Source organism: Paraburkholderia sp. SECH2 (genome assembly GCF_030464795.1).
Classification (GTDB): Bacteria; Pseudomonadota; Gammaproteobacteria; order Burkholderiales; family Burkholderiaceae; genus Paraburkholderia; species Paraburkholderia aspalathi.
The window spans coordinates 354,384-410,736 of the sequence record NZ_JALPRH010000004.1; the positions used below are offsets into that span (position 1 = coordinate 354,384).

At 62.4% G+C, this 56,353-nt stretch carries 55 protein-coding genes (2 of these 55 only partly in view); 29 read left to right on the forward strand and 26 right to left on the reverse strand.

Annotation, left to right across the window (positions count from 1 at the left end; translation table 11 throughout):
* Nucleotides 1–651: the 5' portion of an SDR family NAD(P)-dependent oxidoreductase gene (locus M0D66_RS10820; protein ID WP_200651701.1), read on the reverse strand. It extends 99 nt beyond the left edge of the window; the window shows 651 of its 750 coding nt (coding positions 1–651); the start codon lies at nt 649–651; the stop codon falls past the left edge of the window.
* Between the two features lie 129 nt (nt 652–780).
* On the opposite strand from M0D66_RS10820, the gene M0D66_RS10825 reads away from it, so the two are divergent.
* Nucleotides 781–1,701: a LysR family transcriptional regulator gene (locus M0D66_RS10825; RefSeq protein ID WP_093642639.1), complete on the forward strand. Its 921-nt coding sequence runs from the start codon at nt 781–783 to the stop codon at nt 1,699–1,701.
* Nucleotides 1,702–1,827: 126 nt separating this feature from the next.
* Here the strand turns inward: M0D66_RS10825 and M0D66_RS10830 are convergent, their stop codons facing one another.
* Genes M0D66_RS10830 through argH form a run of 4 tightly spaced genes read right to left on the reverse strand, consistent with a single transcriptional unit; the run spans nt 1,828 to nt 5,860 of the window.
* On the reverse strand, nt 1,828–2,667 hold the full coding sequence (locus M0D66_RS10830) for an ABC transporter substrate-binding protein (RefSeq protein WP_093642641.1): 840 nt from the start codon (nt 2,665–2,667) through the stop codon (nt 1,828–1,830).
* A 60-nt stretch (nt 2,668–2,727) separates the two neighbouring features.
* Entirely contained in the window at nt 2,728–3,492 is a 765-nt protein-coding gene (locus tag M0D66_RS10835) for an amino acid ABC transporter ATP-binding protein (RefSeq protein ID WP_093642644.1), read from the reverse strand.
* A 32-nt stretch (nt 3,493–3,524) separates the two neighbouring features.
* Nucleotides 3,525–4,379, reverse strand: a complete 855-nt coding sequence (locus M0D66_RS10840; RefSeq protein ID WP_093642972.1) for an amino acid ABC transporter permease — start codon at nt 4,377–4,379, stop codon at nt 3,525–3,527.
* A gap of 47 nt (nt 4,380–4,426) precedes the next feature.
* Nucleotides 4,427–5,860: an argininosuccinate lyase gene (gene argH, locus M0D66_RS10845; RefSeq protein WP_266210736.1), complete on the reverse strand. Its 1,434-nt coding sequence runs from the start codon at nt 5,858–5,860 to the stop codon at nt 4,427–4,429.
* Between the two features lie 112 nt (nt 5,861–5,972).
* Between argH and M0D66_RS10850 the strand changes: the two genes are divergently transcribed.
* Nucleotides 5,973–6,851 (forward strand): LysR substrate-binding domain-containing protein, encoded by an 879-nt coding sequence (locus tag M0D66_RS10850; RefSeq protein WP_200619982.1) that lies wholly within the window; start codon nt 5,973–5,975, stop codon nt 6,849–6,851.
* A gap of 10 nt (nt 6,852–6,861) precedes the next feature.
* Here the strand turns inward: M0D66_RS10850 and M0D66_RS10855 are convergent, their stop codons facing one another.
* The 4 genes from M0D66_RS10855 to M0D66_RS10870 all read right to left on the reverse strand — a co-directional run bounded on the left by M0D66_RS10855 (nt 6,862) and on the right by M0D66_RS10870 (nt 11,081).
* On the reverse strand, nt 6,862–7,716 hold the full coding sequence (locus M0D66_RS10855; protein WP_244179501.1) for an ABC transporter substrate-binding protein: 855 nt from the start codon (nt 7,714–7,716) through the stop codon (nt 6,862–6,864).
* Nucleotides 7,717–7,786: 70 nt separating this feature from the next.
* Entirely contained in the window at nt 7,787–9,181 is a 1,395-nt protein-coding gene (locus M0D66_RS10860; protein ID WP_093642652.1) for an MmgE/PrpD family protein, read from the reverse strand.
* The gene (locus M0D66_RS10865; RefSeq protein ID WP_266210737.1) at nt 9,178–10,092 is read right to left on the reverse strand and encodes a polysaccharide deacetylase; all 915 of its coding nucleotides are present in this window, start codon (nt 10,090–10,092) and stop codon (nt 9,178–9,180) included. Before M0D66_RS10865 ends, M0D66_RS10860 begins: the two co-directional genes overlap by 4 nt.
* Nucleotides 10,089–11,081, reverse strand: coding sequence for a polysaccharide deacetylase (locus M0D66_RS10870; protein ID WP_266210738.1), 993 nt, complete (start codon nt 11,079–11,081; stop codon nt 10,089–10,091). Before M0D66_RS10870 ends, M0D66_RS10865 begins: the two co-directional genes overlap by 4 nt.
* 215 nt (nt 11,082–11,296) lie before the next feature.
* Between M0D66_RS10870 and M0D66_RS10875 the strand changes: the two genes are divergently transcribed.
* Nucleotides 11,297–12,184, forward strand: a complete 888-nt coding sequence (locus M0D66_RS10875; RefSeq protein WP_266210739.1) for a LysR substrate-binding domain-containing protein — start codon at nt 11,297–11,299, stop codon at nt 12,182–12,184.
* Nucleotides 12,185–12,342: 158 nt separating this feature from the next.
* Nucleotides 12,343–12,840, forward strand: a complete 498-nt coding sequence (locus tag M0D66_RS10880; RefSeq protein ID WP_054041457.1) for a thioesterase family protein — start codon at nt 12,343–12,345, stop codon at nt 12,838–12,840.
* Nucleotides 12,841–12,920: 80 nt separating this feature from the next.
* Here M0D66_RS10880 and M0D66_RS10885 read toward each other — a convergent pair whose 3' ends face one another.
* From M0D66_RS10885 to M0D66_RS10895, 3 genes are all read right to left on the reverse strand, one after another.
* Nucleotides 12,921–14,360, reverse strand: coding sequence for a sensor histidine kinase (locus tag M0D66_RS10885; protein WP_200619978.1), 1,440 nt, complete (start codon nt 14,358–14,360; stop codon nt 12,921–12,923).
* A 73-nt stretch (nt 14,361–14,433) separates the two neighbouring features.
* Complete coding sequence (locus tag M0D66_RS10890) at nt 14,434–15,408, reverse strand: response regulator (RefSeq protein WP_266210740.1); 975 nt, start codon at nt 15,406–15,408, stop codon at nt 14,434–14,436.
* Nucleotides 15,409–16,083: 675 nt separating this feature from the next.
* On the reverse strand, nt 16,084–16,716 hold the full coding sequence (locus tag M0D66_RS10895) for an ABATE domain-containing protein (RefSeq protein WP_266210741.1): 633 nt from the start codon (nt 16,714–16,716) through the stop codon (nt 16,084–16,086).
* Nucleotides 16,717–16,893: 177 nt separating this feature from the next.
* On the opposite strand from M0D66_RS10895, the gene M0D66_RS10900 reads away from it, so the two are divergent.
* The 3 genes from M0D66_RS10900 to M0D66_RS10910 all read left to right on the forward strand — a co-directional run bounded on the left by M0D66_RS10900 (nt 16,894) and on the right by M0D66_RS10910 (nt 19,388).
* On the forward strand, nt 16,894–17,589 hold the full coding sequence (locus M0D66_RS10900; protein ID WP_266210742.1) for an alpha/beta fold hydrolase: 696 nt from the start codon (nt 16,894–16,896) through the stop codon (nt 17,587–17,589).
* Nucleotides 17,590–17,672: 83 nt separating this feature from the next.
* Nucleotides 17,673–18,527, forward strand: coding sequence for an alpha/beta fold hydrolase (locus M0D66_RS10905; RefSeq protein WP_266210743.1), 855 nt, complete (start codon nt 17,673–17,675; stop codon nt 18,525–18,527).
* Nucleotides 18,528–18,617: 90 nt separating this feature from the next.
* On the forward strand, nt 18,618–19,388 hold the full coding sequence (locus M0D66_RS10910) for an SDR family oxidoreductase (protein WP_266210744.1): 771 nt from the start codon (nt 18,618–18,620) through the stop codon (nt 19,386–19,388).
* A gap of 79 nt (nt 19,389–19,467) precedes the next feature.
* Here the strand turns inward: M0D66_RS10910 and M0D66_RS10915 are convergent, their stop codons facing one another.
* Nucleotides 19,468–19,842, reverse strand: coding sequence for a VOC family protein (locus M0D66_RS10915; RefSeq protein ID WP_266210745.1), 375 nt, complete (start codon nt 19,840–19,842; stop codon nt 19,468–19,470).
* Between the two features lie 172 nt (nt 19,843–20,014).
* On the opposite strand from M0D66_RS10915, the gene M0D66_RS10920 reads away from it, so the two are divergent.
* The 4 genes from M0D66_RS10920 to M0D66_RS10935 all read left to right on the forward strand — a co-directional run bounded on the left by M0D66_RS10920 (nt 20,015) and on the right by M0D66_RS10935 (nt 25,355).
* The gene (locus tag M0D66_RS10920; protein WP_266210746.1) at nt 20,015–20,707 is read left to right on the forward strand and encodes an NnrU family protein; all 693 of its coding nucleotides are present in this window, start codon (nt 20,015–20,017) and stop codon (nt 20,705–20,707) included.
* Nucleotides 20,708–21,095: 388 nt separating this feature from the next.
* A complete protein-coding gene (locus tag M0D66_RS10925; RefSeq protein WP_200570855.1) occupies nt 21,096–23,414 on the forward strand; it encodes a sigma-54-dependent Fis family transcriptional regulator in 2,319 nt (772 codons plus the stop codon).
* A complete protein-coding gene (locus M0D66_RS10930; RefSeq protein ID WP_266210747.1) occupies nt 23,404–24,621 on the forward strand; it encodes a DUF917 domain-containing protein in 1,218 nt (405 codons plus the stop codon). Before M0D66_RS10925 ends, M0D66_RS10930 begins: the two co-directional genes overlap by 11 nt.
* An 8-nt stretch (nt 24,622–24,629) precedes the next feature.
* Nucleotides 24,630–25,355: an aspartate/glutamate racemase family protein gene (locus M0D66_RS10935; protein WP_266210773.1), complete on the forward strand. Its 726-nt coding sequence runs from the start codon at nt 24,630–24,632 to the stop codon at nt 25,353–25,355.
* Between the two features lie 1,210 nt (nt 25,356–26,565).
* On the opposite strand, the gene M0D66_RS10940 is transcribed toward M0D66_RS10935, so the two are convergent.
* The gene (locus M0D66_RS10940; protein WP_266210748.1) at nt 26,566–27,387 is read right to left on the reverse strand and encodes an IclR family transcriptional regulator; all 822 of its coding nucleotides are present in this window, start codon (nt 27,385–27,387) and stop codon (nt 26,566–26,568) included.
* A 153-nt stretch (nt 27,388–27,540) separates the two neighbouring features.
* Between M0D66_RS10940 and M0D66_RS10945 the strand changes: the two genes are divergently transcribed.
* From M0D66_RS10945 to M0D66_RS10960, 4 genes are read left to right on the forward strand one after another with little or no spacing between them, the layout of a single operon-like run.
* A complete protein-coding gene (locus tag M0D66_RS10945; protein WP_054041519.1) occupies nt 27,541–28,305 on the forward strand; it encodes an ABC transporter substrate-binding protein in 765 nt (254 codons plus the stop codon).
* Between the two features lie 29 nt (nt 28,306–28,334).
* The gene (locus M0D66_RS10950; RefSeq protein ID WP_093642700.1) at nt 28,335–28,991 is read left to right on the forward strand and encodes an amino acid ABC transporter permease; all 657 of its coding nucleotides are present in this window, start codon (nt 28,335–28,337) and stop codon (nt 28,989–28,991) included.
* A complete protein-coding gene (locus M0D66_RS10955) occupies nt 28,988–29,737 on the forward strand; it encodes an amino acid ABC transporter ATP-binding protein (protein WP_211707189.1) in 750 nt (249 codons plus the stop codon). The genes M0D66_RS10950 and M0D66_RS10955 overlap by 4 nt, the downstream gene beginning before the upstream one ends.
* Nucleotides 29,734–31,026: an FAD-binding oxidoreductase gene (locus M0D66_RS10960; protein WP_266210749.1), complete on the forward strand. Its 1,293-nt coding sequence runs from the start codon at nt 29,734–29,736 to the stop codon at nt 31,024–31,026. Before M0D66_RS10955 ends, M0D66_RS10960 begins: the two co-directional genes overlap by 4 nt.
* 40 nt (nt 31,027–31,066) lie before the next feature.
* On the opposite strand, the gene M0D66_RS10965 is transcribed toward M0D66_RS10960, so the two are convergent.
* Nucleotides 31,067–31,945 carry a LysR family transcriptional regulator gene (locus tag M0D66_RS10965; protein ID WP_266210750.1) on the reverse strand — a complete coding sequence of 293 codons (879 nt, stop codon included), beginning with the start codon at nt 31,943–31,945 and terminating at the stop codon, nt 31,067–31,069.
* On the opposite strand from M0D66_RS10965, the gene M0D66_RS10970 reads away from it, so the two are divergent.
* Genes M0D66_RS10970 through M0D66_RS10980 form a run of 3 tightly spaced genes read left to right on the forward strand, consistent with a single transcriptional unit; the run spans nt 31,926 to nt 33,635 of the window.
* Nucleotides 31,926–32,138, forward strand: coding sequence for a hypothetical protein (locus M0D66_RS10970; RefSeq protein WP_266210751.1), 213 nt, complete (start codon nt 31,926–31,928; stop codon nt 32,136–32,138). The genes M0D66_RS10965 and M0D66_RS10970 overlap by 20 nt on opposite strands.
* A gap of 10 nt (nt 32,139–32,148) precedes the next feature.
* A complete protein-coding gene (locus M0D66_RS10975) occupies nt 32,149–32,976 on the forward strand; it encodes a pirin family protein (RefSeq protein ID WP_266210752.1) in 828 nt (275 codons plus the stop codon).
* 53 nt (nt 32,977–33,029) lie between these two features.
* The gene (locus M0D66_RS10980) at nt 33,030–33,635 is read left to right on the forward strand and encodes an isochorismatase family protein (RefSeq protein ID WP_093642717.1); all 606 of its coding nucleotides are present in this window, start codon (nt 33,030–33,032) and stop codon (nt 33,633–33,635) included.
* 84 nt (nt 33,636–33,719) lie between these two features.
* On the opposite strand, the gene M0D66_RS10985 is transcribed toward M0D66_RS10980, so the two are convergent.
* Together M0D66_RS10985 and M0D66_RS10990 are read right to left on the reverse strand one after the other, a co-directional pair.
* A complete protein-coding gene (locus tag M0D66_RS10985; RefSeq protein ID WP_244869533.1) occupies nt 33,720–34,307 on the reverse strand; it encodes an ATP phosphoribosyltransferase regulatory subunit in 588 nt (195 codons plus the stop codon).
* A 284-nt stretch (nt 34,308–34,591) separates the two neighbouring features.
* Nucleotides 34,592–35,251: an NADPH-dependent F420 reductase gene (locus M0D66_RS10990; protein ID WP_266210753.1), complete on the reverse strand. Its 660-nt coding sequence runs from the start codon at nt 35,249–35,251 to the stop codon at nt 34,592–34,594.
* A 133-nt stretch (nt 35,252–35,384) separates the two neighbouring features.
* On the opposite strand from M0D66_RS10990, the gene M0D66_RS10995 reads away from it, so the two are divergent.
* From M0D66_RS10995 to M0D66_RS11010, 4 genes are all read left to right on the forward strand, one after another.
* The gene (locus M0D66_RS10995) at nt 35,385–36,281 is read left to right on the forward strand and encodes a LysR family transcriptional regulator (protein ID WP_266210754.1); all 897 of its coding nucleotides are present in this window, start codon (nt 35,385–35,387) and stop codon (nt 36,279–36,281) included.
* Nucleotides 36,282–36,576: 295 nt separating this feature from the next.
* Complete coding sequence (locus tag M0D66_RS11000; protein ID WP_093642724.1) at nt 36,577–37,164, forward strand: DUF2760 domain-containing protein; 588 nt, start codon at nt 36,577–36,579, stop codon at nt 37,162–37,164.
* Nucleotides 37,161–39,011 carry an Hsp70 family protein gene (locus M0D66_RS11005; protein ID WP_266210755.1) on the forward strand — a complete coding sequence of 617 codons (1,851 nt, stop codon included), beginning with the start codon at nt 37,161–37,163 and terminating at the stop codon, nt 39,009–39,011. The genes M0D66_RS11000 and M0D66_RS11005 overlap by 4 nt, the downstream gene beginning before the upstream one ends.
* Nucleotides 39,008–41,896 carry an Hsp70 family protein gene (locus M0D66_RS11010; RefSeq protein ID WP_266210756.1) on the forward strand — a complete coding sequence of 963 codons (2,889 nt, stop codon included), beginning with the start codon at nt 39,008–39,010 and terminating at the stop codon, nt 41,894–41,896. Before M0D66_RS11005 ends, M0D66_RS11010 begins: the two co-directional genes overlap by 4 nt.
* 14 nt (nt 41,897–41,910) lie before the next feature.
* Here the strand turns inward: M0D66_RS11010 and M0D66_RS11015 are convergent, their stop codons facing one another.
* Nucleotides 41,911–42,942: a diguanylate cyclase gene (locus M0D66_RS11015; protein WP_266210757.1), complete on the reverse strand. Its 1,032-nt coding sequence runs from the start codon at nt 42,940–42,942 to the stop codon at nt 41,911–41,913.
* Nucleotides 42,943–43,124: 182 nt separating this feature from the next.
* Complete coding sequence (locus M0D66_RS11020) at nt 43,125–43,922, reverse strand: phosphodiesterase (RefSeq protein WP_266210758.1); 798 nt, start codon at nt 43,920–43,922, stop codon at nt 43,125–43,127.
* A 258-nt stretch (nt 43,923–44,180) separates the two neighbouring features.
* Between M0D66_RS11020 and M0D66_RS11025 the strand changes: the two genes are divergently transcribed.
* The 3 genes from M0D66_RS11025 to M0D66_RS11035 all read left to right on the forward strand — a co-directional run bounded on the left by M0D66_RS11025 (nt 44,181) and on the right by M0D66_RS11035 (nt 45,223).
* Complete coding sequence (locus M0D66_RS11025) at nt 44,181–44,435, forward strand: type II toxin-antitoxin system HicA family toxin (RefSeq protein ID WP_093642740.1); 255 nt, start codon at nt 44,181–44,183, stop codon at nt 44,433–44,435.
* Nucleotides 44,432–44,764, forward strand: a complete 333-nt coding sequence (locus tag M0D66_RS11030; RefSeq protein WP_200622173.1) for a type II toxin-antitoxin system HicB family antitoxin — start codon at nt 44,432–44,434, stop codon at nt 44,762–44,764. The genes M0D66_RS11025 and M0D66_RS11030 overlap by 4 nt, the downstream gene beginning before the upstream one ends.
* A gap of 150 nt (nt 44,765–44,914) precedes the next feature.
* The gene (locus M0D66_RS11035; protein ID WP_266210759.1) at nt 44,915–45,223 is read left to right on the forward strand and encodes a hypothetical protein; all 309 of its coding nucleotides are present in this window, start codon (nt 44,915–44,917) and stop codon (nt 45,221–45,223) included.
* A gap of 49 nt (nt 45,224–45,272) precedes the next feature.
* Here the strand turns inward: M0D66_RS11035 and phnX are convergent, their stop codons facing one another.
* Together phnX and M0D66_RS11045 are read right to left on the reverse strand one after the other, a co-directional pair.
* Nucleotides 45,273–46,076, reverse strand: a complete 804-nt coding sequence (phnX, locus tag M0D66_RS11040; RefSeq protein WP_093642749.1) for a phosphonoacetaldehyde hydrolase — start codon at nt 46,074–46,076, stop codon at nt 45,273–45,275.
* Between the two features lie 62 nt (nt 46,077–46,138).
* The gene (locus M0D66_RS11045; RefSeq protein WP_266210760.1) at nt 46,139–47,368 is read right to left on the reverse strand and encodes a 2-aminoethylphosphonate--pyruvate transaminase; all 1,230 of its coding nucleotides are present in this window, start codon (nt 47,366–47,368) and stop codon (nt 46,139–46,141) included.
* Nucleotides 47,369–47,486: 118 nt separating this feature from the next.
* Here M0D66_RS11045 and M0D66_RS11050 point away from each other — a divergent pair, with 118 nt between their 5' ends.
* A complete protein-coding gene (locus M0D66_RS11050; protein WP_266210761.1) occupies nt 47,487–48,368 on the forward strand; it encodes a LysR substrate-binding domain-containing protein in 882 nt (293 codons plus the stop codon).
* A gap of 128 nt (nt 48,369–48,496) precedes the next feature.
* On the opposite strand, the gene M0D66_RS11055 is transcribed toward M0D66_RS11050, so the two are convergent.
* The 3 genes from M0D66_RS11055 to M0D66_RS11065 form a co-directional block, all read right to left on the reverse strand.
* Nucleotides 48,497–49,243 carry a glucose 1-dehydrogenase gene (locus M0D66_RS11055; RefSeq protein ID WP_200651659.1) on the reverse strand — a complete coding sequence of 249 codons (747 nt, stop codon included), beginning with the start codon at nt 49,241–49,243 and terminating at the stop codon, nt 48,497–48,499.
* A 252-nt stretch (nt 49,244–49,495) separates the two neighbouring features.
* Nucleotides 49,496–50,518, reverse strand: a complete 1,023-nt coding sequence (locus tag M0D66_RS11060; RefSeq protein ID WP_266210762.1) for a histone deacetylase family protein — start codon at nt 50,516–50,518, stop codon at nt 49,496–49,498.
* Between the two features lie 79 nt (nt 50,519–50,597).
* Nucleotides 50,598–51,908, reverse strand: a complete 1,311-nt coding sequence (locus tag M0D66_RS11065; protein ID WP_211701387.1) for an MFS transporter — start codon at nt 51,906–51,908, stop codon at nt 50,598–50,600.
* Between the two features lie 139 nt (nt 51,909–52,047).
* Here M0D66_RS11065 and M0D66_RS11070 point away from each other — a divergent pair, with 139 nt between their 5' ends.
* Nucleotides 52,048–53,007: a LysR family transcriptional regulator gene (locus tag M0D66_RS11070; RefSeq protein ID WP_200651728.1), complete on the forward strand. Its 960-nt coding sequence runs from the start codon at nt 52,048–52,050 to the stop codon at nt 53,005–53,007.
* Nucleotides 53,008–53,160: 153 nt separating this feature from the next.
* Here the strand turns inward: M0D66_RS11070 and M0D66_RS11075 are convergent, their stop codons facing one another.
* Complete coding sequence (locus tag M0D66_RS11075; RefSeq protein ID WP_211701386.1) at nt 53,161–53,910, reverse strand: sulfite exporter TauE/SafE family protein; 750 nt, start codon at nt 53,908–53,910, stop codon at nt 53,161–53,163.
* A gap of 173 nt (nt 53,911–54,083) precedes the next feature.
* On the opposite strand from M0D66_RS11075, the gene M0D66_RS11080 reads away from it, so the two are divergent.
* Both M0D66_RS11080 and M0D66_RS11085 read left to right on the forward strand, forming a co-directional pair.
* Complete coding sequence (locus M0D66_RS11080) at nt 54,084–54,974, forward strand: LysR family transcriptional regulator (protein ID WP_266210763.1); 891 nt, start codon at nt 54,084–54,086, stop codon at nt 54,972–54,974.
* Between the two features lie 168 nt (nt 54,975–55,142).
* Complete coding sequence (locus M0D66_RS11085; protein ID WP_266210764.1) at nt 55,143–56,120, forward strand: PDR/VanB family oxidoreductase; 978 nt, start codon at nt 55,143–55,145, stop codon at nt 56,118–56,120.
* A gap of 54 nt (nt 56,121–56,174) precedes the next feature.
* Here M0D66_RS11085 and catC read toward each other — a convergent pair whose 3' ends face one another.
* Nucleotides 56,175–56,353, reverse strand: the 3' portion of a protein-coding gene (gene catC, locus M0D66_RS11090) for a muconolactone Delta-isomerase (protein WP_093642773.1). It continues 112 nt past the right edge of the window; only the last 179 of its 291 coding nucleotides appear in the window; its start codon lies off the right edge, out of view; it ends in the stop codon at nt 56,175–56,177.

Consider the following 56,353-nt stretch of genomic DNA (forward strand, 5'->3'; position numbering starts at 1 on the left):
TGGAGTCGCGGCGCGTCGCGCCGGTATCGTCGCAAGGAAACTGGCCTTGCCCTCCTCGCTGCCGCCGGCAAAACGGTCGAGCATTTCGGTCGCTACAGGACCGGGCGCCACGGCGTTGACGCGCACGCCTGCGGCAGCGCCTTCGAGTGCCGCGCTCTTCGTGAGACCTTCGACCGCGTGCTTGCTGGCTGCGTAGACGGAGGCGCCCGCAATGCCCACCTGGCCCGCGATCGACGAGAGGTTGATGATCGAACCCGCGCCCTGCTCCAGCATCACGCGCATTTCGTGCTTGAGCGACAGCAGCGTGCCGAGCACGTTGACCGAGAACGTGTCTTCGTAGTTGGTTGCTGTCTGCTCGACGATCGGCGCCAGTTGACCTTCCGTGCCTGCGTTGTTGACCGCCACGTCGAGGCGCCCGAAACGCGCCACGGTTTGCTCGACTACGCTGCGCACTTCGGCTTCGAAGCGCACATCGGCGCGCAGGAATTCAGCTTCAGCACCGAGCGCGCGCAATTCGGCGGCAAGCGCCTGACCTGCCTCTTCGCGACGACCGCTGACGACCACGCGGTTTCCTTCGCGAGCAAAAGCAAGAGCGGTAGCGCGGCCGATACCGGTCAGCGCGCCAGTGATAAGAACGACGGGTGAGTTCATGTCCGTACTCCTTGGATTGGGTTGCATCGAATCGCGTTTGCGACGACTGCACTTTGACTGATTCCAGATTGGGGATATAGATGGTGTATGCTCATATGACTGATTCCGCATAGGAATATATTGAGCAAAATGGATAAGCTGCAGGCAATGAAGACGTTCGTGCGCGTGGTGGAGGCCGGCAGCTTTTCCGCGGTCGCGCACGAGGCCGACACGACGCAAAGCGCAGTGAGCAAACAGGTCGCGGCACTCGAGCGCGAGTTGGGCGCACGGCTGCTGACGCGAACCACGCGTTCGCTCGCGCTGACGGAAGAAGGTGAACACTATTTCGAGCAGGCGCGGCGCCTCGTCGCGGAGATCGCGGAGGCCGAAGGCGCGCTGCGGCGCGGCGAACAGCAACTGACGGGTTGGCTGCGAATCGCGGCGTCAGTCGGCTTCGGGCGCCTCAAGCTCATGCCATTGGTTCAGTCGTTTCTGGCAGAGCATCGGGGCGTGAAGATCGACCTGCGCCTGAGCGATGGTTTTGTCGACCTTGTGGAACAGGGGATCGACGTCGCGGTGCGGCTCGGCGATCTGCCGGACAGCAGCCTGATCGCGCGTCGCGTGGGAACGGCACAGCGGATGCTGATGGCGCATCGCAGCTATGTGCGCTCACTGCCCAAAGGAACGAAAGCGCCACGCGTTCCCGACGACCTGGTCGAGCACAACTGCATCGTCTACACCGAACTGGCGATGCGCAACGCGTGGCGTTTTACGGCGGGGCCCGGCGCGACGGATCCGGTGGGAACCACGCGCATCGTGCGGGTCGAAGGCAATCTGCAAACCAACAGCAGCGAGGTCATGCGGGCCTCGGTGCTCGCGGGTATGGGGATCGGCTATTCGCCGACATGGCTGTTCGACGACGAGCTAGCCAGTGGCGAAGTGCAGCGGATGTTGCCGGACTGGGACACGATCCCCATCCCGATCCATCTGGTGAGCCCACTGGAGCGCCGGCATTCGGCGAAGGTGAAAGCGTTTGCGGAGCATGTCGGCAAGGCGATGGCTCGGAGCTGAAAACGCACGGCGGCTTCGAAGCGCTCAAGCCCACTACCATGGGCCGCTGGCTCGGGAAGCCAGCGGCGTGGGCCAACCATCTGTCGAGCCTGATGACAGCCTGGGCGAGGCTAGCGCCCGACCGTATCAAGTCCCAGCGTTAACAAGCGCCTTCGGCACAGCGTGTTGCTGCAAACCCCATTTCGCCAGGATCTTCTGATAGGTGCCGTCAGCGATCAATTGATTGAACGCATTGGTCAACGCCGTATTGAGCGCCGCGTTGTCCTTCGACATGCCGATCGCGGTGTACTGCGACAGGAATGGCTGGCCGATCGGCGCGTACGCGTTCTGCTCAATCGAGTTCTGGTACGGCAAAGTCTCACCGCCCTGAACTGCCACATCGATCCGGTTCTGGCGCAACTGCATGCGCGCGTCCGACGAGCCATCCGTACCGATCACCTTGATGGGCGGCTTACCTGCCTTCACGCAATGCTCATTGCTCCACTTCGTCGTATCGTTCACAAACGATGTGCGGCGACTCGTTCCGACAGTCTTTCCGCACAACGCATCCATCGTCGCGAATTCACCCGCACGCGCCTTCACCGTATAGAACTGCGGACCGGTCGTGATGTAGTCGAGGAAGTTCACCGCCCCGCGGCGCTCGGGCAGATCGGTCATGCCCGACAGGATCACGTCGACGCGCTTCGTCGTCAGCGCGCTCATCATCTGGTCGAAGTTGGTTTCCTGCCATTCGAGCTTGACGCCGAGCTTCGCGGCGAGGGCTTCGCCGAGATCGACGTCAAAACCCATCAGCTTGTCGGTAGCGGGGTCCTTGTATTCGAACGGCGGATAGTTCGGCACGATCGCCGCGACGAGCGTGCTCTTGCCAATTGACGGAGCGGTTTGTGCATGAAGCAGCGGCGCATGCAGCGCCACGACGCCAACAACCAGGGTGAACCATTCACGCAAACGAAGGGACGCGTTCATAGAAACTCGCTTGTTAGAAGAATCTGAAAAGCGGGTCCCAGTTGGAACCCGCGGTTGTGATCAGGACAGCACGGCCGAGATGAAATCCTGCGTACGTTTATGTTTTGGCTGCCCGAGCACCTGATCAGGTGTACCGGTTTCCACCACCTGCCCCTGATCCATGAAGACCACGCGGTTGGCTACCTCGCGTGCAAAGCCCAGTTCATGCGTCACCACGATCATCGTCATGCCGCTTCGCGCGAGGTCCCGCATCACCGCCAGCACTTCGCCGACGAGTTCGGGATCCAACGCCGAGGTCGGCTCGTCGAACAGCATCAGTTGCGGATGCATTGCCAGTGCACGTGCAATCGCCACCCGTTGCTGCTGTCCGCCGGACAGTTCCACCGGAAACGCATCGCACTTATGAGCGAGCCCTACGCGCTTCAACAACGAACGCGCCTCTTCTTCCGCTTCCGCGCGACGCCGTTTCAGCACCTGCACCGGACCTTCGGTCACGTTCTCCAATACCGTTTTGTGTGGGAACAGGTGGAATTTCTGGAACACCATGCCGGTCGCAAGGCGCTGACGCGCCACCTGCCGCTCCGACAGTTCGTGCAGCCGGTTGCCCACGCGCCGGTAGCCCGCCAGTTCGCCGTTCACCCACAGCGCCCCTTCGTTGATCTTCTCCAACTGGTTGATGCAGCGCAGGAACGTGCTTTTGCCCGAGCCCGACGGCCCGATCACGCACAGCACCTCGCCTTTGGCCACATCCAGCGTGATGCCCTGCAAGGCCTTGAACTCGCCATATGATTTGCGCACGTCGACCGCGCGAACGATTGAATTCATTTCGGCTCCTTGTCCTGTCGTCGCTGGCGCCTTCATTGCCGGCCCGATGCACGTCCCGCCCCGCGGGCGTAGTGCCGCTCCACCCGCGACTGCGCGAACGACAGCACCGTCACCACCACCAGGTACCAGACCCCGGCCACCATCAACAGCTCGATCACCCGTGCATTCGCGTAGTAGATGTTCTCGGCGTTGTGCAGCATCTCCGCATACTGGATCACGCTCGCGAGCGAGGTCAGCTTCACCATCCCCACCAGCTCGTTACCGATCGGCGGCACAATCACCCGCATCGCCTGCGGCAGAATTATCCGGCGCAGCGCCTGCAGCCGCGGCATGCCGATCGACTTGGCCGCTTCATACTGGCCCGTGTCCACCGACAGCAGCCCCGCGCGCACCACTTCCGACGTGTACGCCCCCTGGTTGATCCCCAGACCCAGCAACGCCGCGAGGAACGGCGTCATGACGTCCACCGTGCGAAATTCGAAAAGGCCCGGAATCCCCATCGACGGAAACACCAGCGCGAGGTTGAACCACAGCAGCAATTGCAGGATCACCGGCGTGCCGCGAAACAGCCACACATAGCCTTGCGCGACCGCTTGCAAAACCGGATTGGGCGACAGCCGCATGATCGCGGTGATCACGCCGAGCACCACGCCCAGCACCATCGCCAGCACCGTCATCACGATCGTGTTGACGAGGCCGTTCAGGATCGAACGCGCCGTCAGGAAGCGCGCGACGTAACGCCATTCGATCTGCCCATGCGCGAACGCTAACACCACGTACCCAATCAACGCGATGATCGCCGCAGAGGCCACATAACGGCCCCAGTAGCGGCGCCGCACATGGACCAGATGCGAAATGTCGGTGACGTCTTCACTCATCTCTGTCATCTGCTTCTGAGCCTCCGCGGGCAGTGCCGCCCGATCGTTGGAAACGCTTACCATGATGGCCCCCTGTAGTCCGCTGCCCACGCGGCCTGCCGGTCGATCGCCGCACGCAGCCGGGTGATCTGCTCTTCCACGCGAGCCGGCGCCGTGCCGCCGTAGCCGCTGCGCGCGGCCACCGCCGCTTGGAGCGTCACGTGCTCCAGCACCGACGCTTCCAGCCGCGCATCCACCTGCGCCAACGTCGCCACGGATACTTCACCCAGCTCGATGCCCTGCTCTTCACACGCCCTCACCAGCGCGCCCGTGATCTCGTGTGCCTCACTGAACGGAATACCGCGCAGCGCGAGCCAGTCGGCCACCTCCGTGGCGAGCGTGAAACCCAGCGGCGCCTGGCGGCGCATCTCGTCCGCGTTCACCTGCATCGTGCGGATCATGCCAGCCATTGCCGGCAATACCAACTCCAACGTGTCGATGCTGTCGAACGCGGCGATCTTGTCTTCCGCCAGATCGCGGTTGTACGCGAGCGGCAGCGACTTCAGCGTCGCCAGCAGGCCGCCAAGGTTGCCGATCAGTCGCCCCGCCTTGCCGCGCGTAAGCTCCGCGATATCCGAATTCTTCTTCTGCGGCATGATCGAGCTGCCCGTTGCATAGCCATCGTCCAGCACGACCCAGCCGAACTGGCGCGTCGTCCACAGGATCACTTCTTCCGACAGCCGCGACAGATTCACCGACAGCATGCTCGCGATGAACACGAATTCCGCGACGTGATCGCGTGAAGCGACGGCGTCGATCGAGTTCTCGCACGGCGCGTCATAACCGAGCTCCGCGGCCGACAACTCCGGGCTGAGGCAGATCGCCGAGCCCGCCAACGCTGCCGCGCCCAGCGGCGAGCGCGCGCTGCGCCGGTCCCAGTCCACCAGACGATCGACGTCGCGGTAAATCGACTGCGCGTGCGCCAGCAAATGATGCGCGAACACGACCGGCTGCGCCGGCTGCAGATGGGTAAAGCCCGCTGTCACGCTGCGGGTGTGCGCATCGGCCTGTTCGATCAGTGCGTTCTGCAAATCGATTACCGCGTGCGTCAGCGTGCGAGCCTTGTCGCGCAGGAACAGGCGCAGGTCGTTGGCCGCCTGGTCGTTGCGCGAGCGGCCCGCGCGCAGCTTGCCGCCGGTGGCGCCCAAACGCTGCGTCAATTCGCGTTCGAGGAACGTGTGCACGTCCTCGTCATCCTGCGACGGTCCGATCTCGCCTGCGAGGTACTGCGCTTGCAGCTTGTCCATTTCTCCGAGCAGTTGCTGCAGTTCATCCTCGGTCAGGATCTGCGCGCGGCGCAACTCCTGAGCATGCGCGCGAGAACCGGCCAGATCGTAAGGCGCGAGCCGGAAGAAGCTCGGGTCCGAACGCGACAGCGCCTTCAGCGCCGCCGACGGCCCCGACTTGAAACGCCCACCCCACAAACGCTCGATCGGTTCAGAAATATTCATCGCTGCCAGCCCTCGGTTAAGTTGACCCCACTGTACGTATCCAGTTTTTCTTCTTGTAGCGAGAATTAAATTCCGTTCAAATGAAATTTTTCTCAGCATCTCTTCCTGCCTCATGCGAAACCGTCTGCCACCGCTCAATCCGCTCCGTGCGTTCGAAGCCGCCGCGCGGCGCTCGAGCGTGGCCGGCGCCGCGCAGGAGTTGCACGTGACCGCCAGCGCGGTCAGCCATCAGATCCGCATTCTCGAAGAATCGCTCGGCGTTACGTTGTTCATCAGATCAAAGGCGCGCGTGAAACTGACGCGTGAAGGCGAGGCCTTGCTGCAGCCCGTCAAAAACGCGTTCGACATGATCGCCAACGCCGTGGTCAAACTGGACTCGCCCGAGATGGCCGGCGATCTCGTCGTATCCACACCGCTGCTGTTCACGTCGCGCTGGATGGCCCGGCACATCGGCGAGTTTCTCGACCAGTACCCGGCGGTCAATCTGAAAGTGATCCCCTCCAACGACGACCGCGAGGTGTATTCGCCCGATGTCGACGTATGCGTGCGCTACGGGGAAGGCCGCTGGCGCGATCGTCACGTCACGCTGATTACGCATCCCGCGCTGTTTCCGGTGGTCAGTCCCGCCTTGATGAACGGTCCCAACGCGATCCGCAAAACCGAGGACCTCGCGGGCAAAGCGCTGTTTTGCGAGCACTCGGGGTCGTGGATGCGGTGGCTTGCGCATGCATCGGCCGACAAACTCGAGGGCATCAGGATTCTGGAAATCGGCAATGCGCATATCGGTATCGAAGCGGCGATTCACGGTCAGGGTGTGGCGCTCGGCGACAGTTTCTCGGTGCGGGACGACCTGATGGACGGCACGCTGATCCGGCCGTTCAACATCACCGTGCCGTCGAGACACGCGTATTACCTCGTGTCCCGGCAGGAGTTGTCCGATACGCCACTCGTGTCCGCATTCGCCACGTGGCTGAGCGAGTACGTCGAGTGACCCAACTGCTTCAATGGTCCTTCGCGCCGTTCATCGTCACCTGCTGAACCGCGCTCGATTGCAGGCCCCACTTCGCCACGATCGCACTGTATGTGCCGTTCGCGACCAGCTTGTCGAGCGCGGCCCGCACCGCATCGCGCAGCTTCGGGTTGGATTTCGCAAAGGCAATACCTTCAGGCGAAGCCGCGAACGGTTCACCAATGGGCCTGTAGGTGTTCGGTTCGAGCTTCATTGCGTACGGCAGGGTTTCGCTGCCCTGCACGCCCGCCACGATTCGCCCCTGCTTCAACTGCATACGCGCGGATGACGTGTCTTCCGTACCCACTACCGTGATCGGCGTCTTGCCGACGCAGTTCTTCGTACTCCATGCCGCGGTGTCCGCCGGGAACGACGTGCTGCGGCTCGTGCCGACCGACTTCCCGCACAGATCCGCCGACTGCCGGATCTCGCCGCCATGCGCGCCCGTCAGGATGTAGAACTGCGCGCCTGAATTCAGATAGTCGAGAAAGTCCGCTGTATCACGGCGCCCCGGCACATCGCTCAATCCGCTCAACACCATGTCCACACGCCCGGTAGCGAGCGAGGGCAGCAATTGTTCAAACGCTGACTCCTGCCAGTCCAGCTTGACGCCGAGTTGCTTTGCAATCGCATTGCCGAGGTCGATATCGAAACCGGTCAATTCGCCGCTCTCCGGGTCTTTGTATTCCATCGGCGGGTAGATCGAGTTGACCGCGACCTTGATGACCTTGGCCTTGGCGATCGAATCAGGCAACGCTTGCGCATGGGCTGCAGCGCCGAAGAGAAAGGTCGACAGGCAGACTGCCATCAAACGGGACGCAGCGCGCAGCGGGTTCGGCTTGGACATGGAGGACATACCTTTAAAGAATTGAACGCTTGTCATCAAAACGATTGAGCTTCCGTCGCGGCCTGTCGTGCTATCGCAGCGCGGGTTTGGCATCGGCATCGCCGCCAAGCCACGATAGAAGCGTTCGCGCGTCGGCGAGATTGTCCAGATCGAGTACGGCGTCGGCAAGCGCGTTCGCCGATGCGTCTTCGAGCGCCATCGTGGCCAGGGCGTGGTACTTCGACAGCAAGTCTGCATCCGACAATGGATTGCGCGGATCGCCGAGCGGCGTGAGCACCTGCCGCGAGCGCGGCATCTCATCGGCGATCGTGAGCGTGACGATGGGCTCGTCCAGATCGGACATCGTCAGATCGACTTCGAGCGTGATGCGCTCCATCATCGCGGCCACCCGCAGATCGGTTCGCGCAGCCTCTAGATAAGCGCCAATCCTCGCATGGCCATAGACCAGCACCGAAGCAACCGCATACGGCAAACTCATCTGCGATGAGGCCAGGTTGCGCAAATCGCGGCCACCGCACATGCCTTCGACGAATGCGCTCAATCGGACGTGCACGTTCGAGAGCCTGTTCGGATCGAATCTGATGTCACGCAGCAGATCGAGCGTGGCATCGACTGCTGCATGCGTGCTGCGGCACGACGCGTGCGGCTTGATCGAGCAACGCATGATCTTCCACGTGTCGCCCAGTTCGTGCAGCAAGGCTTCGGGCTTCTGCGTGTCGGGAGCGAACGCGTTGAAGAAGCCGCCCCATACGTCCGCGAACACCTGCGTCGGGCCGCTGACGTTTTCCCTCGCCAGCAATGCCGCCAGCAATCCACCTTCAGCCGCGCGGCCGGTATGCATACGTTTCGTTTGCGACGCGTCGTGAATGAAGCCCCATAGGCCGCCGCTGAAGCTGCCCGCATGGCCGAACGCCGCGCCGGTTTGCACGGCGTCGAGTCCGAGGAGGCGCGCGCTTGCCGCCGCCGCGCCGAACACGCCGCAGGTCATCGTCGAATGCCAGCCGCGTGCGTTGTGCGGCGAATATCCGCCGCACGCTTCGAGTACTCGCCTGCCGACGTCATAGCCGAGCACGACTGCCGCGAGAAATTCACGCCCCGAGACTGGTCGCGGTGAGCACGCAAGCGCCGCGAATGCGGCAGGCAGCACGACCGCGCCGGAATGATCGCAGCCGCCCGAGTCGTCGAGTTCCAATGCGTGCGCGGCGATACCGTTGACGAAGGCCGCGCTGCGCGGGCCGAGCGACTGCCGCGTGCCCCAGACCTGCGCGACGCCTGGCCCGTCGCCGGACATGACCGCCCGCGCGCTGCGCGACTCCACGGCCGCGGCACCGGCGAGCGACGCGCCGAGTGTGTCGAGGATGTGCCGCTTGGCCTTATGGACGACGGCAGCAGGCAGCGCGTCGTCGGGTACGCCGGCGACGAATGCCGCCAGTTGCTCCGACAGCGACAGATCACGCGCGCTCATCGTGCAGCCTCGCGATGCCGTGCAAAAACCTCGACCGGATGACCGGGCTCGTTGCCATCGACGTTCTGCCGCCACCAGGCCGCTACTTCCGCGCCCGTCGCGAACCACACGTCATCATGCGAACGCATCTCCGCTAGCAACTCGCGCAACACGTCGATACGTCCCGCTGTACCGATGAGCTCCGGATGCAGCCTCAGCACGAAGCACAGACCGAAGCGGCGGAACGCCGCGAAATCCTGCTTCCAGTTCACCAGCACTTCCCGATACGAGGGAATCCGTGGCTGTCCGACCGGTACTGCTGGCGACAGGTTGTAGACGAAGTACGGTTCGTCTTCGAGTTCATAGTGAAGCGGCAGTTCGACCAGCGGGGGCGTGTCCGCAGCCACCACAGTCCCTGCGTTTGCGTCCGGCAAATGAAAATACGGCAGATCGTCGCCGCGCCATGAAGACGACCACGTGACCCCTTCGCTGCGAAGAAAGTCCGCGAAGCCCGGCGCCCAATTGCCGTAGAAAGAACGAAAACCCTGCACGCGCCGACCGAGTGTGTCGACGAGCGCTTGCTGACCTGCCAGGAACGCCTGTCGTTGCTCATCGAACGTGAGTGTGTCGAAGTTCTCGCAGCGAAATCCACTCGTGCCGATTTCGTGTTGCTGCGCGTCGATACGGTGCAGCAAGTCCGTGTGGGTTTGGGCAACGCGTCCGGGCAAGAACCAGCTCGAGCGGACATCGAACTCATCGAACGCGTCGAGCACGCGATCCACGCCCCGTTTCGCACCATAGCGCCAGACCGAAAGCGATTTCTCGCGGCCGGCGATGCGCGGTTCCTGAGTCAGGATGCCGTGTTCGTCGTTGAAGTCGACCGTGACGACCACCGCGCAGCGCGCGTTGTGCGGCCAGTGAAGTGCATTCATGCGCTGAACTCCTGCGCGTGTCCCGAGGCATTGTTATCGAGCCACCATTGCGCGACGTCGCGGCATGTGGCGAACCATACGTCGCCTTGTGCGTGCATGTGATCGATCAGTCTTTCCAGCAGCGCAATCCGGCCGGGTTTGCCGGACACCTTCGGATGAAACAGCGTGGTCAGGCAAAGTCCGTCACGATGTGAGCCGTCGAATTCGCGACGCCAGTTGTCGAGCGTCGTGTCATAGCTGGCAATGCGGTCGAGGCTCGCCGGAAAATCCGGGTTGCGGTGATAGGCCAGCGACGCATAATCGTCGAGCTCCCAGCGGCCCGGAATTTCGACCATCGGCTCGGCGATGCCCTCGGCGTGCAGCAGATAAGGACGATCGTCGCCACGCATCGAACTCGAATAGCGCACGCCGGCCTCCATCAGCACGCGAATCGTGTCCGGCCCCCAGTCGCCCGACGGCGTGCGAAAACCAACCGGCTGCATGCCGAGATATTTGGCGAAGACTTCCGCGGAGCGTTCCATCACTTCGCGCTGGCCGTCGCGATCCAGAGTCCAGAAAGCCTCGTGCCGGTAGCCGTGGTAAGCGATCTCATGGCCGCCCGCGATGATCGCCGCACATTGATCCGGCCAGTTTTCGACCACCCAGGCCGGCACGAAGAAGGTTGCCGGCACACGCCGCTCGTTCAGCATATCGAGCAGACGGCCAAGCGCGCGCCACGGGCCATAACTGCCCAGGGTGAAATACGAAGGGTTGGTCCAGATCGAACCGTTGAGCATCGCATCGCCGGTCGGGCCGTCGAGATCGAACGCGAGCGCGACGCAGGAACGGTGTCCTTCCGGCCAGCGCGGTGCGGTCTGAACCAGCTGGCGCTCCACATATCCCATTTGAGAACCGTTGCCCGACTCCTCAGACGCACTTGCACTGTCTGCATGGCTTTGCGACGCTCGCATGCCCTGTTGCAGGGGCAACGTGACGGTAGATCGGACCAAACTAAAACTCCCTTAAACGCATTGTTCGACACGGCGTCGATCCGGTGTTTCTGCCCGCTGGGTAAGGCAAACCCGATGCTCAGCGGCGGCACCCCGGCACTCACTGCGAGGCTACTTCGGGCATGGAAATCCGGACTTGTTGAAGGGATTTAAGAACGCCAATTTTCCGGCCACAAACGGTAAAATCTCATGGTTACCATGCGAGTTGTGCATAAATGAAGATCGAACGCTATCCTCCCTTCAACGTGCTGCAAACCCTGCTGGTGGTCGCCCGTTGCGGCAACTTCACGGCTGCATCGCAGCAGCTGTTTCTCAGCCAGAGCGCGGTGAGCCGGCATATCCAGCAGATTGAGGAGTATTTCGGTTGCGCGCTGTTCGTCAGGCACACCCGCATGGTCGTGCAGACTGCGGAGTGCCAACGCTTGGTGCCGATCGTCGAAGAGTTGCTGGCAACCGCGCGCCGCTCGATGCACATCACCAACTCAGGCGGCCAGACCATTACCCTGCGTGTCACGCCCACACTGGCGGCGCGCTGGCTGCTGCCGCGCCTCACCGACTTCTACGCTGAAGTGCCCGGCACGCAGTTGAATATCGACACCGCATGGTTCCTGCCGACCAATTTCGGCGAAGGCACACTCGACGCGGCGATCCTGTTCGGAACCGGCAATTGGGAAGGATTGGAAGCCACCTGTCTGATGCGCGAGAGATTGACGCCGGTCTGCTCGCCGCAGATTGCCGGCGGCACACCGCCGCTCGTGGAACCCGAAGATCTGAAACACCACACGTTGCTGCATTCCAGCTTCGGCCGGCGAGGCTGGATTCTGTGGCTGCAGCAGGAAGGCAACCTTGCCGCGCATACGTATCGGGAGCAGGTGTTCGACACGCTGGATCTCGCATTCAGCGCCGCGGCACGCGGCTTGGGGGTGGCGCTGGGGGATCTGAACCTGGTCGGAGAGAATCTCACCAGTGGCTCACTGGTGACGCCGTTCAAGCGCGTGGTGGAGACCGGGGCTGGATATTATCTGGTGCATCCGCCGCGCAATGAATATCGCGAGAAATTGAAGCCGCTTCTTCGGTGGTTGCAAACGCGTGTTGCGGCGTAGTCCGCGCCGATTGCAAGGGCATTTGTCAGTTTTCTTCGTCACATGTTTGTCAGCCAATAGCCACACGACCCACATCCCCAACAGAATGGGATGTGCCTGCCGTACAGGGAGGCATGCGTGGTTGCCGCAAGCAGCCGTTCCTGCGAAAGGAAAATCGTATGTTGATGCGTGACAATATCCCTACCGCCCTCAACCGAGGATCCGCCCTTCTTTCGGAAGACCCGATCGCCACGGGCTCGCTCAAAACCTTCCACCACACGTTCGATATTTATCTAAAGGACTCGAACGCGTTCATGAATACGTACTTCTCACGCTACTTCGAGTGGCAAGGTGTTTGCCGCGAGCGGTGGTTTCATGAGTGCATCCACAATGACCTGCTGGGATCGGACGGCATGTTCGTGACCAAACGCGCGCACCAGGAGTACGTCCACGAGACCTTCCCCTTCCAGCACGTGGATTGCTATCTGAACACGGTGCAGGTCAAGCAATGCTCCGCCTACCTGCTGTTTCGCTTCTGCGTGGATGGGCGCCAGGTTTCACAGGGTTACCAGCAGATCCTGTACGCCGGGCGGGACCGGAAGATCAGGCGCTTTCCGGAAGGAATCGTCGAACGGGTCAAGGAATATGAGCTGCCGATGACGGCACTGGCCGCCTGATCTCAGCGGCGGACTTTCGCCGTTCAGTTTTTCCGCTGAGTTTGATCTTTAAGTTTCACCGCTAATTCCACCCTTAATCTTCACTGCGGACGCCGGCGCAAGGAGCGCGCCGGCGCTTTACTCAGTGCACGGTCCGCTGGCGACCCCGGTACCGGTAAGCGCACGGTGAAGGTGGTGTGTGAACCGCGCGTCGACATGCATTCGATCGTGCCGCCCAGCAATTCCGCCGCGCGGCGGCAGAAGGCGAGCCCCATTCCCGCGCCGCTTCCATGCCGCTTCGTCGAGAAGAAGGCGTCGAAGATATGCGGCAGCACGTCGGGCGCGATGCCCGGCCCCGTGTCGCGGAATCGCAGTACGCAGAAGCCGTTTTCCTGAACCGCGCTGATTGCGATCTCGCCTTCGCCGCTCACGTGAATCGCGTGCAACGCGTTTTTCAGCAGATTGAACAGCACAAAAACCGCCAACGTGTCCGAACCCGAAAAGCATAGCGCCGGGTCGATCGGCGCCACGGTGACGCGTACGCGTTCGTCGCTACGGAACGGATAGCGCTCCAGCGCCGACGTCACACATTGCTGCATGGAATGAGGACTAAAGCGAGTGCGGTCCAGGCGATCCAGGGTGAACGATGCGAGCGCCATCTCGACCATCGCGCTGGTGCCCGACACCTCCCTTCTGATCGCCGTGGCGAGGTGGCTGATGCGCTCGGACTGCCCGGAATGCCCCTCCTGATCGTCGTACAGCCCATGCGTGACCGCCAGCTTGTAACCTTTGAACACATGCGCCCATACGCTGGCGATTTCGTCGGCGTGCATGGCGATCGTCGCGAGCGGCGTCGCGATTTCGTGCGCGATTGTCGCTGCGATCGCATAGGGGTGAATCAGGTGATAACGAACGATCGTGATCGCGAGAAGGCCCAGACTGAGCGCAATGAACAGCACACCCGGCGGATAGAACGGGTAACCGTAGTTGACCGCATAGTCGACTGCCGCGAACGAGTATAGGCAGAGGCTTGCAAAGCAGAGATCGAGACGCCGGCGCGCTTCACTGCCGGCCTGCTTGCGCGCGGCGAGCAGAAGCTGTCCGCTGCGGGCGGCGAGCAACACGGTCTGCAGGACGTGCAAAGGATGCAGCGTCCCGGCGCTCGGATAGTAGCCAAAGAAAAAGTGCCGGTAGCCGGAGACTACTTCGGTGCCGGGCAGCAGCACGGCGAGGACAACACACATGCCGTAAGACGCGAGCAAGATGGGCCGCTCGCGGCGCCTCGCCGCCACCTCGGTGACGAAGTGATAGAACGTGGTGGGCAGAAAGAGAATGAAGAGATAACCGACCCGGACCAGCACGCTCGCAATGTGGGGATCTTCCGTCTGGAACAGCAAGGTCCATGTGCCCTGCCATGCAAATGTCGCCGCGCACATCAGAAGGAATGGCGCGGACAGCCGCGTCACGCCTTGTGTGATGAGTACATAGAGTCCGAACACCACGAACAGCGCAGAGACAAAGGCGGTCGGAATGGCGTACATGTGGCTCAATGGGGCGGAAAACGTCGGTCTATTCCGGCAGGTTCATAGCGGACTATGCGAAGGGGCCGATCCTTCATGAGTGGGTCTGCTGCATCCGGCCGCTGCGCCATTGCGAAAATGTCTGCGTGCTCAGACCCACGTCGGCAGAATCGATTCGGCTCCAGCAATAGAAAGCGTCGTCCCAACCCGGGATGGATTGCGGCGTGACCGTTTTGTAGTTCGTACCGGGACGATAGGCCAGGTACGGCCAGAAAATCGGCATCGACTCGCGTACCGCCATCCGCCGCAACAGATCCGCCGGCCCGCTCTCATCCGCCACAATTTCCGCCTGGGCGATCCAGTCGTTCTCAGCCCAGGCAAGGAAAACACTCGGGTTGCCCGCCCGGTCGAACATCAGGATGGCATTCTGCTCCGGACGCCAGTAATACTCGACGATGTTTTCGGCGGCAACCACCGCGTCGATGGCCTTGCTCGTTCGCGGATCGCAATAGGTCAGGCCGTTTTCGCCCAGCCCCAACCAGCCCGCCTCCGAACAATGCCGGTTTCTGGCATCTTTCAAAAAATGAACCAGTCGGTTAGCCGAATCCGCGTCCGTCTTTCTCAGATACAGATCGACAATGCCGGCATTGAAGGCTTTTACCGCGACGGTCTCATCCGCAACGCCGGTCAGGAGCACCTTCGCACAACGCAAATTGGATATGGACGAAAGGAATTCGACGCCGCTGAGTCCGGGCATGTCGTAATCCACAACAACCGCGGCCACCTCCGAAAATCGGGCGTTCCGGGCCAGGACGTCACGCTCGGCCGAGGTTTCAACGAACCGTTCCAGACCGACCTCGCTCAAACCGGCCGAGGCCGGCGCAAACACCAGCGAATGCTCGCGAGCATGCTTGCGGATGAAAGCAAGTGCAGTTTGGGGCCGAGTGAAAAACAGATTGATTGAAACATCCGGAAAGAATCGGCGCAATGCATCGAGGTAGCTGTCGCTGTCGTCCACGAAAACGACGGATGCCGGATAGGAAACAGGGGGTCGAATAAAATTGTTCATGTTTATACGTGGAATATGCGGCGCGTTTCACACCGGCTTGCACGCCGGCTTCTCTCACGCTGGCTCCCGGGCCAATTCCCGCTGAACCATATAGTACCGGGGTCTTTGCATGAACAGTGCAAACTTGCGCGGCCTTTCCGTCAGAGTATGCGAATGGAATAATTAATCTTAATCGGGTCGAGCTGATTATTCTGCCGCAATCAAGCCCGGAACTGGCGTTGTCTGAGTCCGGAATTGACCACGATGCTGCGTCAGTTTCCTTCGCTTGCACCGAGCGCCGACTTCGCGCAAAGAAAAACACCCGCGATTATTTCAGCAAGCATCGTGCCGCCCGGCAAGCCACGGAGAAGTGTGGGCCACTGCACATACGCGAGTAATTCGTTCTTCCGGAAACCAACTGGCGGCAACCTTCCCTGCTACGCTTCGCTGCATTGCCTGTTTGCGGGTACGAGAGCGAGCCTACGTAGCCGTCACCCCGATCTCCCGCCTGATTCACCGACTGTCGCGCCGCCGGCATGGTGACTGCGCGCAGCCGGCGGATTCATTTGACTTGCGCGGAGAACGAAGCGGTGTTCCATCAAAAGGTTCATACGCGACCCGAATCGGCCGAGGCGGCGTCGACTCAGACATTGACCCGACGTGCGTTGCTGTGTGATGCGGCTTTGGCCGCGAAAGCTAGCCGTTCTCCTGCTCCTTGAGCCGCTTGCGGTGCGCCGCGACCTTCGCGCGGTTGCCGCAGATCGCCATGCTGCACCACCGCCGCGCGTGGCCACGTGTGTGATCCGCAAACAGCAACGTGCATTTAGGGCCTTCGCACGCTTTCACGTACGTGAAGTCCTCTTCACACACCAGCTTCGCCAACGCCTCGGCGATGGGCATCAGTAACGACTCCGCCGACTGCCAGCGCCGCTTCGCCCGAAGTTCAAAGCTCGTCGCGCCGCCCGATGTGTTCGGCACGATTTCGCCATGCTGCTGATCGCGCTCGAGCAGTCGATTCAAGGGTTCGAGCTCGCGTAAATCTTTGGCAGCAAGCGGCCGCCCTTTCCTCTTTCGCACAAATCCCCTGAACCACTCGCGCAATTCGCGCGCACGTGCCGCAACGTCGTCGAGTTCGGCCGGCGTCGAGCGGGTTCGTATTTCCGCGAGCGCCGCGCGCGGCAGAAATCCGGTCTGCTCCAGCCAGGCGAGCAGATCTTCTCCATCGCCGATCCAGTCGACTGGCTCATCCACCGGCGTCGCGATCGAGTTCAAGAAATCCAGACCGGGCGCATCGGCCACGAGGATCGCGGGCATCTGACGATAGTCCATTTCTCATGACGAATATGAAGTGACGGTGGATACATCGTAACCACTAAAAATGCACTTGACAAGTTACGCATCTAGTTTGTAACCTGTAAATACGCGTTTGACAGGTTACGCGACGCACAACTCGACGCGATGAACGTGCATCACAAGCAGCACCCCATTCCTTCAAAGGAGCGAGAAATGTCTATTGGCAATGTGAGCGCGGTGCTTGTGCACGGCGCGTGGGCAGATGGATCAAGCTGGAGCAAGGTCGTCGAACGCCTGAAGGCACACGGCATCAACGCTGTTGCGGCGCCGTTGCCGCTGACCTCTTTGCATGACGACGTGGCCGCCCTGAACAGAACGCTGGAGCGCATTGAAGGTCCGGTTGTTCTTGCCGGGCATGCGTACGCCGGCGCAGTAATCGGATCGACGCGCGCCGACAACGTCAAGGCGCTGGTGTATGTCGCCGCGCTTGCGCCTGCCGAAGGCGAAACGGTGGGCGATGTGTTCTACCGTGGCGAAGCGCATCCGCTGGCGCCCAAACTGTCACCGGATCAGCATGGCCTGATCTGGCTGCCCGAAGAGGCATTCGCAGCGGCGTTCGCGCAGAACGCCACGGCGCAGGAATTGACGGTGCTCGGTGCGGTTCAACGTCCCATTTCAGTGTCGTGCATTGGCGAGCCGGTCGGGCGCCCACTCTGGATGGATCGGCCGAGCTGGTTCCTGACCGCGGAGCAGGATCGGATGATCAGTCCCGACACGCAACATTTCATGGCACAGCGCATGAAGGCGCGCGTGCATTCACACCAGGTCGATCACACGCCCACCGTTACAGGCCCTGACATCGTCACCGACGTGATCGTCGAAGCAGTTCAAGCCGTCTCGGCACGCTAGGGATTACTCAAACCCGTCATACCGACAGGCGTTGTTCGCGCCTGCCATTTCGAACTCACCGCTGCCCAACCGGGAGTCAACTCATGTCCGCCATTTCCTATCGTTACGCTGACGTCGACCACATCAAGGTGTTCTATCGCGAAGCGGGTCGTCCGACCGCGCCGAAACTGCTCCTCCTCCACGGTTTTCCGAGCTCGAGCCACATGTTTCGGGACCTGATCCCGTTACTGGCTGAGCACTTCCATATCGTCGCGCCCGATCTGCCTGGTTTCGGCCAGTCGGACATGCCGAGCCGCGATGCCTTCACGTACACGTTCGACAACATCGCCTCCGTGATCGAACGCTTCACCGAGCAGATCGGTTTCGACCGCTTTGCCATGTACGTATTCGACTACGGCGCGCCGACCGGCTTCCGGCTTGCACTCAGGCATCCCGAGCGGATCGCGGCGATCATCTCGCAGAACGGTAACGCGTATGAAGAAGGCCTGAGCGAAGGCTGGAATCCGATTCGCGCTTACTGGCAGGATCCGTCACAAGCCAATCGCGAGGCGCTTCGCGCGATGCTGACGCACGACGCGACCATGTGGCAGTACAGGCATGGCGTGCAAGACACGGCGTCCGTATCGCCAGACGGCTACTCGCTTGACGAGTTCTATCTGAGCCGCCCGGGCGCGCACGAGATCCAGCTCGATCTGTTCGGCGACTACCGGAACAATGTCGCGTTGTATCCCGCATTCCAGCAGTACTTCCGCAGCCACCAGCCCCCGTTCCTCGCTGTGTGGGGAAAGAACGATCCGTTTTTCCTGCCGCCCGGCGCCGAGGCGTTCAAGCGCGACATCCCGAATGCCGAGGTGCGCTTTTTCGATACCGGCCACTTCGCGCTGGAAACGCATGCGGCAGAGATCGCCGCGGCTATTTCCGGTTTTCTAATTCGCTGACAGACGAACGCAGCGTGGTGGTTGTCCATTGAGTCGCTGGTTTAGCGACTCGTCGGGTCCAGTTCAGTTCAGGAATGAAGGAGAAAGGAAATGTCGAACAAGGTAGCAATCGTTACAGGTGCGAGCCAGGGTATCGGCCGTTCAACCGCCATCAGGTTGGCGCGAGACTTTCCGTCGGTGGTGATGGTTGCGCGCAATCGTGAGAACCTCGCCCAGACCGCTGACGAAGTCAGAAAGGCAGGCGCAAAAGCGCTTCCAATCGACCTCGATCTGTCAGATCCGGAAGCCGCACAGAAGGTGGTCGATCAGACGCTGTCGGCGTTCGGCCAGATCGACGCATTACTCAACATCGCGGGCGCGGTGCCGCAGATCGATGTCTTCGAGATGAGCGACGATCAATGGGATCGCGGCTTCGCACTGAAGCTGCACGGCGCGCGACGATTGACGATTGCAGCATGGCCATTGTTGAAGAAAACCTCAGGGTCGGTGGTGCTGATGTCGGGTAACTCGGCGCTGTTTCCCAAAGCACCCTACGCGGCCGTGGGCACGATCAACGCGGCGATTGTGGCGCTGGCGAAGGCTTTCTCGGACCGTGGGATTGCAGACGGCATACAGGTCAACAGCGTGCTGCCAGGCCCGGTAATGACCGGTCGGCGGCAATCCTACCTGGAGCATTGGGCGCCGCTCCACAACATGACGGTCGAAGAAGCGACGGCGCGCTTTCCTGTCGAAGCGGGAATCGCTCGGTATGGCACCCCCGAAGAGATCGCCGAGCTGATGGCGTTCATCGTGTCGCCCGCCGCACACTGGATGACAGGCTCGACGCTGAGGATGGATGGCGGCGAGGTCAAGTCGATCTGAACAGCCATCAACCTGACCGTTCGCAGCGAGGCCCGAAGCGGACGCGCGCCTGGCCTCGCGAGTCCGCTCGATGGAAGGCTTAGGCCTCGGGCTGGTGGCAAACCACTTCGATGTTGTGCCCGTCCGGACCAATCACAAAAGCGGCATAGTAGTTCGCGTGGTAGTGCGGGCGCAGACCCGGCGCACCATTGTCTTTGGCACCCGTCTCCAGCGCCGCGCGATAGAAAGCGTCGACTTGCTGGCGATTGTCGGCCGTGAATGCCAGGTGAAGATGCGCCGGCTTCTCATCAGTTTGGTACAGGCACAAAGAAGCCTTGCCCGGCGGGCTAAGCTCGACGCCGTACGTCGGCGGCCCCTCCCCGACAACCGCTACGCCGATCGGTTCGAGTGCCTTGAGGAAGAACGCTTTGCTCGCTGCATAGTCGCTGACTCCGAATTTGACGTGGTCGAACATGGGCTCTCCTGAAGTGTGTGGGCCTGCGTAAGGCCGGACGTGATTTAGAGATCTCCGCGATGTTGCCACATGCAGCCACAAGAAGGGAAAGCGCAAAGGAGTAATCTTCGGTACTGGAAATCGAACACGCGCAGTACGGTCAGCCAGCGATATAACGTGAGGAGCCGGGCCAATGGGAAGCACCAGCGCAGTTGCGGCGGCGGCAGTCGCCTTCGTGGGGAGTCACTTTGTTTTATCCCATCCGCTGCGCAGGCGGCTGGTCAGCACGATTGGCGAAACGGGGTTCCTGGGCGTCTATTCGCTGGTGGCGTTCGCGACGCTTGGTTGGTTGATCGCCGCCTACCTGAAGGCGCCTTTGACGGCACCACTATGGCAGGCAGGAGACGGGGTCTGGGCGATTGCGACGGCGGTGATGCTAATCGCATCGATCCTCCTGATGGGCTCTTTGATCCGCAACCCGGCGCTGCCCACCGGCGGCCGGCCCGCTGCATTCCCGGCAGCGGCGCTCGGCGTGTACGCAGTGACTCGCCACCCGATGATGTGGTCGTTCGTACTGTGGGGGCTGTGTCACATCGCTGTGTTCCCAGTGGCCAAGAGCAACATCGTTGCAGCGGCTATTGTGATTCTCGCGCTCGTCGGCGCCGCCTTGCAGGACCGGAAGAAAGAGCAGCTTCAGCCCGATCTCTGGCCTGAGTGGGAGTCGAAGACGAGCTACCTGCCGTTCGCGGCGATCGCCGCTGGCCGGGCGCGGCTGGGCGGCTTCGGCTTGCATGCATTGTTGGGCGGTTTCGTTGTGTGGCTCGTCGCGACCTGGGCTCATATGCCGCTCACCGGATGGGCCGCGGGCATCTGGCGCTGGCTGTAAACGCAGCCTCCAATCTTCACACTCACCTTTCATTCGATAAGCCCGGCACCGCATCCGGGCCACGTTTCACTTCCCGCTGATATTTACATTCTCCACTGATACTTTCCTTTCTACGGCCACTGCCGCCGCAGAGTACCCATCCGCTCGCCCACCCTCGCAGCACACTGCAATGCAATCCGCAATCGCGTTGTTGCGAGGGTTATTTTCGAAAAGACAACATCGGCAACAAGCCGTCATACTCTGTCTCTTTATTACGGTGGACGGATTCGACCACGCAATTGGACAAACTGGCCAGACGCCAGACCGATTTGCATGACCGTCCGCCCCGTCTTTTCGACGGTAATTTCCGCGTTGCGCAACACGCGGATCAAGTGGAGCGTATTTTGTAATGAGTTACACCCCTGACGTTCCGTTCGCTCACGACAAGGCTGATTCCGGCGCCTTCGTAGGCGGCGCGCCAGCGTTTCGCCAACTGGTCCGCATGATCGATCGGGTTGCCCCCACCGATCATCCCTTGCTCATTTTTGGGCCGACTGGTTCAGGCAAGGAACTGGTCGCTCGCCGTGTGCACGCACACAGCCTGCGTCAGGATCAACCCTTCGTCGACGTCAACTGCGGCGCGATTCCAGAGAACCTCGTCGAAGCCGAATTGTTCGGCCACGTTAAAGGCGCCTTCACCGGCGCGGGCGAAAACCGCCAGGGACTTTTCCAGCAGGTCGGCAAGGGCACGCTGCTGCTCGATGAAATCGGCGAACTGCCGCTCGCGCTGCAACCCAAACTGCTGCGTGTACTCGAAACGCGAACCTTCCGTCCGATTGGTTCGTCAACCAGTCTGCATTTCGCAGGACGCGTGGTTGCCTCGACTCACCGCGACCTGCGCGAACTCGCACGCGAAGGACTCTTCCGCGAGGACCTTTTCTACCGGCTCGCGGTCTTCGTGCTTGCCGTGCCCGGACTCGAACAGCGCGTCGAGGACATTCCAGCCCTTGTCACCCACTTCGCGTCGCAGCACACGCGCCGTCTGGAGTTTTCGCCGGCCGCCGTTCGCCGGCTTGCCCAGCACGCATGGCCGGGCCACATCCGGCAATTGCGCAACCTGATCAGCCAGTTGAGCGTGCTCGCCGAGAACACGAACATCGACGTCGACTCGCTCGAGCCGTTTCTCGCCAACGAAACCGGCGGACCCGTGTCGCGCGCCAGCCTCGCCGACATGCTGCTGCAACTCGAAGGGCGCGACAAACTCGCGGCCGCTGAAGACCTTTTGATCGACCGCGCGCTCGAGCGGACCGGGCGCAACAAGAGTGCGGCAGCCACCCTGTTGGGCGTAGGCCGCAAGACAATCGAGCGGCGTCTGAAGTCGCGCGAGGAACATCACCGTGAAGCGCGCAAGTGTCTCGAACATGCGAGCGCGCTGATCGAAGAATCGAAGTTCGCCGAAGCCATTCCGCCGTTGCGCCGCTGCCTCGACCTGCTGCAGACGCCGCACGAACAGGAGGCCGCGCGCCGTCTTCAGTTCGACGCCTACCGCTTGCTCGGCATGAGCCTGCGCAGCGTGCACGGCTGGCTGTACGCGGAGGCTACCGCCTGCTACGCCGCCGCGCTGGCCGTCGGCGAAGGCGTCTGTACCCCCGCCGAAATCGCCGCAATCCAGTTCGGCGTCTGGACCACGCAGTTGACGACGCTGCAACTCAAGCAGGCGCGCGCAACCGCGCAGAACATGCTGGAGCGCGCGCAGAACGGCGGCGACCGGGTGTCGCTCGACGAAGCTCACGTCGCGATGACGAACACCCTCTTCTGGCTCGGCGACAGCGAAGAAGCCCTCGCCTGTCTCGCGCGCGGCAACCTGCTTGGCGTGGCGCGCGACGACACCCGTACCGGCTCGCAAGGGATCGATCTCGCCAGTCTCGCGTTGACTTTCGAAGGACTCGCGGCCTACCAGATCGGCGCCTTCGGACAGGCGCGGCGCGCCATGGAAATGTTGATCCTGCGCGCCTCGGAGCCAGGCGCGCACGCGTTCGCTCATGCCGTCAACCTGCAGGGCGCCTCCTGGCTCGCCTGCCTGTTCGAAGACATGGACCGGCTGGGGCATCTCGCGAGCGAACTCGAGTCGGTCTCGATCGCGAACGGCTTCGCGTTCTACCGGGGCGTCGGGCAGGTCCTTCGCGCCTGCCACCTCAGTGCGCTCGGCCATTCCGATGAAGCGGAAACTGTCATGCTCGACGGCTACGATAACCACGTCGTTTGCAACGGCGGTGCGCTGTTCTATTCCTTCATGGCCTGGCAGCACGGCGAGCTGCTGCTGCGCGCCGGCCGCGCGAAAACCTGCGAGACGATGCTCGCCGCCGCGATCGACGAGACCCTCGCGCGTCAGGAACGTGTCTACCTGGGCGAACTCCTGGTTACCCGGGCGCGCGCGCAGTGGGCACTCGGCGAGGTGAACGCCGCGGAACTGGGTCTGCGTACCGCGTTGTCTACTGCGCTCGCGTTCGGCTCGGTGCCGGCGCGCGTGGACGCCGCACGCTATCTCGCCGATCTGCTGCGCGCCACCGGCCGCATCGCCGAAGCAATCGACATCCTCGAGCGCGGTTTGCGTTCGCTGACGACTGATTCAACCACGCGTGTCACCAGCGCCATGAGTTTGCTCGCCGAACTCCAGCGCGAAGTTTCTATCGACGTCTATACGAAAGGAATAACAAATGGCCTATGAGTTACGCAAGGAAGACCTGGAACCGCTGCTGCTAGGGGCCGCGTTCTTTGGCAGCGGTGGCGGCGGCACAATCGAATCCGCGCGGCATCTGGCTGCGCATTTTGTCCCCGGCAATTACTACTCGACCGACACGATCAAGGTTGTGTCCGTCGAAGAAGCCACCGAAGGCGCGGCGGTCATGGTCGCCTATCTCGGTGCGCCCGAAGCGATCAATTCAGCCATCTACCCGCTCGGGCCGGTGACGGCTGTGCAGAATGTCCAGGCCCGACTCGCATCGCAGTCCACCAGGCTCGCCTATGTGATGCCGCCGGAAAGCGGCGCGCTGGGCTTCACGGTGGCGGCGCTCGTGGCGGCAAAGCTCGGCCTCGCGGTCATCGACGCTGACGGAGCCGGCCGCGCCGTTCCCTCGCTGCCGATGCTCACCTTCGCAGCCGCCGAAATCGATCCGCGCCCGGCGTTCCTCGTGAGCCAGGGCGGCCTGTGCGTCGAACTCGACGTGACGCCGCGCGACAGCAACCACGGCGGTCCGACTCATCAACGCGACGTGTCGGCGATCGTCGAACAGATGATGCGTCCGGTCGTCGCCGATCCCGAGTTCGGCCAGTTCGGCGGCCTCGCGATGTGGGTCATGACGCCGGCCGATATCGGCCGCGCGACACCCATCCGCGGCACGCTAAAACGCGCGCTGGACCTCGGGCGCGCGGTGCAGGCCGGGCAGATCGGCAGCGCCCAGCAGATGATCGGCTATCTCAATGAGCGTTGCGGGCTCGCCGCGCGGGCTATCTCGGAGCCGGGCGAGCTGGTCTCGGCCGAAGTCGATACGAGCGGCGGCTTCGACGTCGGCAAGATTCGCATTCAGGCCGGCCAGCATACTTACACGGTGATGTACCAGAACGAGTCGCTGCTCGCGTGGGACAGCGCGAGTCCGCAGCCGATCGTGCTGTCGCCGGACAGCGTCGCCTATTTCGTCGGCGGCGAAGGCCAGTCGATCTACAGCAACGGCGACCTCGTGCAGGATGACGGCTCGCTGAACCCGGCGATCGGCAAGCGCCCCGTCACGCTGATTGCCTGGCGTGCCGAAGCCGAACTGCGCAAACCTGGTCTGATTCTCGACAGCTTCATGCAGTTGCTGAACTCGCTCGGCTATCTCGGGCCGTATGTGCCGCTGGAATCGCTTCCCCCCACGACCAGGGGAAACCTGTCTTGAACACGCCTTTGAATCCCACTCTGCGCATCTGTGTGCTCGTGCCCGTCGCCACGTCGCAATACAACGAACGCATCCTGAAGGCGATCGCTCCGGTCGTGCCGCCGGACGTCAAGGTCGAGATCCGCAACATCACGCAGGGGCACCCCGATATCGAGAACCGCACGAACTGGCTGCAGAACGGCATGCCGGTGGTCGAGCTTGCGCAAGCAATCTCAAACGACGGTTTCGACGGCATCTGGCTGACCGACTTCGACATGTGCGGCGTTGAAGCCGCGCGCGAGGTGATCGACATTCCGATCATCGGCGGCTTTCCCGCTACGGCCTTCACGGCGCTCGCGCTCAGCCAGCGCTTCTCGATCGTCACGATCCTGCAAAGCACGCTCGCAATGCAGCGCGGTCATCCGCAGACCTATGGCATCCAGGACTCGTTCGCGTCGATCCGTGCGATCAATTGCCCCGTCGCGCAACTCGACGACGTCGATGTGGTGGTCATTCGCACCTTCGAAGCGGCGCTGAAGGCGATCAAGAAGGACGGCGCGCAGTCCATTCTGCTCGGGTGCACAGGTTTCGTGGACGTCGCGAGCCGCGTCTCCCAGTTGCTCACCAAGGAACTGGGCGCCTATGTGCCGGTGATCGATCCGAATCAGGCCGGGTTCAGCTTCCTCGTGTCATTGGTGCGTATGCAGGTGCGCCCCAGCCGGTTGACCTATAGCAAGGTCAGTCTCCAGTCGTAAGCAGCACTGCCTTCCCTGCCTGTCTATCCATCCGGCGCGGCGCGCGATTGCCGCGCCGGATGTTCTCGCCTCAATCAGCCTCTCCCCCACACCTTCCTGCGCCCTCACCGGGCTCGCCGTCATACGGACGAATTAGTCCTTCGATGCGCCACGATTTGCCGATTGGACGAAATCGTCCACTTCCGGACGCGCGCATGGACGAGACTGTCCAATGCCGCGACTGAAAAGTTTCGACATTCCCGCCGCCATGCGGCTTCGCAGCATGGCACATTGATTGCTTATATACGGTTGATGGCCACCACCGACCGATAAAAACGACCACCAAGGCGGCAGTAGTACCCAGAACGCGCAATAAACCTGCCAGACAAGCCGGGGAGCCTGAGGGACCAAAAAAGATCGCGCGCTGCAATGTGTTCGACGCACCGACGTCTGGCGACGTCCTGTTTGTTTGCGGATCGCCGACGTTGCTGATCGAGGGATCGCCGTGAATCGTCACGACCCTGCGGTTAGTGATCCGAACCATGTTTGACGCGCGATCAACGCCAACGATACCAAGTCGCTGGCGGCAGTTTGAGAGAGGGCTGTGCTGTTGTTGTAGCTGTAACTGTTGTGTGTCGGCACGCGGCAACCGAATACTTCCGTAGAGAAGATCGTTGCAATGCGTAAAACCGACATGGTGGAATCCGCCCGGCTATGCATCAGGCGGGCCGCTCCGAGGTTCGGCCGTCGTTGCCTCCCTTTGCGGGGACAGGCAGCGGCGGCCCGCCCTTTTAATTTGTCCGCGTCAATCGCGGCACATCGACCGATCCTGCGTGAAGCACGTTGCGGCACTCACGCACCCGGCCACCCCCCCAGGTTTTTCCGGATAGCCAGGTAAGCGGTCTTTTTGCGTTGCGTTGCATTGCATTACCGCGCAGTCCACCGCGCGGACGAGAATCTGCTTTAGAAGCCCTGAGCGGTGTCAGATAGTTAGCGACGTCGCGAACGGACCAGACTGGCCATCCACGGGGAAATCGAACAATGCACCACCATCTTTTCGAAAGCGAACTCGTTCATCTTGAACGCGTAGTGGCATGCGCGCCGCAAAAACCTTTTCCGCCGACCTACTGGCGCGACCGCGTCGAACATCTGAAAAACTCCCCGCAGGCGCCGATGTATCGCCATCGCATTGCACGCCTTTCCCGCCTTGTCGGCGAACTGCACGGATAGGTCAACCCAGCGTCCTGATCGAATTGCTGATGCCACGCGCGCAATCGATCACCGCGGGTGCGAGGCGCTGCTCGGCATCGGCTAGCGTCCAGCGACTGGTCGGCGCGACCACGTGCACCGACGCCACGGGTCTTCTTTCACCATCCAGCACCGGTGCCGCAATCGTCATGTCACCGATGAACAGTTCCTCACGGTTCGACGTATAACCCCTGCGGCGCGCTTCCCCGAGCAGCGCTTCGATCTCGCCGATGTCCGTCACCGTGTACTGCGTATGCGCGACACGGTCGTTCGCCTCGAGCAGCGTGCGCACTTCGTCGTCCGGCAGCGCGCTCAGATAGGCGCGGCCTGATGCCGTGCAGTACATCGGAATACGGCTGCCTATCGGCATGTGAATCGGTACGAACTTCATGCAGACAAAACGCGCGACGTACAGCATCTCGGCGCCGTCCGGCTCGGTCAAGCTGGTCGTCTCGCCCGTCACGTTCGTGAGCTCGGAGAGGAAGGGATTGGCCACGTCGATGAGCGTATCCGCCGCGAGGTAGTTGAAGCCAATCTGCACGACACGCGGGGTCAGCTGATAGCGCTTCGTGCGGGGATGTTTGCGCACGTAACCGAGCTTCTCCAGCGTGTAAATCATCCGCTGCGCCGAACTCTTCGTGATCGAAGTCGCCTCCGCCACCTCCGGCAGGCTCATGGTCCGGCGTTGCGCGCTGAATGCGCGCAGCACCGCGATGCCTTTTTCCAGCGATTGATTGAAGAGCGCGTCCGGCACTTCGTCCGGCGATTCGCTCTCGCTTGCCTGCTCCACCCCTTTGCCGCTCATGGAAATACCCAATGGTGATCGTGATGCATTGACGTTAGCATATCGAATATCGATACGCAAATAATGTTATTCGATATTTTTGACTCGAATATGATGAAGTCAAACCAGTCACCGATTCCTCAATCGTAGTCCGTCACCGTCGTGGAGAATCTCATGATCCAGTTAGTCAAGCGCATCGCCGGCGCAGCCGTCGCGCTGTTGGTCCTCGCAGCAACGCCGGCCATGGCGGCCGCCGAGCCGGAGTACACGGTTGGCGCGACGGCCACCGGCGTGCCCTTCACCTTCCTCGACGTGAAAAGCAACTCGATCCAGGGTCTGCTGGTCGATGCGATCACCGCCACCGGCAAGGCCGCCGGTTTCGACGTGAAGGTGGAACAGACCACCTTCTCCGCGCTGATCCCGTCGCTCACCACGAAGAAGATCGACGTGATCTCCGCCGCCATGCTGAAGACGCCGGCCCGCGAGCAGGTCGTCGACTTCTCCGACACGGTCTATTCGTATGGCGAAGGTCTCATCGTGCGCGCCGACGACAAGGGCAAGTACACGTCGATGGACGATCTCAAGGGCGAAGTGGTCGGCGCGCAAGTGGGCACCGCCTTCGTCGACGCGCTGAACAAGAAAGGCATCTTCAAGGAAGTGCGCACGTACGATTCGGTCGCGGACATCATGCGCGACGTCGCGCTCGGCCGCATCAAGGCAGGCTTCGGCGACCATCCGATCATCGCGTACCAGTTGCAGAAGAACCCGAACCCGCAGTTGCGGCTCGTCGACGGTTATCAGCCGAGCGTGAAAGGCCAACTGTGCTTCGTGGTGCGCAAGGGCGATAACGCAACGCTGGAGAAGCTGAACGCCGGTATCCGCAAAATCAAGGCAGACGGCACGCTCACGCAGATCATCAAGAAGTGGCAGGTGGAATGACGCGGCTCGCTGCCTGAGGAGATCACGTCATGTTCATCCAGAATGCGCTCGACTTCCTGCCGATCCTGCTGAAAGGCGCGGTCGTCACTGTCGAGATCACCTTCTGCGCGTTCGTTCTCAGTACGCTCCTCGGGCTCGTGCTGGCGCTCATGCGCGTGTCGTCGAACAAGGTGCTCTCGAACGCGGCGGCCACGTTCATCAACGTGATTCGCGGCCTGCCGATCATCGTGCAGCTATTCTACATCTACTTCGTGCTGCCCGATCTCGGCGTGCAGTTGAGCGCGTTCCAGGCGGGGTTCATCGGGCTGGGCGTTGCCTACTCGGCGTATCAGGCGGAAAACTTTCGCGCCGGCATTCAGGCAATCGACCACGGCCAGATCGAAGCCGCGCAATCCATCGGCATGCGTAGCCCGCTGATCATGCGCCGCGTGATCCTGCCGCAAGCGTTTCGAATCGCCCTGCCGCCGTATGGCAACACGCTCGTGATGATGCTGAAGGACTCGTCGCTGGCCTCGACCATTACCGTCGCGGAAATGACGCGCGCCGGCCAGCTGATTGCGTCGTCGACGTTCCAGAACATGACGGTATTCACGCTCGTCGCGCTGCTCTATCTCGCACTCAGCCTGCCGCTCGTCTACGGCTTGCGGCGCCTTGAGCGCCGTCTCGGTCAGAAGGGAAAGCGATGATCGAAGTTCAATCCATTCACAAACGCTTCCACGATCAGGAAGTGCTCAAGGGCGTCAGCCTCAACGTCGAGGCCGGCCAGGTCGTCTGTCTGATTGGACCGTCGGGCTCGGGCAAGTCGACGCTCCTGCGCTGCATCAACGGTCTCGAAACCTATGACGCAGGCACGATCACCGTTGAAGGCGCGCGCGTCGACGCCAGGTCGAAGCACATCCATGAGTTGCGCACGCAGGTCGGCATGGTGTTTCAGCGCTTCAATCTGTTTCCGCATCGCACGGCGCTGGAGAACGTCTGCGAAGGGCCGCTCTATGTGAAAAAGGAAGCGGGTGATGCGGCGCGCGAGAAAGCGCGGCATTTGCTCGACAAGGTTGGCCTCGCGCACCGGATGGACGCGTATCCAGCCGAACTCTCGGGTGGCCAGCAACAGCGCGTCGCCATCGCGCGTGCACTGGCGATGGAGCCGAAAGCCATTCTCTTCGACGAACCAACTTCCGCGCTCGATCCGGAACTCGTCGGCGAAGTGCTCGGCGTGATGCGGCAACTCGCGAACGACGGCATGACGATGATCGTCGTCACGCACGAGATGGGCTTCGCACGCGAAGTAGCCGATCGCGTGTGCTTTCTGTACGACGGCACCATTTGCGAGGAAGGCGCGGCAGCCGATCTGCTCGAGCGGCCGACTCATCCGCGCACGCGCGATTTTCTGCGCCGCATGCTCACGCCCACGTCGAATGGAATCGCTCAATGAAGTCAGTAGAAGCAGGCCAGCCGTTGCCGCCCTCGCTCTGGGCTGCCACCGCTGAGGCCGCGGTGCGCACGCCGCCGCTCGATGCACCGAAGCGTGTTCAGGTGGCGATTGTGGGCGCGGGTTACACGGGCTTATCCACGGCGCTGCATTTGAGCGAACTCGGTGTGGACGTCTGCGTGATCGATGCGAACGAGCCGGGCTGGGGCGCATCGGGACGCAATGGCGGACAGGTGATCCCGGGTCTCAAGTACGACCCCGACGAACTCTTGCGCCGGTTTGGCCCGGAGGATGGCGACGCGCTCGTCAGGATGGCGGGCGGCGCAGCCGACACGGTGTTCGATCTGATCGAGCGCCACAGCATCGCATGCGATGCGACACGCGCCGGCTGGATTCAGCCCACGCATTCGACCAGACTGCTCGATACGCTGCATGCGCGGGCGCGCCAGTGGGAATCGCGTGGCGCGCGCGTCGAGTTACTTGATCGCGCGCAGATTGCGCAGCGGCTCGGCACGGAGGCGTTTGTCGGGGGCTGGGTGGACCGCCGCGCGGGCAGCGTGCAACCGCTCAGCTACGCGCGGGGACTGGCGCGCGCGGCCCTCGCGCGTGGCGTGGCGATTCACGGCACGACGGTCGCGAGCCGTCTCGAACAGCGCGCCGATGGATGGCGCATTCACACGGCTCACGGACCGGCCATCGACGCGCGTCAGGTCCTGCTTGCAACCAATGGATACAGCGATTCGCTGTGGCCGGGGATCGCGCAGTCGGTGATCGCGGCGAACAGCTTCATCGTGGCGACGAAGCCGCTCGCCGCGAAGATCAGCGAAAGCATACTGCCCGGGCGTGAAGTGGCGTCGGATTCGCGGCGCTTGCTGCTGTACTTCCGGCGCGACAGCGAAGGCCGCCTGTTGATTGGCGGCCGCGGACCTTTTCGCGAACCACGCGGTGCGGCGGACTGGGCGCACCTCGAACGCGCCGCCAGATTGTTGTACCCGCAACTGTTGGACGTCGAGTACGAGTATCGCTGGGCCGGACGCATCGCCATCACGCGGGATTTCCTGCCGCATGTTCATCTGCCCGCAGCGGGACTGACAATCGCGCTAGGCTACAACGGCCGCGGGATCGCGATGGCCACGACGCTCGGCAAGCACCTCGCTGCGCATCTGGCAGGCGCGGCGCGTGGACTGCCGTTGCCGCCGACATCGATTCGGCGGATCCCGCTGCACGCGCTTCAGCGCTTTTATATCAGCGCTGGGGTTGCGTGGTATGGATTGCTCGATGTGATGAGTTAGATCGAACGTTGGGAATGTGGCCGGTCATGCTCCGGCCTATTCACGCCCCCAGATGTTCGCGCAAGAACTCGATGAAACGTTGTGTCTTCGCGGGCAGCAACCGCGTCTCGGTGATGGCGTAGACGGGAACAGACGGCGCTTGCCACGCTGGCATCACCCGATGCAACAGCCCGGCGGCGACATCATCGGCCGCGATTTCTTCAGGCAGCACGGCAATGCCGAGATCGAGCGTCGCCAGTCGCCGGATCATGCCGACGCTGTTAAGCAAAAACCGGCCGCCTACTGCAATCTCGACCGTTTCCTTTACCCGATGAAGACTCCATCCGGCGACTTCCGCCGGCTTGAGACGCAAGCACTCGTGCCGCAAGAGATCGGCCGGCTCACCTGGCTCACCATAAAGTTCGACATAGCGCGGCGATGCATAGAGATACCGCGGCAAACGAGCGAGCTGTCGTGCGATCAGATTCGAGCTCGGCGGCTCCCCCATGCGAATCGCGACATCGACGGGCTCGGTGACCAGATCGACGCGACGCGGCGTGAGGTCAAACTCGAAGCTGATGCCCGGATAGCGCCGGGCGAATTCCGCGAGCAAAGGCGCGAGAAAAATATTCGCGAAATCGACCGGCAACGACGCGTGTAACACGCCAACTGGCTGCGCCAGCATCTCACCGAGCTGCTCGTGCGCAAGCCGCGCCTCTTCCACGATGCGCCTCGCGCGTTCGAAGTAGAGCTGACCGGCTTCGGTCGGCTCGATCTTGCGCGTAGTCCGATGCAGAAGGCGCAATCCGATTGCCTTCTCCAGTGCACTGATCCGGCGCGACAGCGTCGAGTTGGGCACCCCGATTGCCTCGGCCGCGCGGCGAAAGCTCTTCGCCTTGACCACCTCGACGAACAGCGCCATGTCGTTCAGAAACTCCACCTCACTGCTCCAAAAATGGCTCAATGATTTCCATTTTGCCATCTTTATCCCATCTACGGTTTTCCGGATGATGACCACATCTGATGAACACATCACCACTGAGGAGCACAAGATGCGTCAGCTTTTCACCCACGTCGCCCTGTTCGGCGCAAGCGTCGATCACTTCGCGCCGAGTGCGGCCGGTAACGTCTGAGGACCGGGCCATGTCAACCGCCATCGCCCGCATGCAGCGCGCCAATCGGGGAAGCCATTTCCGCGCGTACCGCCTGCATGGTTCCGATCCCTCGCAACTCGATCCCTTCATGGGTATCGACCACGCCTGGATGAGTGCGCCCACCTTCCCGCCGCATCCGCACGCCGGTTTCTCCGCGGTGACTTACCTGTTCCTCGACTCGGAGACAGGCATTGCCAACCGCGATTCGCTCGGTAACAGCACGCTGATCGAACCGGGCGGCCTGCATTGGACTGCTGCAGGACGGGGTGTGGTCCATGAAGAAAATCCCGCAGTGCTGGGGAGTACCACTCACCTGCTGCAAATCTTCGTCAATCTCCCGCGGGCAAAGCAGGATGCGGCGCCGTTCGCGCTGAGCCTGGCCCCCGAGGACGTGCCGGTGGTGCAGCGCCCCGGTGTCCGGGTCCGCGTTCCATTGGGCAGTTTTGACGGCGTGCGCTCCCCGCTGACACCGCCGACGCAGGTCACCTTGCTGGACATCACGCTGGAGGCCGGCGCTGAGCTGGCGCTGCCGGTGGCCGCGGGCGAGCGCGCCTTCTTCATGCCGATCCACGGCCGCGCGGAACTCGATGGCGAAGGCTTCGGCCTCGACGACCTCGGTGCCCCGATCCTGCCGGCCGCGGCCGACACGACGACGCACAAGCTAGCAGCCATTGCTGGCGGCGCCAGGGTCGCCGTGTTCATCGGCGAACCGCTGCACCAGCCTGTGCTTTCAAACGGACCTATGGCTTTTGCGAGCGAGGAGAGCCTGATCGCGGCAACCGCCGCTTACCACCGTGGCGAGATGGGAAGGCTGTAACAGGCCTCCACGAACCCGGGGCATACGCCCCATCACTACTTAGGAGTTACTTCATGAAGGTTGAACGATTCACTGCCGACAACACCGCCTTGCTGCTGATCGACCATCAGGTCGGCACGATGCAACTGATCAAGAACATCGACCGCGAACTCGCTGCGAAACAGTCGATTGCGCTGGCCAAGATGGCGAAGATTCTCAATCTGCCGGTCGTGATCACGTCCAGTCAGGAAGACCATGCCCAAGGGCCGATTCTTCCGGAAATCGCCGCGATTCTGCCCGAAGCGCACGCGGCGCGAATCAAGCGCCCTGGCGTCGTCAACGCATGGGCCTATCCCGACTTCCGCGAAGCGGTGCTCGCCACGGGGCGCAAGAACCTGATCATGGCGGGCGTGACCACCGACGTTTGCCTGATCTTCCCGGCAATCGATGCTGCGCTCGAAGGCTTTGGCGTGCAGGCAGTGATGGATGCTTCAGGATCGCCTAGCGATCTTTCCGAAGAGTTTTCGCGTCAACGGATGCACGATGCGGGCGTGGTGCTCACCGCCACCAACACGCTCATGGCGGAAATCGCGCAGGACTGGTCCACCCCTGCGGGACAACAGCTGATCACGTTGCTGTTCACCGATGTGTTCCCGGCTCTTGGCGCCGGCATCGCTTAAATTCGCAGCCACATCCGGTTGACTGAAGCGCATGGCGCTTCAGTCAACCGATCGGCTCGTGTTGATCAATCTCTACACGGCCGTCTACCCTAGCCCTTGAGCCACCATCGCCAGCAGTAACCGCTCTGCGCCGATGCCAAAACCCGCGCCTTCGCGATACGCCCCACCGCCGACGATCTGCTGTTGCGCGCCGAGTTCGGTGCAGCGCATCTCGAAGCCCATGCCGTTCAGGTAATAGCTAAGACCGCGTCGAGCCGAACTGTCGATTTCGTAGCGCAGTCCGAACGAATCCAGAAAACCCGCCACGATCTCCTGGCTGCGCAGGTTGGCCCGTTGAGGATCCGGGCAAAGATATTCGAAGCCGAGTTGCGAGAATTCGCGGTATCGGCCTGCCTGCGGCCGTTCATACCGATAGCATCGCGCAACATAGAACAGCATGCGCTCCGTCTGCCGTCCCAGTAATTCCGTGCAGCGCTCCTGGAAGAGCGCTGTCGCCTCCGGGATCAGACAGCACGGTCTGCCTTTCTTGTCCGGGAAAGCCCACATCTGCCCGATGACCTCACTGCCACCGGCTTTCTGGATAAAGGTGTCTTGTCCCCACAGCGCGGGAACGATCGCCTCCTCTGCCCCGGCTTCAATGAAGGTAGCTCCGGAAGCGGTTTTCGAGTGCACGAATTTGTGCGGCTTCGGTTCCGACGATAAAACGGGTTCCACGGATCATGGTCATATCTGGTCTCTTGTGCGTAGAAATAAAAAAGGCGCCCTGGGGGCGCCTTGGTCGTTGGTGCATGAAACGGGATCAGTGAAATCCCGATTCCCTGCTATGGACGTAACGAACCACGGCGCAACAGCATGCGGCCGTGATGGTGGTGAAAGTTGAACAGTACGTTACGGGATTCCATGGAGGGCATAGTCGCACATCGATCTAATTTTGGAAACACATCGCCGCGCTCCACTCAATGCCGCCACGATCCATGCGCCAACTCGACGTCCCGCTGCGCCGCCGCCAATCCTTCGACGATGCCCGCGCGATCCAGTGGAATGCAATAGACCGGCTTCGCACGCTCGAAACGCCAACTGTCGGTGAGCGCGCCGGCATCGACTGGATCGAAGCCGAACTGATCGAGAAGCTCGCGCACAACGTGTTTGGCCTGCTCGTCATCGCTGGCGAACGGCAAAGCCCGGCGATTCGACGCATCGGCAGGCTTGCCGTCCGTTTCGAGGTCCCTCGCCAGAATCGCGTTGAAGGCCTTGACCACTTTCGCACCCGGCAACGCGGCGGCCAGCATCTGACTGGTGGTCGTCGAGCGACTGTCGAGCGCCTCGATGTGGCCGTCGCGGTCGGGATAGTAGTTGCACGTGTCGATCACAATCTTGCCGTCGAGTGCCGCAACCGGCAGCGCGCCAATGTTGCTGAAGGGCACGGTCACCACCACCACGTCACCGAACTTCGCCGCCTCTTCAGCCGTGCCGAGCGCACAGCCAAGCACTGCGGCCGTGCTGATCAAGGTTCGCGGATCACGGGAATTACTGATCATCACTTCGTGACCATGGTTTTTCGCGACGATCGCCATCGCGCGGCCGAGAAAACCGGCGCCGAGAATGCCTATCTTCATGTTTCACACTCCATGTTTATCCGCGGATCGCCCGGTTGAGCGCCCGCCCATCGGTGAGAAGCACTATGATTCAAAACTTCAACCGGATAAATGGGCGTAGTTTGATGGCTGTCGAAACCAGTAGTGGTGAATCATGGATCGTTTGACCAGCATGGCCGTGTTCGTGAAAACGGCCGACAGCGGCTCGTTCGCCGCGGCCGCGCTCGCCTTCGCCATCTCCGCGCAGATGGCCGGCAAGCATGTCAGCACGCTGGAGGAACGCGTCGGCGCGCGTTTGCTCAACCGGACCACGCGCCGCCAGAGCCTCACGGAGATCGGCCAGATTTTCTACGAACGCTGCAAGGCGCTGCTGGCGGATGCCGACGCGGCTGAATCCGTCGCGCAGGAGCTGTCTGCCTCGCCGCGCGGGCGTTTGCGCATCACGGCGCCGGTGACTTTCGGCGTCTGCTGTCTCGCGCCGATGATCACGCGTTACCTGAAGGCCAATCCCGAGGTACGGGTCGAGTTGGCGCTGACCGACCGCTTCGTCGATCTGATCGACGAAGGCTATGAAGCCGCGATCCGTCTCGGCTCGCTGTCGGATTCGTCGTTGATCGCGCGGCAGTTGATGCCGTACCGGCTGGTTGCCTGCGCGTCGCCCGGTTACGTGGCCGAGCGCGGCGAGCCGCAGACGCCGCAAGCGCTGGCGCAGCACGAGTGCCTGAGCTTCGTCTATACAAGCCTGCCGGTTGACACCGCATGGCGTTTCACTGAGGCCGAGGGCGAACATGTGGTGCCGATCTCGGGCCGCTTTCAGGCCAACGACGTGAAAGCGCTGCTGGCCGCGGCCCTCAATGGCGGCGGCGTGATCCTCGCGCCCGAAGTGGCGGTGAAGGACGAACTCGCTGCGGGCCGGCTGGTACGTCTGCTGAACGGCTACGAAGCGCCCGCACGCCCCATGCATCTGGTGTTTCCGGCCAGTCGCGCCACCCCGAAACTGCGCGCGTTTATCGATCAGGTGGTGGCCGAATTCGGGCCGCACGCCGCGTGAAACGGGCCGCCGTGCACATCCGGAAGAGCGCCTCCACCACCCGCCAATCTCCACCCATTAGCCGCTAGAATTCCCGCCTTTGCCCGCGTCGGGCGCGCGACAAGGCAAAATACTGGTTTTGCGCGCGCAAAACGCGCCGCGAATCCGGATGAATCAGACCTCGGCGGCAGGCTTGCCGCCGACCCTCGCAATGACGCATGACGACGGCCCAGCACGCCAATCAGGCACGTTGGGCCCGTCGCGTGCGGCGCAGCCAGGACAGCTCGTCCTTTAACAGAGCCCCTCAGGAGCATTCATGACCGATTCGAACCCGTCTTTCCTCGGCAGGATTTCACTTGCCGTCAGTACGTTTTTCAGCATCCTCGGCGATGGTGAATTCGCCGCCGGCGTGCTGCGTCTGCGTAACAGCGGCGCCGCTGCGGCGAGCGCAGCACCCGCACCCACGCCCGCTCCCGCCGCGGCACCGGCTCCCGCCCCGCAACCGGCGCCCACGCTGAAAGAAGCGAGCCCGGACGCCGCACTCCAACTGCTTGGCCTGCTGCAACGCGACGCGCGCTTCATCGATTTCGTCGAAGAAGACATCAAGGCCTATAGCGACGCCGACATCGGCGCCGCCGCCCGCCTCGTGCACGACGGCTGTCGCACGACGCTGCGCGAGCATTTCACGATCCGTCCGGTGCGCGACGAAGCCGAAGGCAGCCGCGTGACGCTGGCCGAAGGTTTCGACGCCACCTCGATTCGCCTGACCGGCAATGTGGTCGGCAAAGCGCCGTTCAACGGCAGCATCAGCCACCGCGGCTGGCGTGTCGACGAAGTGCGTCTGCCGAAGCTGACCGACAGCCACAACGCCAAGGTCATCGCACCGGCCGAGGTGGAGCTATGAGCGACGCACGCTTCTCAATCGGTATCGACCTGGGCACCACGCATTGCGCGCTGTCCTACGTGGACACCACGGCCAGCGACGGGGAAAAGACCACTCAAGGCGTGCTGCCGGTCGCACAACTCACGGGCCCAGGCGCGATCGACAACCTCGATCTGCTGCCCTCGTTCCTCTACCTGCCGCATCCGGACGAACTTGCCTCGGGCGACCTGTACCTGCCGTGGACCGGCCAGCGCGAATTCGCAGTCGGCGAGTTCGCCCGCAGCCGCGGCGCGGCCACGCCGATCCGGCTCGTGTCGAGCGCCAAGAGCTGGTTGTGCCATCCGGGCGTCGACCGTCGCGCGGCGATTCTGCCGAACGACGCGCCGCCCGAAGTCGCGCGCGTGTCGCCGCTCGAAAGCTCGGTGCGCTACCTGACGCATCTCCGCGAAGCATGGGACCACGCGCATCCGGACGCGCCGTTCAGCCAGCAGGACATTACGGTGACGATTCCCGCGTCGTTCGATCCGGCCGCGCGCGAGTTGACCGCCGAAGCAGCAGAAGCCGCCGGCTATGGACGCATGACACTGCTCGAAGAACCGCAAGCCGCGCTGTATAGCTGGATTCAGAAAAGCGGCGGCCAGTGGCGCAAGCAGGTCAAGGTCGGCGACATCATTCTCGTGGTCGACGTGGGCGGCGGCACGACCGACCTCTCGCTGATCGCGGTGATCGAGCGCGAAGGCAATCTCGAACTGCATCGCGTTGCGGTCGGCGAACACATTCTGCTCGGCGGCGACAACATGGACCTGGCGCTTGCCCACGTGGTCGCGCGCAAACTTGCGGCGCAGGGTACCCAGGCCGACGCGTGGCAACTGCGCGCCCTCACCTATGCGTGCCGCTCGGCGAAGGAAACGCTGCTCAGCGACCCGTCGACCGATACCGTGCCGCTCGTCGTGCCGAGCCGCGGTTCGAAGTTGATCGGTGGTTCGATCCGCACCGAACTCACGCGTGCGGAGTTGACCCAGACGATTCTCGAAGGCTTCTTCCCGCAGGTGGATAGCGCTGCGCGTCCGGTAAGCCGCGCGCGTGCCGGTCTGACGCAACTCGGTCTGCCCTATGCGCAGGACGCGGGCATCACGCGGCATCTGGCGGCCTTCCTTGGTCGTCAGGTGGGCGCGCTGGCCGAACTCGAAGGCTTGCGCGATATCGCCACGACGGACGGCGCGACTTTCCTGCACCCTACTGCCGTGCTCTTCAACGGCGGTGTGTTCAAGTCGCCGCTGCTGGTCGAGCGGATCATGGGCACGCTCAACGGCTGGCTCGGTGCCGAAGGTGCGCCGCAAGCACGCCTGCTCGAAGGCGCGGATCTCGATCTCGCCGTCGCGCGCGGCGCGGCTTATTACGGTTATGTGCGACGCGGCCAGGGCGTGCGTATTCGTGGCGGCACCGCACGCGCGTACTACATCGCGATCGAATCGGCGATGCCCGCCGTCCCCGGTCTCGAGCCGCCGGTGCAGGCGCTGTGCGTCGCGCCGTTCGGCATGGAGGAAGGCACAGACGCCGAATTGCCGGCGCAGGAATTCGGGCTGGTCGTGGGCGAGCCGGTGCACTTCCGTTTCTTCGGATCGTCGGTGCGTCGTCAGGATCAGGTCGGCACGCTGCTCGACTTCTGGGGTCCCGAGGAGTTGCAGGAACTGGAGGAAATCCAGGCGACGTTGCCGTCCGCCGGCCGCACTGCCGGTGAAGTCGTGCCGGTGAAACTGCATGCGCGCGTGACGGAAGCCGGCACGCTCGAACTCGAAGCCGTGCCGCGCGGCACCGACGAACGTTGGAAGGTCGAGTTCGACGTGCGCGGCAACGCCAATGCATGACTGAAGTGAAGCAGAAGCGCTACAGCGTCGGCATCGATCTCGGCACCAGCAACACGGTGCTGGCGTATGCCGCGGCGGGCTCGCAGGAAATTCGCGTCTTCGAGATCGATCAACTGGTGAGTCTCGGCGAAGTCGCCGCGCGGCCGTTGCTGCCTTCAGTGAGGTATCACGCGGCGCCGGGCGAGCTGAGTGCGGGCGATTTGCAGTTGCCGTGGCGCGCACCTGGCAACGCGGTCGATCGTGCTGGCGAAAGTCAGCAGGATCCACCCGTAGTAATCGGCAGGCTCGCGCGTGCGCTCGGCGGCCAGGTGCCGGGACGGTTGGTGGCGAGTGCGAAAAGCTGGCTGTCGCACGCGTCGGTGGACCGGGTCGCGCCGATCCTGCCGTGGGGCGCCGCGGACGATGTCCGCAAAGTCTCGCCGGTCGAAGCCAGCGCGAGCTATCTGGCGCACGTGCGGGCCGCCTGGAATCAACGCTTTCCCGACGCGCCGCTCGAAGCGCAAGACGTCGTGCTGACGGTGCCCGCTTCTTTCGACGAAGGCGCGCGAGCGCTGACGGTGGAAGCAGCGCGCATGGCAGGTCTGCCCACATTGAGGCTGCTCGAAGAACCGCAGGCCGCGTTCTACGACTGGCTGTTTCATCATCGCGACAGCCTTGCGACCGAACTGTCGGACACGCGACTCGTGCTGATCTGCGACGTGGGCGGCGGCACCACCGACCTCACGCTGATCGAAGTCCGCATGCGTGACGGCGAGCCGGAGCTCACGCGTATCGGCGTGGGCAACCATCTGATGCTCGGCGGCGACAACATGGATCTCGCACTCGCGCATCGCGTCGAGGCACGTTTGCCTCAAGCGGGCAACGAGCGCTTGCGTCTGTCGGCGGCGAGCCTCTCACAACTGGTCGAGCGTTGCCGCGGCGCGAAGGAACAACTGCTCGGTCCAGACGCGCCGGAGTCGGCTTCGATCACGCTGCTCGGCGCGGGCTCGAAGTTGATCGGCGGCGCACGCACGGTGCAGGTCACACGAGAGGAAGTCGAGCAGATCATCGTCGACGGCTTCTTTCCGGCGGTGGCATCGAACGAACGGCCCGGCCGACCGCGCGGCGCGATCGTTGAGTTCGGCCTGCCCTATGCCACCGACGCAGCGGTCACGCGTCATATCGCGGCGTTTCTGAACCGCTTCGCGGCGCAGTCGCGTAAGGCGCTGGGTTCCGCTGCTGATTCGTCCGCACTTCCTTCCGATGCTGGTGAAGCTCAGGACGAGCCTTTGCCGGTACCCGACACACTGTTGCTGAACGGCGGCGTGTTCCGCGCTGAAGCGCTCGCGCAACGCCTGTCCAGCACTTTGGGCACGTGGCGCGGCGAAGCGCTCAACGTTCTGCACAACGACAATCCCGACGTCGCCGTGGCGCGCGGCGCGGTCGCTTATGCCCTCGCCCGCGCGGGTCAGGCGCCGAAAATCGGTGGCGGCTCGGCGCGCAGTTACTTCCTCGTGCTGGACGAAACCGGCGATGGCGCACGCGACGCCGAACCCGCGCAACGCGGCATCTGCCTGCTGCCGCGCGGCACCGAAGAAGGTCACGAGATCCGGATCGAAGACCGTACGTTCGCGCTGCGCCTCGGCCACCCTGTGCGTTTTCACTTGGCCTCTTCAAGCGCGGATACCGTCTATCAACCAGGCGAACTTGCCGACCTTACACAAGGCGATTTCGTTCGACTGCCACCTATTGCGACGATCGTGCAACCGCGCGGCGCGAGCACGACACGCGGTGAAACCGCGGTACAGATCGCGACATCGCTGACCGAAGTGGGCACGCTTGAAGTGCACTGCATCGAGCTCGACAATCCGGCGCAGCGCTGGCTACTCGAATTCCAGTTGCGCCGTGAAGATGCTCAGGTGAACCTGGCGGCGGATCCAGCACAAGCCCGGCACCCCGCGCTCGACCAGGCAATCGACCATATCGACCGCTGCTTCGGCACGCGCGCGCAAAAGGTCGACCCGAAAGAAATCAAACGCCTGCGCTCGCAACTCGAACAGCTGCTCGGCCCGCGCGATGGGTGGAACAGCGCGCTGCTGCGCGAACTGTTCGGCGCGCTGTGGGAACGCGCGCGACGCCGGCGGCGTTCGGCGGATCACGAACGCCTGTGGCTGAATCTCGCAGGCTATTGCGTGCGGCCTGGCTTCGGCTATCCGCTCGACGAATGGCGCGTTGAGCAACTCTGGTCGCTCTTCGACGACGGCATCCAGTACGTCAACGAAAGCCAGGTCTGGTCGGAATGGTGGACGCTATGGCGCCGCGCTGCGGGAGGCCTCGATGAAAGCGCGCAACTGCGCGTGCTCGACGCGATGGCCTATCTGCAAACGGCCGCGCAATCGCGTCACAAGTTGCCCTTCGACGTGTCGAAAACCGGCTTCACCGACATGGTCCGGCTGAGCGCGTCGCTCGAACGCATTCCGGTCGAACGCAAGATCGAGCTCGGCGAGTCTGTGCTCACGCGCTTGAAGAAGCCTGCGGAGAATCATCAAAGTTGGTGGGCGGTCGGACGCATCGGTGCGCGGCGGCCGTTCTATGGCAGCGCGCATAGCGTCGTGCCGCCGGACGTCGCGGCGCTTTGGCTGAACACGATCCTCGCGCTCGACTGGAAGAAGGTCGACCCCGCAGCGTTCGCCGCCGTGCAGATTGCCCGCATGACCGGTGACCGCTCGCGCGACCTGCCGGAAGACGTGCGCCAGGCCGTGGTGCGCAAACTCGAAGCAGCCAATGCGCCGCGCGCGTGGATCACGATGGTCGGCGAGACCGTGGAACTCGATGACGCCGACGAAGGCCGTGTGTTCGGCGAATCGCTGCCTGCGGGGTTGAAGCTGATAACGGCAGCGCTGTAGCGACGCAGCCTACCCTAGGCCATCGTCACCAGATTCCTGCCTTCGTGTTTCGAGCGGTACAGCGCCCGGTCCGCGCTCGCGAAACCCTCGCGATGCGCCAGCCGCGACCCCTCGGTCATACGCGTCAGCGAGGCGCCGACGCTTACCGTCACCATGCCGAGCGGCGAGGCGCGATGTTCGATCGCCAGATCTTCGACACCCTGCCGTAGCGCTTCGAGCGTGCGTTCAAGCGTCACCGGCTCTGCTCGCAGCACCAGCAGGCCGAACTCCTCGCCGCCCATGCGTCCGGCGATGATGCGCTCACCGTCGGACGCCGCCTGCATCACCGAAGCCACCTTGCGCAAACAATGGTCGCCCGCCTGGTGGCCGTAGGTGTCGTTGTACTGCTTGAACCAGTCGACGTCGACCACCACCGAGCCCATCACGTCGCCCTCGCGTGCGTCTTTCCATTTGCGCGCGATGCTTTCCAGCAGGAAGCGGCGGTTGTACAACTGGGTGAGCGGATCGATCGCGGTGGCCGTGCGCATTTTCAGATCATTTTCGATCATTGCGCGCAGGTGGTAAAACACGCCACGTTGCGACGCATCGAGGCGGCCGGGCGCCGGGTCCATCGCGCAGAGCGCGCCGACGATCTCGCCGTTCGGCGCGCGCAGTGCAATCGCCGCGTAAAAGCGCACGAAGGGATGGCGCTGCACCAGCATGCATTCGCCGAAACGGGTGTCGTCGTGGGCATTCTCGATGACGAACAGGTCCGCGTCGCGCACTGCATAGTCGGCCAGCGAGCGCGCGCGGGTCACGAGCGGCATCGCCATGCCGACCTCGGCCCGGTAGTGCTGATGCTCCTCGTCGAGCAGCGTGATCGCGGTGATCGCCGCGCCGGTCACGCTCTTCAGAATTTCCGCCGCGTGCGTGAAGCATTCGCGCATCACCTGATCGTCGTGCAACAGCCACTCGATGACTGACGATTCCACCTCGGGTTCGCCAGTGGCGGACGGATCAACCAACATCCTGCTGGACAGACGGTCGTTACTGTAAGCGAGTTGCACGGCTGGTTCCCGGAAGTGACTAGCTCGTGTCAACGGCATCTGCATTCGAAACTTGAGCGGCGGGCAACGGGTTCATTCCACAGACGATTGCAACCCGTCCTCGCTTAATCCCGATCCTCTGCGCCGCGGCCGAAGCGACCCTCTTTGACGACCACGACCAACAGACGACCCGCGCTACGCTTTCACGCAAACGGCAACGGCCCCTCGAACCGGCCGATATAGCTCAGATGCGAAACGGCCGGCTTGCCCTGCACCCAGCGATGCAGCATGAAAGCAGGCGGCTCGAGATACGACGCCGGTTGCGCATCGGCCTCCACACGCAAAGCAATCTGCGTCGTCGTGCTCGGACAGGTCAGCACCGGCACAGGGCCGAGCCTCGTCTGCATCGACCGATGCACATGTCCCGCGATCACACGATCGACGTGCGGGTGCGAAGCGATCAAGGCGGCGAACGGTTCCGCATCGCGCAGTCCATAAAGATCGAGATACGGTATGCCGGTAATGAATGGTGGATGATGCATGGCGATCACGGCCGTGCGGTCCTGGCAGGCGTGCAGTTGTGCATCGAGCCACGCCAGATCGTCGCGGTTCAGTTCACCGTGATGCTTGTCAGGCACAGAGGTATCCAGCGCGATCAAGCGCACAGTGCCGACGTCGCGTGTGAAATGCAGCGGACCGCTGCGAGGCAGCCATGGATGATCCGCGAACGCTTCGCGCAGATGATCACGGTTGTCGTGATTACCGGGCATTACGATGTAAGGAAGCGTCAGCGCGCCGAGCAGTTCGCGCACCATCGCGTATTCAGCGGGCCTGCCTTCGTCGACAAGATCGCCCGTAATGATGACTAGATCAGGGGCCGGTCTCACCTCGTTCAGCGCGGTAATCGCCCGCGCGAGCATGGCGTTCGAGTCAACCAGGTCCTGATACAACGAGCCCTTCGGCCGGACGTGGATGTCGGAAATCTGCGCGATGCAGGTCATCGGATGGCGCTCCACGAACGGTGTGAATGGGGGATTGTTCTATTAGAACGAATCGAGCATATCTTCGGCAGGGACGCAGACAAAATAAATCTTCTGTGCGTGCTAACCACCTGCCCTGCTCTCACACAGCAGCATAGACCCCGGCCATCGTCGTAAATCCTTCGAGGCGTTTGATCTGTATGCTCTGTTCACAAACGCTGAGGCCAACTGGTTCAGATAGCCACACCACAGTACCAATTTGTGGTACCATTTTCCCTCATGAAGCGAGCCCATTCCCGAACCCTTGAACTGATCTTCGCACGCCCCGTTTCGGCCAATGTGCGATGGTCCGACATCGAAGCGCTCTTCCTCGAGCTCGGCGCAAAGATCACCGAGCGCGAGGGCTCCAGAATCGCTGTTGTGCTGTTCGGCCAAGTGCAGGTCTATCACCGCCCGCACCCGCGCCCCACCACCGACAAGGGCGCGGTCGCCAGCATCCGCAAATGGCTCGAATCGAACGGAGTCAAACCATGAACATCCTTACCATCGACAACCATCGCGCAGTCGTCACGTATGACCCCGACACTGATATGCTGCGCGGCGAATTCCTCGGCCTGAACGGCGGTGCTGACTTCTACGCCAGCGATATCCCCACTCTCAAGGCCGAGGGCTCCAGGTCCCTGGCGGCTTTCCTTGAGGTTTGCAAGGAGAACGGCATCGATCCGTTTCGCCACTTCTCCGGCCGCTTCAATGCACGCATCAACCCCGAGCTTCATGCGCGCGCGGTCGAAACTGCTGCGGCCGAAGGGATCAGTCTCAACCAGCTCATCGAGCGGGCTATCGAACACGAAGTCATGACATAACGTCCGCGCCGCGACCGTGCCTGACGTGAAGCAACAAGGTGCATGTACCGAACCGAGAGGCAAACGCAGAAGGTAAACGAAGCGCGGGCCATGAGTGCTACCAACACTCACGGCCCGCTGACCACAACCAACTCAAAAAGGGAGTTGACCATGGCTAACATCAATCTTAAACCACGCCGCACCCGCACCGAACCACCAACGAATATTTCTGCAACACTTGAACGGGCACCTGCCACAGACAGCCTGCAGCAGCAGGCGAGGCGCGTCGCCTTTCCGTGGATGCTCGTCACTGACACGTTGCTCGAACGCATCGGCTTCCGCCCCGGACAGCAGGTCATGCTCAGCGTGGACCACAGATACGGCAAGATCACCATTTCTCTCGATCACGACTATACGATCGCAGGGAGGCCCATGACACAGAAGCAGATCAGACAGCGCGGCGGCCTTCGTACCGACTAACACCTGCTCCAGATACAACAAACCCGGCTCTTGCCGGGTTTGTCGCTTTTTAAGGCCGCTCACCTCGCGCCAACCGCGCATCAATCTCACGCACCACAGGCATCAGATCCGCGACACTATCGATCACATAATGCGCCCCGGCGGCCTGCAACTTCTGAATCGCCACCTTGCGCCGCCATGCAAACTCATCCGGCGCCAGCGCCTTGACATCATCCTCGGCCATGCCGAAAGCATTGCCGCTCACGGCAACACCCACCGCCCACGTGCCGCCGTTGATCCCTTCCTCGATACCGACTTCAGTGTCGTCGACCTTGATCGCATCCTTCGCGCGCCACACGCCGAGTTCCGGCAACGTCTTGTAGATCATGTACGGCGACGGACGCCCTTCCGGCGTGTCACCCGTACACACGATACTGTCCGGCGAAAAACCCTGAGCCGCCGCGCCGGGCACGATCTCGGCCATGATTTCACGCGTATAGCCGGTGGTCGTGCCGATCCTGATGTCGTCGCTGCGCAGCGCGCTCGCCACTTCCGCCACGCCCGGAATCACCGAACTGTAGCTCGCGGCCACCGCGATGTTCTTCGGCACGAAGACGTCGTACACGGCGTCGATGTCCGCTTCACCCGGCTTGTGGCCATACTTGTCGGCCCATGCTTGCGACACGCGCGGCAAGGCCATCAGCGCCGCGATATGCGGGCGCTTGGCCATGCCCATCGGGCCGCGTGCTTCGTCGATCGTGATCGACACGCCGAACTGCTCGAACGTCTCGACAAACGCGCCCATCGGGGCCAACGAACCATAATCGACCACCGTGCCGGCCCAGTCGAAAATCACTGCTTTTACGTGTTTCATTTACTTCGATTCTCTGGAGGTTGTAAGGCTCGCGCGACGTGCCGCGCATTTGTATTCCGTACTCAAGCCGCTTCGGCCAGGGTCTTGCGCTCTTCGAGCGCGGCCGCCGGCGGTGCGGCATGCGCGACGCCCATCGCTTGCAGCGACTGCGCGCAGGCTCGCACCACGCGGTGCATCACGCGCTCATCCACCTGGCCGATGCAGCCGATGCGGAAGCTATCCACCACCGTCAGCTTGCCCGGATAGATGATGAAACCCTGCTTCTTCATCAATTCATAGAAGTGTTCGAACTTGAACGACGGATGCGCCGGCGCAAAAAACGTCACGATGATCGGCGAGCGCCAACGCGCGTTCAGCAGCGGCTCGAAGCCGAGTTCCTGCATGCCCGCAACCAGCACGTCGCAATTGTTCGCGTAACGTGCGAGACGGCCGGGCTGGCCGCCTTCGAGCTTGTGCAGACGCAATGCTTCGATAAATGCGGCCACGGTGTGCGTCGGTGGCGTGAAGCGCCATTGGCCGGTGCGGTTCATCACGTCCCACTGGTCGTACACGTCGAGCGAGAGCGAATGGCTGCGGCCCTTGGCCTCCTGCAACGCACTCTTGCGAGCGATCACAAACCCGAAGCCGGGCACGCCCTCGATACATTTATTCGCCGAGGAGACAAAGGCCTCGCACGGAATCTGACGCACATCGAGCGGCAGCGCGCCGAATGCGCTCATCGAATCGATCAGCAGCTCGCGGCCTTTTTTAGCGGTGGCTGCGGCGATTTCTTCGATCGGGTTGAGAATCCCGGAGCTCGTTTCACAATGCACCGCGACCACGTGCGTGATGCGCGGATCGGCGTCCAGCATGCTTTCGACTTCGGCGCCGCGCGGCGGCAGGTAGTCGCCCTTGTCGAGCACCGTGCAGGCGCGGCCGAGATAACCGAGGGTGGTTGCGATGCGCTTGCCGTAGGCGCCGTTGGCCAGCACCAATGCATGGCCGTCGCGCGGAATCAGGCTGCCGAGCATGGCTTCGACGCAATAGCTGCCGCTGCCCTGAAGCGGTACGCAGTCGTACTCGCCGGCGGTGTCGCCGGCAATGTCCAGCAGGCTGCGGCGCAGTTGAGCGGTCATTGCGCGGAAGTCGCCGTCCCACGAACCCCAGTCGCGCAGCATCGCTTCCTTGGTCGAGAACGCCGTGGTCAGCGGTCCCGGCGTCAACAGATACGGCTCGCCCTGGGCCGGCGCGGCGCACATCACGGTTGAAGGCAGTGCGGACACTGTCGGGGCGCTGCCGATGACGCTTTCCATGGTCGGAATCTCCGATATCGCTGTTGCGGTCATGACACAGTACATAAAGGCTGTCCATCGGTAAAACCGATATAATCGATGCAGGTATCGCAAAAACTTATCTCTCGGCGAGGCAGACGTGCAATACGCGCAATTGCGGGCCTTTCATGCGGTCGCGGAACACGGCGGATTTTCCAAAGCGGCGCAGGCGCTGTCGCTCACGCAGCCGGCGGTGTCGGATCACGTGAAGCGGCTCGAGCAGGATTTCGGTGTCAAATTGTTCGAGCGCGGCCCGCGCGGCGTCGAAACCACTGAACTCGGTCTGCGTCTTTTCACCGTGACGCGGCAGATGCTCAGTTGCGAGCGCGACGCGCGGCAACTGCTCGAATCGGCAGGTGGGCTCGAGTCCGGCTCGCTCTCGCTGGCGGCGGACGCGCCCGATCTGGCCGTCGCGCTGATCGGCGCGTTTCGCAAGCTTCATCCGGGCATCGTCGTAACGCTCTCGATCGCCAATGCCGCAGATTGCATGCAGCGCGTGCTGTCGAGCGCGGTCGACGCCGCCATTACCGCCGCTCCACAAGTGCATAGCCGGCTCGAGTCACGCGTGCTGCGGCGCGATCCGCTGGTGGCCATGGTGCCGGCGAGCTATCCGGTGGCGAAGAAACGCAAGCTGAGTTACGCGGAACTGGTGCAACAGCCGATGATTTTTCGCGAGCGGCAATCAGTCACGCAGCAGTTGCTGGAGATCGAGTTGGTGCGCGAGTCGTTGCAGGTTGAACCGGTGATGTACGTGGATGGGCGCGAAGCGCTGGAGGAAGCGGTCGCGCAAGGCATGGGGGTAGGCGTGATCGCGCGCGCCGAATTCAAGGAATCGCGGCGGATCAGGATGATTCCGCTTCAGGATTGCCAGGTGCAGATGATCGAATCGCTCACGCGGTTGGCTGAACGGCCGGGGTCGAATCTGCTGGACGCGTTGTTTGCGGTGGAGCTGATAAGCGCCGCTACTGTGACGGCTCAATAAAACAATAAGCCGCCGGGCAACGATTGCCCGGCGGCGTTTTCATCCAGTCCTGGCGCAGCGGGCGCGTATCGTGGCAATGCATGGCATTGCCACATGAACCCATCACAACGCGCTGCCAGCCAATCCTGTTACCGCATACCGCCGCTAGCAATCAGGCTTTCGCCAGTCATCCAGCGCGAGTCATCGGACGCAAGGAACACGGTGACGTCGGCGATATCGTCAGGCTGACCAATACGGCCAAGCGGTGTTGTGCTGAGCGCCCAGGTCTCGAAGTCCGAGCCGATGAAGCCGGCGGTATGCGTGCCTTCCGTTTCCACCATGCCGGGATTCACGGAGTTGACGCGAATCTTGCGCGGGCCGAGTTCACGTGCGAGCACGCCGGTGATGGCGTCCACCGCGCCCTTGGTGGCGGTATAGACCGAGCTGCCCGGCGGCGTGATGCGGCTGACAACCGAGCTGACGTTCACAATGCTGCCGCCTTCGCCCAGATGCTTCACCGCCGCTTGCGTGACCAGGAGCAGACCCAGCACGTTCACGTCGAAGTGCTTGTGGAAGTGCGCTTCGGTGATGTCTTCGATCGGCGCCATCTCATACACGCCGGAATTGTTGACGAGAATGTCGAGGCGGCCATACGTTTCGACTGCCGAATCGATGATGCCTTTCGCGTCCGCTGCCTTGGACACATCGCCGCCAACGGCCACAGCCTTGCCGCCCGCCGCGGTGATTGCGGCAACCACATCATCCGCGCCTGCCTTGCTGGACGCATAGTTCACCACCACCGACGCGCCTTGCGCAGCGAGTGCCTTGGCAATCCCGGCGCCGATGCCTTTCGATGCGCCCGTTACAACCGCAACCTTACCTGTGAGTTTGCTCATGATCGTTTCCTTTGGATGGAGTTCGCGCCGGCGTCGCTGCCGCGAAGATTCGAGGGCTGACGCCGATGAAGCGAGACATGCAGTGGCGCTGTCACTGGACACAATGTAGGCACACTGGCCGCATGGATAAAGCGGCTGGAAACGAATAGATACGTCGGATGAGCCGAACAATCGGAAAGACGTTGGGGGCGGAACGCACAGGGGAAGGTCAAACAAAGGCGCGGCGGGCGCCGACGCGACACCCGCCTGACTTCATCGCTTCGACGCAAACCCACCGAAGAAAGACCGCGCGTTCGCATCGAGAGTTTCGATGTGATACCCGCCTTCCTGCACGATCAACGTGGGCAGTTTCAGCGCGCCGATTTGGCCGCCGAGTTGGCCGAAGCCCTCGGTGGTCACCGCCACCATCGATTGCGGATCGTCCTTATAGATGTCGAAGCCGAGTGCAACGACCAGCACGTCCGGTTGAAAGCGCGCGAGAACACGCAGCGCCGCGTCGAGTTGCTCGAAGAACACGGCTTCCGACGAACCATGCGGCATTGGCAAATTGACGTTGTAGCCCTCGCCTTGCTCCGCGCCGCGCTCGTCTTCGAACCCGGCTACCACGGGATAGAAATTCGTCGGATCGCCGTGAATCGACACGTACAACACGTCGTCACGTCCGTAGAAAATCTCCTGAATGCCCTGGCCATGGTGCATGTCGGTATCGAGAATCGCCACACGCCCGTACTTCCGCCGCAGCGCCTGCGCTGCAACCGCTGCATTGTTCAGATAGCAGAAACCGCCCGCCGCTTCGGCCCGCGCGTGATGGCCCGGTGGACGGCATAACGCGTACGCCTCACCCGAACCGTCGAGAATCGCGTGCGCGCCGGCCAGCGCGCTCTGTGCCGACCAGTAAGCGGATTCGTAGGTATCCGCGCCAACCGGACAACTGCCATCGGCGAGATAGCGTGCCGCTTGTGCAAGCACGCCGCGCAGCGGATTGTTCTCGCGGATATACACGTTCGACATCACTTCGTCGCCCCACTCCGCGGGAATCTTTTTCCATTCGCGGTGCGCTTCTTCCAGGAAGCGCAGATAGTTCATGCCATGCACCGCGGCGAGCGGCGCGGCGCCGAAATCCGCCGGTTCCTGCACGTCGAAACCGAGCTTCTTCACGGCCTCGACGAGGCGCAACGCACGTTCGGGCACTTCCTGCGGTGTGCGCATCTGGCCACGCGACAGATAGCTGCGCGGATGATGCTTCAACTGCACCGGATGAAAAAACGTCTGCATAGTCCAATTCCTTTGCTTCAGGCGTAGGCCGGTGCGGCCATCATCGCACGCGCCGGCAACGTCTTTGATTTCATTTGATTCAGCGTGCCGGCAGTGCTTCGGGTGCGTCGGCACGACGGTGTTTCAGCGCATCCAGTGCGACGATGCACGACAACGAGATGCCCGCGAGGCACGTGTAAAACACGGCAAGCGGCCACCATTGCCCGGTGAATTTGTGCGCGAGCCATGTCCCCGCCAGCGGCGTCAAACCACCGGCAATCGCGCCGCACACCTGGTACGACAGCGAGATCGCCGAATAACGCACCCGCACCGGAAACACACCGCTGACAAAGCCCGCGATCACCGAATAGAAACTCGCCATGCACACCACGGCAAGCGCGATGCCGACAATCATCGAAAGCCGGCTGCCGCTCTGCACGAGCGTGAACATCGGATACGGCGAGAGCATCGCGGCGAACGCGGCCAGCTTGAGGAAGCGCGCACCACCGATCTTTTCAGCGAGCCATGCGGCGAGCGGTTGCGACAGAAACTGGATGATTGCGACCGCGAACAGGCAATCGAGAATCAACGATTTCGACACACCGATGTTTTGCGTGGTGTACGAAATCATGAAAGTGTTGGTGAAGTACACGCCCGCAATGCCGATCGTGTTCGCGCCGATGCACAGTGCAACCAGCGCGCCGGAAGAACGGAACACTTCGGCAATCGGCAACTCGACCGTACGCTTCGCTTCTTTCTCGCGCTGGAATTCCGGCGACTCGTTCACACCGAGGCGAATGAAAATGCCGACCACGAGCAACACCGCGCTCGCCAGAAACGGCAGACGCCAGCCATACGCGATGAAATCGTCGTGCGACATCGACGTGACCGCGCGAAATGCGATCAGCGAAAGAATCAGCCCGGCTGGGCTGCCCAGTTGCGCGAACGAAGCAAAGAACGTGCGCCGCCCTTTCGGCGCATGTTCGCCGGCCATCAGCACGGCGCCGCCCCACTCGCCACCCACCGCCACGCCTTGCACCACGCGCAGCAACACCAGCAGCACAGGCGCGAGCACGCCGACCTTCGTATAAGCCGGCAGCAAGCCGACGCATACGGTGGCGACACCCATCATCATCAGCGTGGTCATCAGCGCCTTTTTTCGGCCGATGCGATCACCCAGATGGCCGAAGATCACGCCACCCAGCGGCCGTGCAAAGAAGCCGACCGCGAAGGTCGCAAACGACGCCATCGTGCTGACAAACGGATCATGCGAGGGGAAGTACAACTCGCCGAACACCAGCGCGGCGGCCGTGGCGTAGATGTAGAAGTCATACCACTCGATCATCGTGCCGATGAAAGCGGCGCTGGCCGCTCGCACGGGCTGACGGGTGGCTTGGGGTGAAGCGTTCATGGCGGCTCCTCTGTCGCGATGCCTGATATCAGGCCATCTTGTGAGGTGTTTTATCGCCAGCCATAAAATATTAGTCAAATTTCGGTTTATTATCCCGGCTATAAATCTGGCTAATGTCGAAGGTGATTCCATGACTCAGTTGCGCGCGGACGTCACGCGTTTTTTGAATGACCGGCTCGACTGGAACCTGTTGCGCACCTTCCTCGTGATCATGCAGGAGCGCAGCGTCAGCCGTGCCGCGGCCCGTTTGCATCTGACGCAACCTGCAGTTAGCCAGGCGCTTAAACGGCTCGAAGACACGCTGGGGCGCAATCTGATCCAGCGTCGCGGCCCGCACTTCGAACCGACTCGCGCCGGCGAGGAGGTGTACCGCATTGCCAGCGATATTTACGGCCATATGTCGCGGCTGGAAACCGAACTCGACGACCGCAGCGACGACATCACCGGGTCGATCCGGCTTCTGTCGGTGAGCCGGATCGACTCCGGCGTCTACGACGAATTTCTCGCGGAATTCCACAAGAGCTATCCGCGCGTGGATTTGCAGATCGAAGTGATGCGCTCGTCGGACATCATCTCGTCGTTGCTGCAAAAAACGGCCACGGCCGGGCTCGGCTTGTGCCGCACGCCCGTCGATAAACTCGAACAGCGCTGCTTTCTGCGGCAACGGTATGCGCTTTTCTGCGGACGGCATCATCGGCTGTTCGGGCGGCATGCATTGTCGATCGATCAATTGCTGGCGGAAAACTTCGTATCGTTCACCAGCGACCAGATTGGCGACAGCTTGTCGCCGCTCACCGTGTTTCGCGATCAGCGCGGCTTTACCGGGCGCATCGTGGCGGCCTCGCCGAGCCTCGATGAAGTGCGGCGGCTGATCTTCGCGGGCTATGGCATCGGCTGTCTGCCCGAGCACATCGTGCGCGACGATCTCGCACAGCAACGCTTGTGGCGTCTGCCACCCGAAGAGGGTCTGGTCGACGTCGACATCGATCTGCTGTGGCTGCGCGCACGCAAGATGAACGCCGCGGAGCAGGCGTTTCTCGATGGCATGGAACGCACGATGCAACGCTACGCGCTACCTGAGCGGCTTGCGCCGCGCTAACCGAAGATAAGTCTGATGGTTCACCGATTTCCGCATTTGCGGATAAACGCGATCTGCACCGCCACACTTGCCAGTACAGCTAACGCGCCTAACGTATCCAGAATAGTCGACCACACAATCCAGCCCTCCTGCTTCACGCTTCCCACTTCCTGATCAAACGAATACGCGCGCCAGTAACTGAATACCCAAGCCGAGCAGACAAATGAAAAACCAGCGGCGGAAGGTCGCCGGACTAATGTGGCCGCGCACCCGCTGGCCGATCCACATGCCGAGCAAGGCAGGTGCTACGGCGCAAAGCGACGTGCCGAGGTCGTCGACCGCAAATGCATGCTCCCTTGTCAGTCCGATCGCGAGCGCGATGGTGGAAACGGTGAACGACAGGCCGAGCGCCTGGACCAGATCCTCTTTTTTTAACGTTAAGCCCTGAAGATAAGGCACCGCCGGCACAACGAACACGCCGGTCCCTCCGGTGATCGCGCCGGTGACCACGCCGACCGCCGGCGACAGCCAGCGCTCGTGGCGTGCCGGCACCGAGAAGCGCCACGCCATCAGCCCGGCCGCGGCATAGAGCGTCAACGCGGCGCCCAAGCCGGCCACGGCCCATTCGCCACCGCCGCCGGCAATGAACGATGCAGCCGCGAGCGTGCCCGCGACGATGCCCACCATCATCGGCCACAAACGTCTGAGCAATTCCCGCACGCTGGGCCCCGCGAACAACTGCCAGACGTTCGTGACGAACGACGGCAGCAACAGCATCGCTGCCGCCTGCGCCGGCAGCATCAGCGTGCCGAGCACGCCCATGGCGACGGTCGGCAGGCCCATGCCGGTCACGCCCTTGACGAAGCCAGCGAGCACGAAGGTCGCGGCAATCACGCTCGCATGCAGCGCAAAAGAAGAGGTCATGGGGATGAGGTTCTGGATGTCATGTCCGCGATTTTCGATTGCCGCAGCGCCGTCCACAATGCGTAAGATACGTACTGTGACTTAGGCTATAACTAAGGCTAAAACTGCATCTGCATCTGCATCTGCAACCGCAACGCCAGTCACGGTTACGACACCAACTAAAATTCGACCCCATGCGCTTCGACCTGATCGATCTCCGCCTTTTCCTGAACATTCTCGACACCGGCAGCATCACGCACGGCGCGGCGCGCGCGAACATGTCGCTGCCGTCGGCCAGCGCGCGTTTGCGCGGCATGGAAGACGCATTGGGCGTGCCCTTGCTGGAGCGCGGCCGGCGCGGCGTGGAGTCCACGGCGACGGGCGATACGCTCGCGCATCATGCGCGACTCGTGCTCAGCCAGATCGACCGGATGCAAGGCGAGCTCGGCGAACATCAGACCGGGAGCAAAGCGTTTATCCGCTTGTGGACCAATACCGCCGCGATCACCGAGTTTTTGCCTGCCCCGGTTGGGCTCTTTTTGCGCGATCACCCCAACGTGCAGATCGATCTGAAGGAACGGCAAAGCAGCGAAACCGTGAAAGCGGTGCTGACCGGCGCGGCGGAGATCGGCATCATCTCGGATGCCGTCGAACACGGCGCGTTGCAAACGGTGCCTTTCGCCGTCGACAAACTCGTGCTGGTTACCAGCCGCGACGACCCGCTGGGCGCGCGTCGCCGCGTGACGCTTGCGGAAGTGGCCGACCGTGAATTCATCGGCTTGAGTACGGGCAGCGCGTTGCACGCCTATCTCGGCGAACGCGCCCTGCTATCCGGACAGCCTCTCAGCGTCCGCGCGCATATGCGAACCTTCGATAGCATCTGCTGCATGGTCGAACAGGGCGCGGGCATCGCGATCGTGCCGGCAACCGCCGCGAAACGCTATCGCGGCACGCCGGGCATTCGCACGATCGAACTGACAGACAGTTGGGCCACCCGTCAATTGCTGATCTGCATGCGCGACCTGAACGCGCTGAAACGGCCGGAAAAGGCGCTGGTCCGGCATCTGGCGGGTGTCGAAGGATGACGAGGATGCATGGCCGACACCCTATTATCAACACACCTTATTTCATAACCGATTTTTAATCGATTTGCCTGATTGTCGGCGGCTTCTTATCCTTGACGCACAACCGGGCGCCGCGCATTGCATGCGGCGTCCGCTCTGCCCCCTCCCTGTCCTTTGGCCAGCAAGATCATGGAAAGAACCACCTTCAGCGTACGCGTCGACAGCGTGCGTGACGAAGCGCACGGCGTGCGCTCGTTCAGCGTCTCGCGTCTGGACGGACAACCGTTCGACCGCTACGAGCCCGGCGCGCATATCGACGTCACCGTGCCCTCAGGCATCACGCGGCAGTATTCCCTGTGCGGCGACCCTGATCATCGTGAAGCGCACCTGTTTGCCGTCAAACGTGAAGACGCGTCGCGCGGCGGTTCGCGCTCGCTGCATGACGACGTGACGGTCGGTTGCGAATTGACGATCGGTGCGCCGCGCAATCTGTTCCAGCTTGCGTCCGGCGCGAGCGAGCACATTCTGATTGCGGCAGGCATTGGCGTCACGCCGCTGTTGAGCATGGCCTATCGCCTGCTCAAGCAGAACGAGCGCTTCGTGTTGCATTATTTCGCGCGCAGCGCGGAGCACGCGGCGTTCTTGCCATTACTCTCACGCGCACCGTTCAGCGATTTCGTGCGGCCTCACTTCGGCGTCGAACCAGAACAGCTCGATGCGGTGCTGGCCGACTGCGTGGCAAGCGCGGGCGAAGGTTCGCACATTTATACCTGCGGCCCGGGGCCCTTCATGGAGCGTGTGGTGGCGATCGGCGAAACGCGCGTGGCTTCGGAGGCGATTCACCTTGAACGCTTCGCCGCCGAGCCCGTTTCGGCAGCTAGCAGCGAATCGAACGCGCTCGATGCATTCGATGTGCAGATCGCCAGCAGCGGGGCTACGGTTCATGTCGATAAAAATACGACCATCGTCGCGGCGCTGGCGTCGATCGGTATCGAAGTCGATACCTCATGCGGCGAAGGCGTATGCGGAACCTGTATGGTCGATGTGGTGAGCGGCACGCCCGAGCATCGCGACCATTGCCTGAGCAAAGCTGAAAGGGCTAGCGGCAAAGTGATCTGCTGCTGCGTCTCCCGCGCCACGTCACCGCTGCTGGTGCTCGATCTTTAAGACTCTTTGATGCAAACCAGGTGCTGCATTCGCAGCACCTTCTTCCTTCTGCCCTTACCGGTCGTCGTCGCGAATCGACGATGCATGCCGGCACAGTGCGCGCACTTCGATATGCATGTACGGGAACAACGGTAACTGGCTCAGCACGTCATGCAGATGCGCGGGGCTTTCCACATCGAACACGCTGACGTTGGCGTAGCGCCCGGCGATGCGCCACAAGTGCCGCCATACGC

Coding starts and splice junctions, on each gene's coding strand:
- M0D66_RS10825 (WP_093642639.1), top strand. CDS start 781: ATGGATAAGCTGCAGGCAATGAAGACGTTCGTGCGCGTGGTGGAGGCC.
- M0D66_RS10830 (WP_093642641.1), bottom strand. CDS start 2,667: ATGAACGCGTCCCTTCGTTTGCGTGAATGGTTCACCCTGGTTGTTGGC.
- M0D66_RS10835 (WP_093642644.1), bottom strand. CDS start 3,492: ATGAATTCAATCGTTCGCGCGGTCGACGTGCGCAAATCATATGGCGAG.
- M0D66_RS10840 (WP_093642972.1), bottom strand. CDS start 4,379: ATGACAGAGATGAGTGAAGACGTCACCGACATTTCGCATCTGGTCCAT.
- argH (WP_266210736.1), bottom strand. CDS start 5,860: ATGAATATTTCTGAACCGATCGAGCGTTTGTGGGGTGGGCGTTTCAAG.
- M0D66_RS10850 (WP_200619982.1), top strand. CDS start 5,973: ATGCGAAACCGTCTGCCACCGCTCAATCCGCTCCGTGCGTTCGAAGCC.
- M0D66_RS10855 (WP_244179501.1), bottom strand. CDS start 7,716: ATGTCCAAGCCGAACCCGCTGCGCGCTGCGTCCCGTTTGATGGCAGTC.
- M0D66_RS10860 (WP_093642652.1), bottom strand. CDS start 9,181: ATGAGCGCGCGTGATCTGTCGCTGTCGGAGCAACTGGCGGCATTCGTC.
- M0D66_RS10865 (WP_266210737.1), bottom strand. CDS start 10,092: ATGAATGCACTTCACTGGCCGCACAACGCGCGCTGCGCGGTGGTCGTC.
- M0D66_RS10875 (WP_266210739.1), top strand. CDS start 11,297: ATGAAGATCGAACGCTATCCTCCCTTCAACGTGCTGCAAACCCTGCTG.
- M0D66_RS10880 (WP_054041457.1), top strand. CDS start 12,343: ATGTTGATGCGTGACAATATCCCTACCGCCCTCAACCGAGGATCCGCC.
- M0D66_RS10885 (WP_200619978.1), bottom strand. CDS start 14,360: ATGTACGCCATTCCGACCGCCTTTGTCTCTGCGCTGTTCGTGGTGTTC.
- M0D66_RS10890 (WP_266210740.1), bottom strand. CDS start 15,408: ATGAACAATTTTATTCGACCCCCTGTTTCCTATCCGGCATCCGTCGTT.
- M0D66_RS10895 (WP_266210741.1), bottom strand. CDS start 16,716: ATGGACTATCGTCAGATGCCCGCGATCCTCGTGGCCGATGCGCCCGGT.
- M0D66_RS10900 (WP_266210742.1), top strand. CDS start 16,894: ATGTCTATTGGCAATGTGAGCGCGGTGCTTGTGCACGGCGCGTGGGCA.
- M0D66_RS10905 (WP_266210743.1), top strand. CDS start 17,673: ATGTCCGCCATTTCCTATCGTTACGCTGACGTCGACCACATCAAGGTG.
- M0D66_RS10910 (WP_266210744.1), top strand. CDS start 18,618: ATGTCGAACAAGGTAGCAATCGTTACAGGTGCGAGCCAGGGTATCGGC.
- M0D66_RS10915 (WP_266210745.1), bottom strand. CDS start 19,842: ATGTTCGACCACGTCAAATTCGGAGTCAGCGACTATGCAGCGAGCAAA.
- M0D66_RS10920 (WP_266210746.1), top strand. CDS start 20,015: ATGGGAAGCACCAGCGCAGTTGCGGCGGCGGCAGTCGCCTTCGTGGGG.
- M0D66_RS10925 (WP_200570855.1), top strand. CDS start 21,096: ATGAGTTACACCCCTGACGTTCCGTTCGCTCACGACAAGGCTGATTCC.
- M0D66_RS10930 (WP_266210747.1), top strand. CDS start 23,404: ATGGCCTATGAGTTACGCAAGGAAGACCTGGAACCGCTGCTGCTAGGG.
- M0D66_RS10940 (WP_266210748.1), bottom strand. CDS start 27,387: ATGAGCGGCAAAGGGGTGGAGCAGGCAAGCGAGAGCGAATCGCCGGAC.
- M0D66_RS10945 (WP_054041519.1), top strand. CDS start 27,541: ATGATCCAGTTAGTCAAGCGCATCGCCGGCGCAGCCGTCGCGCTGTTG.
- M0D66_RS10950 (WP_093642700.1), top strand. CDS start 28,335: ATGTTCATCCAGAATGCGCTCGACTTCCTGCCGATCCTGCTGAAAGGC.
- M0D66_RS10955 (WP_211707189.1), top strand. CDS start 28,988: ATGATCGAAGTTCAATCCATTCACAAACGCTTCCACGATCAGGAAGTG.
- M0D66_RS10960 (WP_266210749.1), top strand. CDS start 29,734: ATGAAGTCAGTAGAAGCAGGCCAGCCGTTGCCGCCCTCGCTCTGGGCT.
- M0D66_RS10970 (WP_266210751.1), top strand. CDS start 31,926: ATGTCGTTCAGAAACTCCACCTCACTGCTCCAAAAATGGCTCAATGAT.
- M0D66_RS10975 (WP_266210752.1), top strand. CDS start 32,149: ATGTCAACCGCCATCGCCCGCATGCAGCGCGCCAATCGGGGAAGCCAT.
- M0D66_RS10980 (WP_093642717.1), top strand. CDS start 33,030: ATGAAGGTTGAACGATTCACTGCCGACAACACCGCCTTGCTGCTGATC.
- M0D66_RS10990 (WP_266210753.1), bottom strand. CDS start 35,251: ATGAAGATAGGCATTCTCGGCGCCGGTTTTCTCGGCCGCGCGATGGCG.
- M0D66_RS10995 (WP_266210754.1), top strand. CDS start 35,385: ATGGATCGTTTGACCAGCATGGCCGTGTTCGTGAAAACGGCCGACAGC.
- M0D66_RS11000 (WP_093642724.1), top strand. CDS start 36,577: ATGACCGATTCGAACCCGTCTTTCCTCGGCAGGATTTCACTTGCCGTC.
- M0D66_RS11005 (WP_266210755.1), top strand. CDS start 37,161: ATGAGCGACGCACGCTTCTCAATCGGTATCGACCTGGGCACCACGCAT.
- M0D66_RS11010 (WP_266210756.1), top strand. CDS start 39,008: ATGACTGAAGTGAAGCAGAAGCGCTACAGCGTCGGCATCGATCTCGGC.
- M0D66_RS11020 (WP_266210758.1), bottom strand. CDS start 43,922: ATGACCTGCATCGCGCAGATTTCCGACATCCACGTCCGGCCGAAGGGC.
- M0D66_RS11025 (WP_093642740.1), top strand. CDS start 44,181: ATGAAGCGAGCCCATTCCCGAACCCTTGAACTGATCTTCGCACGCCCC.
- M0D66_RS11030 (WP_200622173.1), top strand. CDS start 44,432: ATGAACATCCTTACCATCGACAACCATCGCGCAGTCGTCACGTATGAC.
- M0D66_RS11035 (WP_266210759.1), top strand. CDS start 44,915: ATGGCTAACATCAATCTTAAACCACGCCGCACCCGCACCGAACCACCA.
- phnX (WP_093642749.1), bottom strand. CDS start 46,076: ATGAAACACGTAAAAGCAGTGATTTTCGACTGGGCCGGCACGGTGGTC.
- M0D66_RS11045 (WP_266210760.1), bottom strand. CDS start 47,368: ATGGAAAGCGTCATCGGCAGCGCCCCGACAGTGTCCGCACTGCCTTCA.
- M0D66_RS11055 (WP_200651659.1), bottom strand. CDS start 49,243: ATGAGCAAACTCACAGGTAAGGTTGCGGTTGTAACGGGCGCATCGAAA.
- M0D66_RS11060 (WP_266210762.1), bottom strand. CDS start 50,518: ATGCAGACGTTTTTTCATCCGGTGCAGTTGAAGCATCATCCGCGCAGC.
- M0D66_RS11065 (WP_211701387.1), bottom strand. CDS start 51,908: ATGAACGCTTCACCCCAAGCCACCCGTCAGCCCGTGCGAGCGGCCAGC.
- M0D66_RS11075 (WP_211701386.1), bottom strand. CDS start 53,910: ATGACCTCTTCTTTTGCGCTGCATGCGAGCGTGATTGCCGCGACCTTC.
- M0D66_RS11080 (WP_266210763.1), top strand. CDS start 54,084: ATGCGCTTCGACCTGATCGATCTCCGCCTTTTCCTGAACATTCTCGAC.
- M0D66_RS11085 (WP_266210764.1), top strand. CDS start 55,143: ATGGAAAGAACCACCTTCAGCGTACGCGTCGACAGCGTGCGTGACGAA.